Raw genomic sequence first — 46,703 nt, forward strand, 5'->3', positions numbered from 1 at the left:
TGGCCGCGCGCGCCCGCGCACTGCGTTGATGGTTCGCTCGCAAGCTCGCTCACGGGGCCACCTCACCAGTTCGGTGGCCGCGCGCGCCCGCGCACTGCGTTGATGGTTCGCTCGCAAGCTCGCTCACGGGGCCACCTCACCAGTTCGGTGGCCGCGCGCGCCCGCGCACTGTGCCGATCGTTCGCTCGCAAGCTCGCTCACCGAGGGCCGTCCGCGGGCGCGCTCCAGGCGAACACCGTGCGGTGCAGCCATTCCAGCCCGGAGTTCGCGCCGAACCCGATGAGCCCGGCCAGCACGGTGCCTGCGAGGACCTGGTCCATCTGCGACCCGCCGCTGCTCGCCGCCAGGATGAACTGCCCGAGCCCGATGGCGCCGCCCGCGAACAGTTCCGTGCTCACCACCACGGCAAGCGAGATCGCGAACGACAACCGCACGCCGGTAAGCACGAACGGTGCGGCGCTCGGTAGCGCTACCCGCGTCAAGACAGCGAGCCTGCCTGTGCCGAACGCGCGGGCGGTCTCCACGTGCAGTGGGTCGATCTCGTCGAGGGCGTACATGGTGTTGAACAGGATCGGCCAGAGCGCGCCGTAGACCGCGAGGGTGACCTTGGTGTCCGGCCCGGTGCCGAAGGTCAGCAGCGCCAGCGGGATCAGCGCGACGGACGGGATCGGCCGCAGGAACTCCACGATCGTCATCGTCGCCCGGCGCACCGGCGGGAGGCTGCCCAGGACGAGTCCGGCGGGCACCGCGATCAGCACCGCGATGCCCAGCGCGAGCACCGTGGCCGCGACCGTGGCCACGACCGCGCGCAGGAACTCCGGGTCGCCGAGCAGGCGCACCAGGGTCGGGAACACCACGCTCGGCGGACGCAGGTACCGGGCGGGGACCAGGTCGCCCCGGCTCGCCGCTTCCCAGACCGCGAAGAGGCAGGCCAGGCCGATCAGGCTCGCGGGAACTCGCGGTGTGCGCACGCCTTCGCTCAGCGGTTGCCGGTCACTTGCCCAGGTTGGGGATCATGGTGGACACGTCGAGGTGGCCCTTGATCACGCCGAAGTCCTTCATCAGGTTGGCCACCCGCTGGATGCGGTTGGCCTCCAGCGACGTCGAGTAGGTGGAGATGGTGACGAGCTGGGCGGTCTGCGGGTCGATCTTGGCGTACTTGACGAACATGGGCTCGATCTTGGCCCGGTCGGTGGCCTCAGCCTGCGCCTTGGCCAGGGCGCGCTGGAACGCGGCCATCGTGTTCGGGCTGGTGGTGGCGAACTTGCCCGCGCCGCCGACGGCGATGTAGCCGGACATCGGGATCTCCGCGGTCGGGCCGGTCGCGGCGTCGAACACCGGGGTCGCGCCGAGCTGCTTCATCGCGGTGGTCACCCAGGGTTCCACCAGGACCGCGCCGTCGACCTCGCCGCGCTCCATGGCCGGGATCATCTCCGGGAAGGGCAGTTCGACCCACCTGATGGTGGAGGTGTCGACGTCGAGGGTCTTGAGGACCGACATCGGGGCCAGGTCGGTGAAGCTGTGGCGGGCGGTGATGGCGATCCGCTTGCCGGGGGCGTCGGTCGGCTTGCGGAACGAGGATTTCGGCGGGGCGACGACGACTATGTGGCCCTGCTTCGCGCTGAGCGCGTCGGCGACGATCTTGAACTCGGCGAGCTGCTGGCTCTGCGCGAGCAGCGGGGCCGGGTAGGCGGCGAAGGCGATGTCGAGGTCGCCGTTGAGGATGCCGTTGATGCTGGTCTGGCCGGAGGCCATGACGACGGGCTCGACGTCGAGGCCCTGCTCCTTGAAGTACCCCTGCTCGATGGCCAGGTAGAACGGGGCGACGTCGACCACGGGCAGCACGCCCACCTTGATCTTCGTCTTCTCCACCCCGCCCGCTCCCTGGCCGGAGCCGGACCCCTCGTCGTCCCCGCCGAGCAGCCCGCATCCGCTCACGGTGGCGAGCACCGTGACGGCGAGCGCCGCGAGCGGCAGGCGGCCGAGGAAGGACCGCCGGGTGGTAACGCTTCGGAGCATTGGAGCCTCTCCTCGTCGGAGCTGGTCGTGGTCAGCTGCTCGTTGTCAGCCGGTCGTTGTCGCTGCGTTGCCCCCTGGACACCAGGTCGCACTCTAGAGACAGTGGAGTCCATGTCACAATGAGTGCACACAGGATGCCGTGCGGTGAACTCTCTCACTGAATCAGGGGCTCTTGTTGCCCCGTGTGGGGGTATTGTGCAGGAGGTCAGGCCGTGTTTCCACGGCCCGTAGCGAAACGGGACGACAGGGCTCGATGAGTCATCCATCCGGGCGGGGTAGCCGGAGCTGGGCCTCCGCGCAGGGTCACGTCACCATTGTGGTGTCCGGGTCAACCATTTGACACTGCGTGTGACTATGCCCTGGAAGGGTTACATCGTGACGTAGACTTCGCTACCTTCTGTGTTCACAGTGAGGCGTAGGCTCATCTGAGTCGCAGGCAGAGCAGAGGCGACTGCTCAGCGCGTTCATGGTGCGCCGCGCCTTCGACTGGGTAGTTGTCCGTTAGAGCTGGCCAACGAGAGTAACGGGCTACTGGCTCAGATGCAGGGAGTGTGCTGGCTGTGCCCGATCACACCGCTGGGGTGTATTCAGGCCCAGGGAAAGACGGTGGTGGCGCCGTGTCGGACCTAGAGGTTGGCGCGGCCGCCAACGCGAAAGCCCCCGGTCGCAAGACCGTCGAGGGCGGCTCGCGATGGCGGCTGCGCAACTGGCGGCTGCGCACCAAGCTGGTCGCCGTCCTGATGGTCCCGATCCTCACCGCCGTCGCCCTCGGCGTGTTCCGCGCCGCCAGCGAGCTCGACCGGGCCGAGACCTTTGACGAGGCCGCCGCCGCCATCACCAACACTCTCGACGTCGTCGCCTTCGTCCACGAGTTGCAGGCCGAGCGGAACATGGTCGTCGCCTTCGTCGCGGGCAACCGCGCGGGCGACGCGGGCCCGATGCAGGGGCAGATCCAGAAGACCAACGCCAGCCTCGCCCGGCTCGGCCAGGCCGTGGAGAACTCCACCGTCGCCACCGGCGGCATCCTCCAGCGGCTCGCCAACCGGCTCAAGGCCATCGAGGCCGTGCGCAACGCCGCCCTGGCCAGCGCCTACCCCGACGTCGGCGTCTACCAGTCCTACACCTCGCTGCTGGAAAGCGTGCTCTCCGCTGGCGCCGAGTTCACCGCGTCGCTCGCCCAGCCCGAGATCGCCCGGCTCGCGGCGGCGTCACTGGCCATCGTGGAGGGCAAGGAGTTCCTCGGCCAGCAGAACTCCATCCTGATGATCGCCGGGGCGCGCAACGCCTTCCCGGCCAGCATGCTGGACGAGGCCCGCGCCGCCGAGGCCAGCTTCAACGCCTCGATCGCCAACTTCCGCGCGAACGCCGACATCCGCGAGAGCCAGTTCTACTCCGACACCTTCAGCGGCGCCCAGGTCGACGACCGGGAGCGCATCATGCGCACCGCGCTCAACCGCGCCGACCGGGGCACCGACCTGGGCATCCCGCAGGACCGGCTGCTCAACGACGCGCAGGTCACCGCCGAGTCACTGCGCAAGGTCGAGATCTTCCTGCTGACCAAGCTGCGCAACCACGCGCTGGAGTCGGCTGGCGAGGCCAAGGGCACCGCGTGGCGCGACGCGCTGATCGTGCTGCTGGCCATCCTGGTCGCGCTCGCGGTCACCTTCGTCGTGTCCCGCTCGCTGCTGGTGCCGCTGCGGGTGCTGCGCCGCGACGCGCTCGACGTGGCGAACCGGCGGCTGCCCGAGACTGTCCAGCGCATCCTCGCCGACCCGGACCCGGTCGAGGCGTCGAAGAACGCCGTCGAGCCGGTCCCGGTGTTCACCCGCGAGGAGACCGGCCAGCTCGCCCGCTCCTTCGACGCCGTGCACGACCAGGCGGTCCGGATGGCGACCGAGCAGGCGCTGCTGCGCGACAACATCAACTCGATCTTCGTCAACCTGTCCCGGCGCAGCCAGACCCTGGTCGAGCGCCAGCTCTCCCTCATCGACCGGCTGGAGCAGGACGAGCAGGACCCCGACCAGCTCGCCAGCCTCTTCGAGCTCGACCACCTGGCGACCCGGATGCGGCGCAACTCCGAGTCGCTGCTGGTCCTCTCCGGCTCCGGGCTGAGCCGCCAGCTCTCCCGCCCGGTGCCCGCGTCCGAGGTCGTCGGAGCCGCGGTGTCCGAGGTCGAGCAGTACGCCCGGATCGAGGTGCTTTCCGCCCCCGAGGTGTCGGTGCAGGGCCGGGCGGTCTCCGACCTGGTCCACCTGATCGCGGAGCTGCTGGACAACGCGACCTCGTTCTCCGAGCCGGAGAAGAAGGTCTACGTGCGGATGGCCGTGACCAGGAAGAAGGAACTGGCCATCCAGATCACCGACTCCGGCGTCGGCATGAGCGACGAGGAGATCGAAAGCGCCAACGCCCGCCTCGCCGACCCGCCCGACCTCGACGTCGCGGTGACCCGGCGGATGGGCCTGTACGTGGTCGCCCGGCTCGCCAAGCGGCACGAGATCAAGGTCCGGCTGCGCGACAACGAGGACATCGAGGGCGGCCTCATCGCCCGCATCACCGTCCCCTCGGCGCTGGTGCAGACCGGCAGCGCGGCCCAGCCGACGAGCATCGTGGCCACCCCCGACTTCGGCGACACCGCGGTCAAGGCCAGCGGTATCGCGGGCGCGTTCAGCGGCGGCGCGGCCAAGTCGCGCTCCGCCGACGGCGGGCTGCTCAGCGAGTCCCAGGTGGACCGCCCGGCCGAAGACGTCGCCGGGTACCCGTCGTTCGACCCGCAGTTCGAGACGCTGTTCGGCGCGGGCGATTTCGGTTCCGGCAACGTCGAGGACACCGGCGGGTGGGGCCCGCCCGCGTCCGCGGAGGAGATCAACGCCCGGCTCAACGGGCACGTCTTCCCGCCGCCCGCGAGCACGGAGAGCCTGTTCGGCGACCCGCTGCCCGAGCCGGAGGACGCCTACGACCCGTCGACCGAGCACACCACGGTCGAGACGCCGCGCAACGGGACCAGCGTCTACACCCCGATCACCCCGCGCGGGGCCGAGCCCGCCCCGCCGGACCGCTCCAGCCTCGACGCCCCCACCGAGCGGCTGCCGATCTACGAGGCCGTGCTCTCCCAGTGGTTCGAGGCGGGCGACACCGGCTCGACCCCGCACCCGACCACCAACGGCGGCGGCAACGGCGCTGGCGCCAAACCCGACCTGGACGAGCGGGCCGGGACCGAAGCCGACCCCGAGGCCGCCGCGGCGACCCCGGACGACGCGACCGTCGTGACCCCCGCCGCCGAGACCGACGCCGCGCCCGCCGACGTGCCGGACCCGATCGCCGCCGCGAAGGCCGACGCCTGGCAGTCGCCGGGCGACGACGGGTGGCAGCGGGCGCGGGCCCTGCTGGACACCTCCGCCGACACGATGACCACCGCGGGCCTGCCCAAGCGCGTCCCCAAGGCGCACCTGGTGCCGGGCTCGGCCGCTCCCCGGGAGGAGTCCGCCGAGAAGAAGGCGGCGCCTCCGCTTCCTCCCCGCACCGCGGACGCCGTCCGCGGCCGCATGTCCAGCTTCCAGCAGGGGGTCCGGCGTGGCCGGCATGCCCTTATCGACGCTTACGCTGGTGACCAGACCGGTTCAGACGAGAGCCGCCTAGACGAGGAGCAGGAGTGACGACCGCGTCAGTACAGCAGCCCGGCAGCTTCGGGTGGCTCATCACCGATTTCGTCCGCCAAGTGCCCGGCGTGGCCCACGCCGTGGTCGTGTCCGCAGACGGGCTGTTGCTCGCGGGCTCCCAGGGCCTGCCCCGCGACCGCGCCGAGCAGCTTTCCGCCGTCGCGTCCGGCCTGGTCAGCCTCACCGCGGGCGCGGCGAGGTGCTTCGAGGCGGGCGGGGTCAACCAGACCGTGGTCGAGATGGACCGCGGCTACCTGTTCCTCATGTCGATCTCCGACGGCTCGTGCCTTGCCGTGCTGGCCGCGCCAAACTGCGACATCGGCCTGGTGGCCTACGAGATGACGTTGCTGGTCGAACGGGTCGGCCAGCAGATGACTCCGGAGCTGCGCGCGCAGCTCCAGGGCGCGCAGCGCCGGTAGCGGCGGTCGAGACGGCGGGGTGAACACACGATGAGCACGGGTCGGCGAGCCACAGGCAGGCGTACTGAGGACGACTTCTCCTATCGGGACCTGTTCGACTCGGACGTCGCGTTCGGTGGCCCGGAGCCGGACCAGCCCCTGGACCAGCAGGATGAGCCTGAGCGGAGGCCGGAGATGTCGGATCGAGGGTGGGAGGATCTGTCCGAGCACGGAGTCGGCGACCCGCCGAACCGGTTCGACATAGACGGGTTCCGCGCGCGGCTGTTCGGCGGCCCCAGCGCGACCCTCTACGGCGACCCCGGCATCCCGGCGCAGTCCGACTGGGACAGCAAGGAGATCCCTGCGGTCGCCGACCTCGAACCGGAGCCGGACCCGGACGACCTCGCCCCGCACGAGACCGGTTCCCTGGTCCGCCCGTACACCAAGACCGGCGGACGCACCCGGTCGGAGTACGATCTTGCGATTGAGGCGCTGGTCTCCACCAGCGACCGGGGCAGGCTTCCCGACGCCGCGATCCGTCCCGAGCACCGGTCCATCTGCGGCCTGTGCCTCGACGCCCGTTCCGTCGCCGAGGTGGCCGCGCACCTGCGGCTGCCGCTGGGCGTGGCCCGGGTGCTCATCGGCGACATGGCGGGCATGGGATTGGTCTCGATCCACCAGAGCGGCATGGTCGTGGGCGACCGGCCATCGATCGAATTCATGGAAAGGGTGCTCAGTGGGCTCCGCAGGCTCTAGTCCCCTCAGCGCGCGCGGTGGCGCTTCCCCGCAGCCGACCACCTCGGCCAAGATCGTGGTGGCGGGCGGTTTCGGAGTGGGCAAGACGACCCTGGTCGGCTCTGTCTCGGAAATCGTCCCGCTGACCACCGAGGCCGTCATGACGGAGGCCAGCGTCGACGTAGACGACCTGTCCTCGACCCCGAACAAGGTCACCACCACGGTCGCGATGGACTTCGGCCGCGTGTCCCTGGACTCCGACCTGATCCTGTACCTGTTCGGCACCCCCGGCCAGCACCGCTTCTGGTTCATGTGGGACGACCTGGTGCGCGGCGCCATCGGCGCGATCGTCCTGGTCGACACCCGCCGCCTGGCGGACGCGTTCGCCTCCATCGACTTCTTCGAGGACCGCGGCCTGCCCTACGTCATCGCCCTGAACTGCTTCGACCGCGTCCTACACCACCGCATCGACGACGTCCGCGACGCGCTGACCGTCGAGCCGACAGTCCCGATCGTCACCACCGACGCCCGCGACCGCGACTCCACCAAGGAAACCCTCATCACCCTGGTCGAGCACGCCATGCACCAGCGCATGTCCCGCGCGGTCTAAGAAACGCGGTTCTTCGACGCTCCAGGCCGAACTCTTCAGCCTGGAGCGTCGCGCTGTCCGGTGTGGGATTGGCACGCGGGCAGGATCATTACAATGGCTCGGTTGAGGCATCCGTGAGGGGGCTGGGGATGGCGAAGGCCCAAGGGGGGCGTGCGGAGTGGGAGTGGCAGCAGCGCGCGATCAAGCGGGAGATCGAGCGGGAGCGCAAAGAGGCGGAACGGGCGCGCGTCGCTGAGGAAAAGGAGCGGAAGCGACTGCACGCCGAGGCGCGGGCCGCGGAAGTGGAAGAGCGGAACCGGACGCTCGCGGCGCGGGTCACCGACCTGGAAGAGTTGTTGCGTGGGCAGTTGGACCGGTCCGCCCGGATCGATCTGACGGCCCAGCGGGTGCGGCCCGAGGTCGCACCCCTTGATCTCGGGCCGGATGCGGTCGCGGTGCGGCCTCCGGCATGGGAGCAGTTCGCTCCCCGCCCTCCTGGTGTGCTGGCGCGGGCTTTCCGCGGATCGGCCCGCCACGAACGCGATGTCGCGGCGGCGAAAGCCGGTTTCGAGCACGCTGTGCGTGCCGCTGAGCGACAAGAGGCCGAACGTCAGGAGAGGGTCGCGGCCGCACAGCGTGCGCATGCTGCCCGGGTGGCCGAGGCCGAGGCTGCGGCACGCGAGAAGAACGCGGCGATCGCCGCTCAGGCCCGGGGCTTGGCCGAGCGCAGGAAAGACGACGTCGAGTCGTACCTGCGGCAGGTGCTTGAGCGGGTGCCATTGCCCGAGGGCTTCCCGCATTCAGCCGAAGTGACCTTCAACCCGCGGACCGAGCAGGCCATCGTACGCGTTGCCTTGCCGAGTCGTGAGGTTGTGCCGACCGTGGCGGCGTACAAGTACTTGCCGACCAGGGACGAGGTGCGCAGCACCACGCGCGCGAAGGGCGAAATGGCGGCGCTGTATCGCGCGGTGGTTAGCCAGATGGCGCTGCTCTGCGTTCGAGACCTCTTCGACAGCGATCCGGCGTTGCTCACGGTGGGCTTCAACGGGCACGTGCATGCGATAAACCCGGCCACTGGTGAACAGGAATACCCCTGCATCATCAGCCTCAACGTGGACCGTGCCGAGTTCCCACGCGACGCCAACCTGCGGAACGTCACGCCCGAGAAGTGCGTTCATAACCTCAAGGCGATTGTCTCCGGCCATCCCTACGAGCTGGAACCGATCGAACCCATCCTCGACTTCGATTTGAGCAGGTACTCCTTTGTCGACGGGTTCGACGCCGTCGCCACCTTGGACTCGCGTCCGGACCTGATGGACATGTCTCCGCGCAACTTCGAGCACTTGGTGAAGCAACTGTTCGAAGCGCAAGGCGCCGAGGGATGGAAGACCACCGACAGCAATGACGACGGCGTCGATGCGGTCATCGTGCAGCGCAAGGCGCTTATGGGCGGCTTGAGCATCATCCAGGCGAAGCGCTATAGCAGAGTGGTCGGCGTGAGCCATATCCGGGAGCTCGCCGGAACGATGGAGGAGAAGAAGGCGGGCTGGGGGATTCTTGTGACCACGTCGTGGTTCACCAAGGGCTGCTGGGAGAAAGCGCGGGAACACGGCCGGATGGAACTGATCGACGGGGCCCGGTTGACCTTTCTGATAAAGGAGTACCTGGGTAAAGACGTTCTCATCGGCATCCCCGACCGTCCGAAATCCCAGACGGACGGCTGAACGGCGTTATCCGGCTAGCCTTCGACCAAGGCGGCGCTGGTGATGCGGTGCAGGGGGAGCCTGCGGATCTCGGCGCTGGCGGGGTCGCGGCCTTCGAGGATGCCGCCGCCGACGCGGAGGGGTTCGAGCACGCGTTGGCTGGCCACGCCGTGGGCGTCGACTAGGCCGACCCAGACGCTTTTGTGGTTTCGGGCGGCTTCTTGGAGTAGGGCCATCGTTTCCGCGGTGTTGGCGCCCGCGCCCGCTGTGGCGGTGACGGTGCGGCCGCGGCGGGTGTCGGCGGCTCGGTCGCCCGCGCGGATGGCGCGGACCATGTCGGCGATCTGGTCGTCGTCCGGGGGGCGGGTGGCGGTGCGGCGGACGGCCCGCGGGGGGACCTGGACGCGGCGGCCCGCGGGGCGTAGGTCGACCACTTGGCCGTCGGAGCCCTCCGCTGCCGGGGCGAAGCCCGCGGCGCGGAGCTCGTCCAGGATTTCCAGGAGCGGGAACGGGCTCACCAGCACCGTGGGGGCGATCTTGCGCAGTTGCAGCGTCGCCGCCGCGGGGTGGGCGGCGACTTCGGCGATCAGCGCGGGGTCGTCGCAGCGCAGGAACGCGGTGGCCGCGCCGCCGCGGAGGCGGCCGTGGCGGCGGGCGACGTCGTCGATCAGGTATTCCAGGGACTGCGGGACCGGGGTGCGGGAGCGGGTGCGGAACAGCTCGTGCAGGTCGCCCGCGGTGCGCCCGGCGTCCAGCGCCCGGCGGATCGAGGTCTCGCTCACCCGGTAGACCGTGGCGCTGCCCGCGGACTCGACGTCGGCGACCTCGTTGACCAGCGCGGCCAGGTGCGGCTCCAGCGGGCCGGGCGCGACCACGGTCAGGTCCGCCTGCACCAGCACGTGGTCGATCGGCTCCGGCATGGCCTCGGCCATCCGCTTCGCCGCGGCGGCGGCGCCCTCGTCCAGCAGCGCGCGCCCGGGGCCGCTGAGCGCGCCCAGCGCCACCACGCCCAGCGCGGTCGCCTCGGTGAGCGTCCAGCGCACGATCTCGTCGCGCAGCCGCCCGCCGCGCCGGGGCGCGCGCCAGGCCAGCACGGCGGCCAGTTCGTCGGGCTCGGCGATCCCGGCGCCCGGCTTGAGGTTGGCCAGCACCCGCAGCACCCTGGCCCGCTCCAGCGGCGCGACCGGGCGGCGCAGGTCCTCCGACAGCGGGGCCAGCAGCCGGTCCTTGGCGTCGCGCAGCCCGCCGAGGCCGGGCAGCCGGGGCAGGTCCAGCCAGGCCGAGGCGAGCGTGGCCCACTGGTTCGCCTGCGTCGCGGTCAGCCACACGTCCGCGTGATTCGTCGGCACCCATTCGGGGGTGGCGGCCTCGTTGTCGGCCACCAGGGACGCGGCGACGGCGAGTTCCACGATCAGCGTGGCCTCGCGTTCGCTGATCTCCATGGCCCGGGTCAGCTTGCGCAGGTCGCGCACGCCGAAGCCGCCCGCCTTGAGCACCGGCGGCGGCTCGGCCGACCACAGGCGCAGCAGGGTTTCGGTGTGCCGCAGGATTTCCAGCGTCGCGCCAGCCGCCGTGGCGTCCACAGTGGACGGTTTGTGCGCCTTGGTGCGCAACGGCGGCTCGGTGATCGTCACCGTGCCGGTGGGGCCCGTCCCGCGCAGGGTGAGGCCGACCTGGCGCGGCAGCTCCACCGTCTCGGCGTCCACCCGCATCAACAGGCCGCGCGCCAACAGCCGCTGAACCGGGGTTTTGGCTTCGGCCAACGGAAGCACCACCGCCGCGTCCTTGGTCTTGCCCACCGGCTGGCCGTGCGCGAGCGTCGTCAGCACCTTGCGCTCGTCGTCGGGCAGGTCCGTCAGCAGGGCGGGGACGTCGACCCAGTCCAGCGCGGGCGACGGCCTGCCCAGGCCGGTCGGGAACAGCCCGCCCGCCTCCCGGGCCGATGGCACGAGCGCGACCGCGTCGTCCGGGCCCCAGGCGACCGCCAGTTCGCGCAGCCGGTCCACCGCGGCCCGCACCCGATCGGCGGGCACGTCGTCACCCAGGTGGGTCGCGGCCTGGGCGAGGTCGGCTGGCTTGCGGTCGGCGTTCGCGGCGAGCAGCGCGTCGAGGACGGCCAGGGTGAAGGTGTCCAGGCCCTCGGCGACTCGGGCGACCGAGGCCCGCGTCGCCGCGCGGGTGGCCAGGACGGTGGTGTCCGGCGGGCGGGGCGTGGCCAGGTCGGGGCGGGCGCGCAGCACCGCGGCCAGCGTCTCGTCGTCCTGGGCGCGGAGCCAGTCGGTGAGCGTGGGGCTGGACACCCTGACCACGGTATACGGCGCGGCTGTCCGGTAACCTCGGTAGTCGCCGAAGACGGTGTTCTTGGCCAGTTTTTCGTGACCGAAGTTCGTGGCACTAGGAGGACCAGTGGCGAAGGCCGCCAAGCGCGATCGGATCGACCCCAGTTGGGCGGGGGACGACGACAACGGCTCGCACCCGGTCACCGAGCTCACCTCGGACCGCCAGGGGGCGCTCTCGCCGTTCGGCGACATCACGTTCCCGCTGGAGACCGTGCCTTACCAGCACCCGGTCACCGAGATCAATAGGTAGGTCTAGGCTGCTCCCGTTTCCAGACGTGACCGTCCACACGGGAGAGATCGCCCATGCCTGTCCCCGGCCCCGGCTATTCCATCACCGTCCGGGTCGAAGCGCCGCCGTCGGCTAGCGCCGCGGGGGACCTGACCAGCGCGGTCGGCCGGGTCGGCGGGGTCATCACCGCGTTCGACGTGGTCGAGTCGCACAGCGACCGCGTGGTGGTCGACATCACTTGCAACGCGGTGTCGGCCGATCACGCCCGCGACATCACCGACGCGCTGGAGGCGCTGCCGGGCGTCGCGGTCCGCAAGGTGTCCGACCGCACGTTCCTCATGCACCTCGGCGGCAAGATCGAGGTCACCGCCAAGGTCGCCCTGCGCAACCGCGACGACCTCTCCCGCGCCTACACCCCCGGCGTGGCGCGCATCTGCCAGGCGATCGCCGAGAACCCCGACGACGCGCGCCGCCTCACCATCAAGCGCAACACCGTCGCGGTCGTCACCGACGGCTCGGCCGTGCTCGGCCTGGGCAACCTGGGGCCAGCGGCGGCGCTGCCGGTCATGGAGGGCAAGGCGGCGCTGTTCAAGAAGTTCGCTGGCGTCGACGCGTGGCCGGTGTGCCTCGACACCCAGGACACCGAGGAGATCATCCGCGCGGTCGAGCTGATCGCGCCGGTCTACGGCGGCATCAACCTGGAGGACATCGCCGCGCCACGCTGCTTCGAGATCGAGCGGCGGCTGCGCGACCTGCTCGACATCCCGGTCTTCCACGACGACCAGCACGGCACCGCGATCTGCGTGGTGGCCGCGCTGCGCAACGCGCTTCGGGTGGTGGGCAAGGACATCGCGGACTGCCGCGTCGTGGTGTGCGGGGTCGGCGCGGCTGGGTCGGCGATCATCCGGCTGCTGTTGCTGCGCGAGCCGGGCGACGTGCTGGCCGTCGACGTCGACGGCATCGTCCACCCCGACCGCGGCGACATCGATGACAACCTGTGCTGGGTCGCGCGCAACACCAACCGGGACAAGATGACCGGCGGCCTGCACGACGCGCTCGTCGGCGCGGACGTGTTCATCGGCGTCTCGGCCCCCAACCTGTTCGGCGCGGACCAGGTCGCCACCATGGCCCCGGGTGCGATCGTGTTCGCCCTGGCCAACCCGGACCCCGAGATCGACCCGCTGGAGGCGCAGAAGCACGCCGCGGTCGTCGCCACCGGCCGCTCGGACTACCCGAACCAGATCAACAACGTGCTCGCCTTCCCCGGTGTCTTCCGCGGCCTGCTCGACGCCCAGGCCCACGGCATCACCGACGCCATGCTGCTCGCCGCGGCCGACGCGCTGGCCGACATCGTCGACGGCGACCGGCTCAACGCCTCGTTCATCGTGCCCAGCGTGTTCGACGCGGCCGTGGCGCCAGCGGTGGCCGACGCGGTGCGCAAGGCGGCGGGGACGGCGCACTCGGGCTGAGACGGGTGGGCCGTAGCATCGGTCTGTGGGTGAACTGAGCCATGTGGACGACGAGGGCGCGGCCCGGATGGTCGACGTGTCGGCCAAGGAGGTCACCGCCCGTGTCGCGGTCGCCTCGGGGGTGGTGCGGACCACCGCGGAGGTTGTCGGCCTGCTGCGCCGGGACGGCCTGCCCAAGGGCGACGCGCTGGCCACGGCCCGGATCGCGGGCATCATGGGCGCCAAGCGCACCCCGGACCTGATCCCGCTGTGCCACCCGCTGGCGCTTTCCGGGGTTCGCATAGACCTGGAGTTGGGCGCGGCGGAGGTCCGCATCGTCGCCACGGTCCGCACGAACGACCGGACCGGCGTGGAGATGGAAGCGCTGACGGCGGTGGCCGTGTGCGGCCTGACCCTGCACGACATGATCAAGGCCGTTGACCCGGCCGCGGTCATCGACGCCGTCCGCGTCGAGCGCAAGGACGGCGGCAAGAGCGGCGCCTGGACCCGAGGAGAGCCATGACCACCCGCACGGCGCGTGTCGTCACCGCGTCCAACCGGGCCGCGGCAGGTGTCTACCCGGACAAGACCGGCCCGGTGATCGTCGCGTGGCTGCGCGACCGCGGCTACGCGACACCCGACCCGGTGGTCGTGCCGGACGGCCCCCCGGTGACTGCGGCCCTGCGAGACGCCGTGGCCGCCGCGGTCGACGTGGTCGTGACGACCGGGGGCACCGGGATCAGCCCGACCGACCGCACCCCGGAGGCCACCCGTGAGGTCTTGGACCACGAGATCCCCGGACTGGCGGACGCGATCCGGGCGGCGGGCCTGCCAAAGGTGCCCACGGCCGTGCTGTCGCGCGGTGTGGCCGGGGTGGCAGGCCGCACCCTGGTGGTGAACCTGCCCGGCTCCAGCGGCGGCGTCCGCGACGGCTTGGCCGTGCTGGACCTCGTGCTCGACCACGCGGTGGACCAGGTGCGCGGCGGCGACCACCCGCGGCCCATGGAGACGCCGGTCGCCGGTTCAGTGGTCGACCAAGCGCGCGACGACCATCCGCGGTCCGCGGGCGCGCCGGGCGACTCGGTTGTGGATCAGGTGGGCGCCGGTGATTACGCGCGGCCTGAGGGCGCGTCGGTCGCTGGTTCGGTTGTGGATCAGGTGGGCGGCGATCATCCGCAGTCTGCGGGCGCGTCAGTTGCCGACTCGGGGCTCGGGCAGGTGCCTGGCGGCGTCGCGGGGCCGCTGGCGGCGTCTGCTGCCGGTTCGGGTGTTGACCAGGTGCCTGGTGGCGATTCCGGCGGGTCTGTGGCGGTGCCGGTCGCCGGTTCGGTTGTGGGCCGGTCGGAGTCTGCTTCGCGGGGCTCGGTCGTGCTGCGGGCCGAGGTCAGCGACGCCCCGATCACCGTCGAGGAGCACGCCGCCCTGGTGGAGCACGCGGCGGCGGGCGCGGTGGTGACGTTCGCGGGTGTGGTCCGTGACCACGACCACGGTCGCGGTGTGCGTGGCCTCGACTACGAGGGCCACCCGACCGCCACGGACGTCATCGCCGAGGTGGCCGCCGACATCGCTCGCGCGGACGGTGTCCGGGCGCTCGCCGTGACCCACCGGGTGGGCCGGTTGGCGATCGGCGATGTGGCGCTGGCCTGCGCGGTGTCCGCTGAGCACCGCGGGCAGGCATTCGCCGCGTGCGCCCGGCTGGTGGACGAGGTGAAGGCCAGGCTGCCGATCTGGAAGCACCAGATGTTCACCGACGGCACCGACGAGTGGGTCAACTGCCCCTGACCCACCTGACGAAGCCGGTCTTGCCGCGAGAAGCGGCCGGACCCCCACCGCTGGGGCGGAAGGCGCTGAGGGTCCGGCCCGCACGCTCTCGCGAGGTGTGGCCTTGCCGAGCCGACTACTTCGTGGCGATCTTCTGACCCACGAGGATCAGGTTCGGGTCGCCGATGAAGCTCTTGTTCTTCTCGTGCAGGGCCTGCCAGCCGCCCGCGATGTCGAGGCGCTCGGCGATCTTGGACAGCGAGTCGCCCGCGACCACGGTGTAGTCGCCTGCCGGGTTGGACTTGGCGAGGGCGGCCACGGGGGCCGCGGCCTGGACCGGCGCCGCCTTGGGCGCGGCCTTCTCGACAGCCCTGGTCACCGGCTTGGTGGCCTTCTTCGGCGCGACGGCCTTGGCCTTCGGCTTCGCGGCCGCGGCGGCCTTCTGCGGCTTGGCGGCGGTCGCGGCTCCGGCCTTCTTGCCGCACACCGGCCACGCGCCGATGCCCTGCGTCTTGAGCACGTTCTCCGCGACGCGGATCTGCTCCTCGCGGGACGCCGTGTGAGCGCTGCCCTTGCCGCCGTTGGCGGACCAGGTCCTGGGGTGGAACTGCAGGCCGCCGTAGTAGCCGTTGCCGGTGTTGATGCTCCAGTTGCCGCCGCTTTCACACTGCGCGACCGCGTCCCAGTTGACGCTGTCGGCAGAGGCGGGGGATGCGGCGACGGCCATCGGGGCGCCGACCGCGACGCCAGCGACGACGACGCGGGCGATGGTGCGCTTGGCGGCGGACGGCTTGCGGTGCTTGCCCTTGTAACCCATCTCAGTCTCACCTTCCGCGCCTGCGAGTTGTGATCGCTGTGGGCGGGCCTTCGGGAGCCCGACCGGGTTTCACCCCGGCTGCCACGCCTCGCGCTGCGTCGCGCTCGTCGTGGACCCTCGCCCCTGTCCGGAAGTTCGCTTTCGCTCGGGGTTGGTTCCCGAGAGCCCGCCGGACAAGGTTTGGCGCTACGGACTCCCGGGTCGTGCATGGCTGGTCGGGGCCAGCCGATAGCGACGGTACGTAACCGCTAGGGGATACGGAAATCGTCTGAGATGTGACCGTTGTCACGGTAACGCACTGCAAACCGTGACGATCATCGCTGTTTCCGCTGGTCAGAGCACTTCGCTGGCCTGTTATTTGGCTGTGTCCTGGCCGAGATAATTCACTCTAGGTGAGGCTTGGGTCACGTCGACTTTGGCACGTTAGGCCAACCGGGAATCCGGACTCAGCCGCCTGCGAAGGGCGGGAGGACGTCCAGCCCCGTCCCGTCCGGCAGCCGCGCGGCCCGGTCGCGGACCGCCACCCCGTCCACGAGGAAGCTGGCCGCGCGCAGCACCCGCGCCAGCGCGTCCCCGTGCCGCGCCGAGAGCGTCGCGAGGGCGTCGTGCACGGTGGCCCCCGACGGCAGCGCCAGGGTCTCCTGCGGCACCCCCGCAGCCGCCCGGGCCCCCGCGAAGTACCGGACCGTGACGGTCGTCATATCGCCTGCCACGCCTAGCCCCCGATCGCGCTCATCGGCCGCAGCGGCTGGGCGAAACCGGCCTCGTTGATCGTGTGCCCGGCGAGCTTGGCCCACATCGCCGACCGCCACATCTCGGCGATCGCCGCGTCGTCCGCGCCCGCGCGCAGCGGCGCGCGCAGATCCGTCTCGGTCTGGCTGAACAGGCACGAGCGCAGCGCGCCGTCCGCGGTGAGCCGGGTGCGGTCGCAGTCGCCGCAGAACGGCCTGGTCACCGACCCGATGACGCCGACGTCGGCGGGCCCGCCGTCGACCTGCCACCGCTCGGCTGGCGCGGCCCCGCGCGGCGCCGTGCTCGGCGACAGCGCGAACTCCGCGCCCAGCGTCGCCAGGATCTCGTCCGCGGTCACCATCGCGGCGCGGTTCCAGCCGTGCTGCGGGTCGAGCGGCATCTGCTCGATGAACCGCAAGTGGTAGCCGTGGTCGAGGCAGAAGCGCAGCAGTGGCACGGCTTCGTCGTCGTTGACACCGCGCAAGAGGACCGCGTTTACCTTGACCGGGGTAAGCCCAGCCTCTTGCGCGGCGGCAAGTCCTTCGAGGACATCGGAAAGCCGGTCGCGTCGGGTGATCTCGGCATAGCGGTCCCGCCGGATGGTGTCGAGCGAGACGTTGATCCGGTCCAGGCCAGCCTCGGCCAGCGCCTCGGCCCGGCGCGCGAGCCCGATTCCGTTGGTGGTCATGGAAATCCGGGGCCGGGGTGTCAACGCCGCCGCGGCCGCGATGATCCGCTCGATGCCCTTGCGCAGCGTCGGTTCGCCACCGGTGAACCGGACGTTAGTCACACCTAGGCGCACTACCGCGATCCGGATAAGCCGGTTCAACTCGTCGTCGGTAAGCATCTCGCCGCCGGGCATCCAGTCGAGCCCTTCGGCGGGCATGCAGTAGGTGCACCGGAGGTTGCAGCGGTCGGTGAGCGACACCCGCAGATCGGTGGCCACCCGGCCGAACCGATCCACCAGGCCCGGGGTGTCCGGCCTGGCGGCGTGCGGGCCCGGCACTGCCGGAAGCCCGAGAGGAACCGCTGTCACCCGATCTAGGGTAGACGTTGTCACCGACAAGTGACCTGGTCGGCCGAACATTAGCGCTGGGTGACCATTAGTCCGTGGCGCCGGGACGCGGGCCGATACCGTCGGCGCATGCCGTATTTCAGGTTGTCCGAGGCCGCCAGGCTGCTCGGGGTGAGCGACGACACCGTCCGCCGCTGGGTCGACGCGGGCCACCTGCCCGCCGACGCGGACGCCGCCGGGCGCAAGGTGGTCGACGGCGCTGCCCTCGCCGCGTTCGCCCGCGACCAGGCCACCGAGATCCCCGATCCGATCACCGCGGGCCGCTCCGCCCGCAACCGGTTCGTCGGGCTGGTCACCGACGTGGTCGCCGACCGGGTCATGGCGCAGGTCGAGATCCAGTGCGGGCCGCACCGGGTGGTGTCGCTGATGAGCGCGGAGGCGGTACGCGAGATGGGCCTCGAACCCGGCGTGCTTGCCGTGGCGCTGGTAAAGGCAACTCAGGTCATCGTGGAGACACCGTAAGTCCGTTCTTATCTCTTATAGCTAGAGGGGCGTGGGTAGCCTCCTGTCATGACCGGCCGCTGGACGTACCTGATGGACATGGACGGGGTGTTGGTGCGCGAGGAGCACCTGGTCCCCGGCGCGGACGAGCTGATCAAGGAGTTGACCGCGGCGGGCACGTCGTTCCTCGTGCTCACCAACAACTCCATCTACACCCCGCGCGACCTGCGGGCCCGGCTGCTGCGCACCGGCCTCGACGTGCCCGAGCAGGCGATCTGGACCTCCGCGCTGGCCACCGCGCGGTTCCTCGACAGCCAGCGCCCCGGCGGCACGGCGTACGTCATCGGCGAGTCGGGGCTGACCACCGCCCTGCACGAGATCGGCTACGTCCTCACCGACCGCGACCCGGACTACGTGATCCTCGGCGAGACCCGCACCTACAGCTTCACCGCCATCACCCGCGCCATCCGCCTGGTCGAGGAGGGCGCCCGGTTCATCGCGACCAACCCCGACGCCACCGGCCCCAGCCGGGAGGGCTCGCTGCCTGCCACCGGGTCGGTCGCCGCGCTCATCGAGCGGGCCACCGGCCGGGAGCCTTATTACGTGGGCAAGCCGAACCCGTTGATGATGCGCTCGGCCCTGCGGGCGCTCGGCGCGCACTCGGAGAGCACGCTGATGATCGGCGACCGGATGGACACCGACGTCCGCACCGGCCTGGAGGCGGGCCTGAACACGATCTTGGTGCTGACCGGCATCTCGACCAGGGAGACCGCCGAGCTGTACCCGTACCGGCCGACCCGAGTGATCGATTCGGTCGCGGATCTGGTCGGCCGGACCGCGGACCCGTTTTCCGATCTATAATCCGATCGTGCCAACCCGATTACGGCTGGTCACCACGGGTGCGTCTGGGTGCCGATCACAGCGCGCTCGGTGTTCGGCTCGCCTATCGTCAGTGCTGTGCAGCAAGACAGCCCATCGGGGACCGAGGTGAAGACACCCACGACCTATGTCGTGGGCGATGTGCACGGTCACCGCGCGGAACTGCTCGACGCCCTGCGCCGCGCCGGTCTCGTGGACGACGACGGCTCCTGGTGCGGCGGCGAGGCCCACCTGTGGTTCCTGGGCGACTTCGTGGACCGCGGCCCCGACGGCATCGGCGTGATCGACTTGGTGATGCGCTTGGTCGAGCAGGCCGCCGCGGCGGGCGGGCAGGTCGAGACGCTGCTCGGCAACCACGAGATCCTGCTGCTGGGCATGCACAAGTTCGGCGACGCCGAGGTGCCCTCCGACTTCGGCCCGCGCAGCTTCGCGCGGAGCTGGGAGATGAACGGCGGCATGGTCAGCGACCAGGAGGCGCTGACCGACGAGCACGTGGCCTGGCTGACCGACCGCCCCGTCCTCACCCTGGTCGGCGACCAGTTGCTCATGCACTCCGACACCCTCGAATACCTCACCTGGGGCGAGGACATCGACTCGGTCAACGACGCCGTCCGCGCCGTCCTGCACGGCGACGACCTGGCCGAGTGGTGGGAGGTGTGGCGGCGGATGACCACCCGCTACGCCTTCCGCGGCCCGCACGGCGAGGCCGCGGCCGACGACCTGCTGACCACCCTGGGCGGCAGCCGGGTCGTGCACGGCCACAGCGTCATCGCCGACCAGCTCGGCGTCCTCCCGGCGCAGGTCGAGGGCCCCTACGAGTACGCGGGCGGCAAAGCCCTCGGCGTCGACGCTGGCCTGTTCGTCGGCGGCCCGTGCCTGGTCGTCACGCTGCCGTCGGAATCCGACTAGGACCGTCCACCGGCACGATCCGGGAGCCGAGCGGGACCAGCGACACCGGGATCATCTTGAAGTTGGCGATGCCCAGCGGGATGCCGATGATCGTCACGCACAGCAGGAAACCGGTCACGACGTGCCCGAGCGCCAGCCACCAACCCGCGAAGACGATCCAGATGACATTGCCGATCATCGACGGCGCGCCCGCGTCGCGGCGGGTCTCGATGGTGCGGCCGAAGGGCCACAGCGCGTAGTTCGCGATCCGGAACGACGCCAGGCCGAACGGGATGGTGATGACCAGGATGCAGCAGATGATCCCGGCGAACAAATAGCCCAGGGCCATCCAGAAGCCGCACAGCACCAGCCAGATGACGTTCAGCAGTAGTCGCACAACATCAACGCTACCTGGTCGGCGCATCCCCCAGCTGGAGCTGCGCGGGCGACCCGATCGGGGGAAGGATGGCGATCAGGACTCAGCCAGCTCCGGGAGGGCCAGCGATGCCAGCGACGACCCAGCCAGCACTGCCCAGCTACGCGTCAGGGACGTCGCGGACGCCGCTGCTCGGCGACACCATTGGCGCCAACTTCGACCGCGCCGTCGCCGCGCACGGCGAGCGGGAGGCGCTGGTGGAACGGGCCACCGGCAGGCGGTGGACGTACCGGGAGCTGGCGGCGGAGGTCGAGGCCGTGGCGCGCGGGCTGCTTGAGCTCGGCGTCGGCAAGGGCGACCGGGTCGGGATCTGGGCGCCGAACTGCGCGGAGTGGGTGTTCACGCAGTACGCGACGGCGAAAATCGGGGCGATCCTGGTCAACATCAACCCCGCCTATCGCGGGCACGAGCTGCGGTATGTGCTCAACCAGGCGGGCATCCGGACACTGGTCTCCGCGCCGTCGTTCAAGACGTCCGACTACGCGGCGATGATCGAGGAAGCGCGCCCGGACTGCGCGGCGCTGCGGGACGTCGTCCTCATCGGCGAAGAGTCCTGGGACGACCTCGTCCGCGACGAGAGCACCGCGGACTTGGCGGCGGTGGGCCGCACCCTTTCCGCCGACGACCCGATCAACATCCAGTACACGTCCGGCACAACCGGATTCCCCAAGGGCGCGACCCTGTCGCACCACAACATCCTCAATAACGGCTTCTTCATCGGCGAGCTGTGCCATTACACCGAGCACGACCGCATTTGCATCCCGGTTCCCTTTTACCACTGTTTCGGAATGGTCATGGGCAATCTCGCGGCCACCAGTCATGGCGCCTGCGTCATCATTCCGGCCCCCGCGTTCGATCCGGGCGCCACTCTGGCCGCCGTCGCGGAAGAGAACTGCACCGCGCTGTACGGGGTGCCGACGATGTTCATCGCCATCCTCGCCGAACCCGCCGTGGACACGGTGGACCTGAGCGCGCTGCGCACCGGGATCATGGCGGGCTCACCGTGTCCGGTCGAGGTGATGAAGCAGGTCATCGACCGGCTGGGCATGGCGGAAGTGGCCATCTGCTACGGCATGACCGAGACGTCCCCGGTCTCCGCGCAGACCCGCGCCGACGACTCCATCGACCGCCGCGTGTCCACGGTCGGCCGGGTGCACCCGCACCTGGAGGTCAAAATCATCGACCCGGAAACGGGCCTGACCGTGCCCAGGGGTGTGCCCGGCGAGTTCTGCACCCGCGGCTATTCGGTGATGCTCGGCTACTGGGACCAACCCGACAAAACCGCAGAGGCGATCGACAGCGCCCGCTGGATGCACACCGGCGACCTAGCGGTGATGGACGACGACGGTTACCTCGCCATCACCGGCCGCATCAAGGACATGGTCATTCGCGGCGGCGAGAACATCTACCCGCGGGAAATTGAAGAGTTCCTCTACACCCACCCCCGAATCCTCGACGCCCAGGTGATCGGCGTTCCCGACGACCGCTACGGCGAAGAATTGATGGCCTGGGTCCGCATGCGCGACGGCGCCGCCCCCGTCACCACCGAGGAAATCCGCGAGTTCTGCGCGGGCAAACTCGCCCACTACAAAATCCCCCGCTACGTCCACGTGGTGACCGAGTTCCCCATGACCGTCACCGGGAAAATCCGCAAAGTCGAAATGCGCCAGGCCGCCGTCGAAATCCTCGGCCTCGCCGACGCCGCGACCGAACCCGCCTAGGATGGGCGCGTGACCAGCCTGGTGGTCGGGTTCGACCTGGACATGACGCTCATCGATCCCCGGCCGGGCATGGTGTCGGCGATGAACGCGCTGGCCGAGGAGTCCGGGCTGGCCTTGGACGGCGAGCGCTTCGCGGCCAACCTGGGGCCGCCGCTGGAACTGATCCTCCAGGGGTTCGAGGCCCCGGAGGAGCGGATTCCCGCGTTGGTGGATCGCTTTCGCGCGCTCTACCCGGAACTGGTCATTCCCGCGACGGTGGCGCTACCGGGCGCCGGTGAAGCCCTCGACGCCGTGCGGGCGGCGGGCGGGCGGACCCTGGTCGTCACCGGCAAGTACGGTCCCAACGCCGTCCGCCACCTCGCCGCGCTCGGCTGGGACGTCGATGTGGTCGTGGGCGAGCGCTGGGCCGAGGCCAAGGGCGAGACCCTCATCGAGCACGGCGCGGGCGTGTTCGTCGGCGACCACGGCGGCGACATCGCGGGCGCCCTGGTCGCCGGAGCCGTCCCGGTCGGCGTCGCCACCGGCCCCTACACCGCCGCTGACCTGCGCGCGGCAGGCGCTGACGTGGTGCTGGAAAGCCTGGCCGAGTTCCCGGCCTGGCTCGCCGGGCACCTAGGCGGTTAGCGGCGGCGCACGACGTGCACGACGCCGACGACCAGACCGGCGGGCAGGCCCATCGACACCGCCCACAGCCACGGCGCCTGCCGGTCAAGGGCGGCGAGAACGAAGATCGCGACGACCGCCAGCAGGCCGACGGCGAACAAGAGGAACGCGACGCGCGGAGCCCGGTCGCCGTGTGTTGAGGCGGTCATGGGAACAGGATAGGCGTGCGAACCGTTTCGCCCTCAGCGAAGCCACCGGGTAACGCTGAGGTGGTGCTGAGGCGAACTTAGAGCCGTGGCATAGGCTGGAGTGACGCGCCCCGGGCACGCCCCAGGGCGCGTTCGTCTTGCGCGGGGCGAGGGTCAGTGCCGCGCGGGCGAGACAAGACGACGAGGGAACGGTGAGATCAGTGCCGACCGGCAAGGTCAAGTGGTACGACTCGGAGAAGGGCTTCGGGTTCGTCACGCAGGACGGTGGCGAGGACGTCTACGTCCGCGCGTCCGCGCTGCCAGCGGGGGTGCCCGGACTCAAGGCCGGGCAGCGCATCGAGTTCGGCGTCGCGGACGGTCGACGGGGGCCGCAGGCGCTGTCCGTCCGGCTGATCGACGCGCCGCCCTCGGTGGTCGAGGCGCGTCGGCGGCCCGCTGAGGAGCTGCACGGGCTGGTCGAGGACATGATCAAGATGCTGGAGTCGGCGGTTCAGCCTGATCTGGCCCGGGGGCGGTATCCGGATCGGAAGGTGACCAAGCGGATGGCTGAGGTTGTGCGGGCTGTGGCTCGGGAGCTTGATCCGTAGGTTGCTGGGGTCTTTGTGGGGTTGCTCGATGGGGTGGAGTGGTTTCTTTGGGGCCCCTACGAAGGAAGATCGCCCGTGTGAAAGAGGGTGGGAAGCCTTCGGCATCACACGCGCGGCCAGCTTAGCGATCTTCCTTCTCCCCCAAAGAAACCACTCCACCCCATCGAGCACCTGGCGGGCGTTGGTTCGGCCTGGCAGGGGGGTTGGGTTCGCTGTCTCCGCTCCCATCGAGTGCCTGGCAGGAGGGTTCTTCTTAGGGGCGGGCTTGCAGGATCCAGTAGCCGCTGACCAGGAGTTGGTCTCCGTTGATGACCGCCAGTTTCTGGACTGCGGCTATCAGTAGGCGGTCTGCGTTGTCCGGTAGTTCGAGGGTGTAGGCGAACTGGTTGTCCTTGGGGAAGAAGACGCGGCTGCTGGCGTCTACTCGTTTGCCTTCGCGGTCTAGGTAAGAGAAGGCGACGCCCCAGGGGCTTTGGGCTATGTCTGCCGGGACTGAGACCTGAACTGGTTTGCCTGGGCGGATGTGCAGGCTTGCCACCGCGTCCTCGTTCTGGAGGCATTCCTGGGTGCCTACCTCGCAGAGGATTTGCGGGGTCACCCGGACTGTGTTGCCGTCGGCGTAGAAGGTGACCTCGGGGGGCTGCGGGGTTCCGCAGGCGGTGAGGACGGCGGCCGTGCAGGCCAGGGCAGCGGTCAGGACTCGGCGCACGGGTGCGACCCTACGGGTCCTGGTGGACGGTGTGCGGTGGTGGTCCCTCGGGTAGCGCGGCGGGGCGGAAACGGCCCCTTGGTTGCCGGGTGGCGCGGCCGGGGTGAGCTGGGCGGTCGCCGCCCAGGCCGGGGATGAGGGTGGCGCCTCGGCGGGACATCAGGGTTTGGACTAGGCCTAGGGCCAGCATCGCGGAGACGACCAGGAAGCCGACCCACCAGATGGGGGGCAGCAGGACGCCCACGGCGCCGCCGAACACCCAGCCCAGTTGCAGCACGGTCTCCGAGCGGCCGAAGGCCGACGCGCGGGACTCCTCCGGGAGGTCGTCCTGGATCACCGCGTCGAGGCTGTTCTTGGCCAGGGCGCTGGCGATGGCGCCGACTAGGCCGACTAGGGCGGCGGTGACGATGCCCGCCGCGAAGGTGGCGATCACGGTCGAGGTCAGGGCGCCGATCGCGCAGCCCAGGACGACTTGCTCCGGGTTGCCCACGTGCAGTCGGGCGCCGATGCCGTTGCCGACGAAGCTGCCCAGGCCAGCCGCGCCCGCGATCAGGCCGAGCAGCAGCAGTTGCTGGAACGGGGCGGCCTCGTGTTCGGCGCGGACGGCGAACGCGGCGAACATCATCAGGAAGCCGGTGAGGACGCGGATGGTGCCGTTGCCCCAGAGCGACACCACCACGTGGCGGCCCATGGGCTGGCGTTTCGCCTGCTTGGGGTGGGCGCTGATGGAGGCGGGGACCTCGCCCTCGGTGACCTCCACCCAGGCGGGGATGCGCAGCGCCTGGACGGCCCCGAACAGGCAGATCACTACGGTGAACCAGAGCGCGCCCGGTGAGTCGAAGATGTTGGCGAACAGCGCCGCGAACGCGCCGAACACCCCACCAGCGGCCAGCCCGAACACCGTGAGCCGCGCGTTGGACTTGGCGAGTGTGATCTCTGGCGGTAGCACTCTCGGAGTGATCGCCGCCTTGAGCACGGTGAACGACTTCGAGAGCACCATCTTGCCCAGTGCCGCCGGGTAGAGCATCCAGTCGTCGAAGTGCAGGGCCATGATCACGCACATGAGCGCCTGGCCTGCCGAGGCCGCGCACATGGCGAGCCTGCGCCCGCGCTGGAGCCGGTCGAGCATCGGGCCGATGACCGGGGCCAGCAGCGCGAACGGGGCCACGGTGATCAGCAGGTACAGCGCGACCTTGCCCTTGCTCTCGCCGCTGGCGGCGGAGAAGAACAGGGTGTTCGCCAGCGCGACGGCCATCGCGGCGTCACCGGCGTAGTTGAGCATGGTGGCGTAGGTGAGCGAGGTCAGGCCGGACTTGTCCGCGCCGTCGGCCCTGGTCGCCTTGTGGAAGGCGTTCACCGCCTGGCTGGTCAGCTGCTTGCCGCGCAGCGCGGCGACCCGGGTGACCGTCAGCTTCTTGGGGAACTGCGGTGCGCCGGGCGCGGGCGGCTCCTCGCGGTAACGGTCATCCCGGTAGTGCTCGTCCCGGTCAGCGCTGTCGCGGTAGCGGTTATCGCGGTAGTGCTCGTCCGGATAGCGACTATCCGGGCGGCGGTCTTCGTACCGGCTGTCGTATCGGTCGTCATACCGGTCGTCGTAGCGGCGGTCTTGGTAGCGGTCGCGGTACCGGTCGTCGTAGCGGTCGCCGTGCCGGTGGTCGTACTGGCTGTCGTACTGGCTGTCGCGGTACCGGTCGCCGTAGGTCTCGTAGTCCGGCTCGTCGGGGCGCTCCAGCCTGCGCGTGGGATTGCGCGGCGGCGGTGGCTCGCGGTGGGTCCAGCTTCTCGGCTGCCTGGGCTCCGGGTGCGGCGGCTCCGGGTCGCGCCAGGGCGGCTGGGGCGCGTCGGCCCAGCCCCGGCGGGCTTTTCGGCCCGCGCCGAACCGGCCTTCGCGGCCTCGGCGGCCGGATGGCGGCTGATCAGCGGGGCCGTTGCGAATCACAGGACCATCCTGCCGTACCGAGGGCTATAGCAGTACTCGGACGGGGCGAGTTCTCAGCCGCCCTCGGCGAACCGGACCCGAAAGAGCTTCGGCCACAGTTTGCCGGTCACCAGGAACTCGTCGGTGCCGGGGACGGCGGCGATCCCGTTGAGCACATCGGTGTTCGCCCGCTGCCGCGGCGGGAGCAGGCCGGAGAGGTCCGCGATGGCGGTGACCGCGCCGGTCTCGGGGTCGACGCGCACGATCTGGTCGGTCTGCCAGACGTTCGCGTACACCGTGCCGTTGACGCATTCCAGCTCGTTCAGCTTGCTTACCGGGCCGCTGTCAGCGCGGACCCGGACGTCGCCGAGTTCGGCGAACGTGTCCGGGTCGCGGAAGGTCAGCACGTCCGAGCCGTCGCTCATGACCAGCCTGCCGCCCGCGTCGTCGTGGCAGATGCCCCAGCCTTCACCCTCGTAGGTGACCCGACGGCGCTCGGCCAGGGAGGCGCGGTCGCGCTCGATGGCCACGCCCTCCTGCCAGGTGAGCTGCCAAATCCGGTCGCCGACCACGGTGATGCCCTCGCCGAAGAAGTCCGGCGGCAGCGCTGTGCGGCTCCGGACGGCCCCGGTCGCCGGGTCGGTGGCCCGCAGCTCCGACCGGCCTTCCTGCCCGGTGCCCTCGTAGAGGACGCCGTCGGCGAGTTCGAGGCCCTGGGTGAACGCGGCCGTGTCGTGCGGGATCTCGGCGATCACCTCGGCCCGCAGCCGGGGGGTGCCCGGGTGGGTCTCGGGGGCGGGCGCGCTCGTCGCGCAACCCGCCGCGAGGCACGCGGCGGCGGCGGTGAGCGCGGTCAGACGGGCGGACACGGCACAAGCGTGACACGGCTGTGTGGCCCGATCGGGGCGTGGGGCACAATCAGGCGTGATGACCTCGACGCCAGCTCCAGAAGCCGTGACCGACCCCGCGCTGATCGCGGCGGTCGAGTTCGCGCGCGCCGCCGCGCGGGTCCAGGCCGGGGCGGAGGTCGGCGAGCACGTCTCCGTGCGCGTCGAGGACGCGAACTCGGCCACTCACCTGTTCGAGGCCGACAAACCCGGCTACCGCGGCTGGCGCTGGGCCGTCACCGTCGCCAGCGCTGGCCAGGGCGAGCCGGTGACCGTCAGCGAGGTCGTGCTGCTGCCCGGGCCGGACGCGCTGGTCGCGCCGCCGTGGGTGCCGTGGCAGGACCGGGTCCAGGCGGGCGACCTCGGCGTCGGCGACCTGCTGCCCACCGCGCCGGACGACCCGCGTCTGGCGCCCGCGTACCTCCAGTCCGACGACCCGGCCGTCGAGGAAGTCGCCATGGAGACCGGCCTGGGCCGGCCCCGGGTGCTGTCCCGCTTCGGCCGCGTTGACGCCGCCGAACGCTGGCAGAGCGGCGAGTTCGGCCCCGGAGCCGACATGGCCCGCAGCGCCCCGGCCCCGTGCGGCACCTGCGGCTTCTACCTGCCGGTGGCGGGTTCGCTGAGCGCGGCCTTCGGGGTCTGCGGCAACGAGATCGCCCCCGCTGACGGCCGCGTCGTGCACGCTGGCTACGGCTGCGGCGCCCACTCCGAGGCCGAGGTGGAGCAGGTCTCCCCGGTCCTGGTCGCCGACCTGATCTACGACGACGCCCAGCTCGACATCGTGCACGTCACCCCGACCGACGACGAGCCTTCCGCTGACGACGAGGTGTCGGCCGAGGACGAGTCCGCCGCCGAGATGGCCGAGGTCTCCGAGATCGCGCCCGTGGACGAGGCCGCCCCCGCTGACACAGTCGAGGTGACCGACGCCGCGACTGGCGAACCTCTCGTCGAGGAAAGCGCCGCCGAGCCCGGTGCGGAAGACTCGACCGGGGCCGAGCCGGACGCGGTCGATGCGGCTATGGAGCCGGAAGTGCCGGTCGAGGCCGATGCGGAGACTCCTGGGCCGGAGGCGGCGGCCGAGTCGACTGAAACGGTCGACGTGGCTGTGGAGTCGGAGACCCCTGGGCCGGATGTGGCGGGCGAGTCGAGTGAAGAGGTGTCCGCCGAACCGATCGTCGGCGAGGCCGCTGGCGAGCCGGACGCAGCTGAGGCGTCGGTTGAGCCGGTGGGCGAGTGGGCCGGTGTCGAACCCAGCGTTCCCGCGGGCATCGCGTCCGCCGGTGACGAGCCTGCCGAGTCCGCGGTGATCGCCGACTCGGTGGATTCCGCGGGTGTCGAAGACGCGGGTGAGAGTGCCGGGCAGCCTTCCGAGGCGGCCGTCGAGCAGGCGGTGGCCGGGGTGGAGTTGGGTGAGATCGCCGCTGACCCGTCCGGTCAGCCCGAGTCCGACCAGCGCGGGTGAGCGCCCCCGACGACCCGTTCGGCACCGCGGCGCTGCGAGCGTCCGTGCTGAGCGCGTGGGCTTCATCGCCGACCCGCTTTCGGGAAGACGCCAACGCTGAGGAAGACCTCTATCTCGGCGGGTACCGGGACCGGCTGCTGGTCGAGTTGGCGCAGAACGCCGCCGACGCCGCCGAGGGGGCGGGCACGCTTCGGGTGTCCTTTGTGGATGGTGAGCTGCGGGCGGCCAACACTGGGCGGCCGTTGGACGCCGATGGGGTGACCGCGCTGGCGTCGCTGCGGGCGTCGGCGAAGCGGCCAGCGCAGGGGGTCGGGCAGTTCGGCGTCGGGTTCGCCGCTGTCCTCGCCGTCACGGACGCGCCGAGGGTGGTGTCGGCGAACGGGGGAGTCGCCTTCTCCGCCGACGAGACCCGCCGAGCGCTCGCCGACCACCCCGAACTCGCCGCGCGGGCCGCCGACCGCGGTGGGCGCGTTCCCGTGCTGCGCCTGGTGTGGCCCACGGCGGCGCAAGAGCGACCGCCCACCGGGTTCGCGACCGAGGTGCGGCTGCCGTTGCGCGCGGACGTGGATGGCGCCGCGCTGCTCGCCGGGTTCGCCGCGCAGGCGGTCGATCTGCTGCTCGCGCTGCCCGCCCTGGGCCGTATCGAGATCGGCGACGCCGCGTGGTGGCGGGTCGACGCCGATCCGGCGCGGGTGGCGATCCACGGGCCCGATGGTGTGGTGTCCTGGTTGCTGCACCGCGTCGAGGGTGTGCTGCCGCGCGACATCGTGGAAAGCCTGGGCGTCGAGGCCCGCGAACGGCCACAGTGGACGGTCTGCTGGGCGGCCAAGGTCGACCAAGACGGTGTGCCGCAACCCCTTGGCGACGATGTGCTGCACGCGCCGACCCCGACCGACGAGCGGCTGTCCCTGCCCGCGCGGCTGGTGGCGACGCTGCCGATCGAGCCGTCGCGGCGTCGGCTGCGGCCAGGGGCGGCGGCCGACGCGGTGCTCGCCGAGGCCGCTCGCGCCTACCCGGACCTGGTGGCGCTGGCGCCAGCCGAGCACCGGACGGCGCTGGTGCCGCTGGTCGGCTTCCCGCTGTCCGAAGTGGACGACAAGCTGCGCGAGCTGCTGCTTTCCGCGCTGCGCAAGGCATCCTGGCTGCCAGCCGCGGGCGATGACGAGCCGCGCTGGCTCGCGCCCGCCCGCGCGCAAGTCCTCGACGTCGAGTCGGACGGCTTGGCGGACCTGCTGTCGGAGGTGATCCCGAACCTCGCGGACGGCGCCCTGTCCGGGCAGCCGCACGCCGCCGCGCTCGCCGCCCTGGACGTGCCCCGGCTGCGGCTGGCCGAGGTCGTCGCCGCGATCACCGGCACCACCCGCTCGCCGCGCTGGTGGCACCGCCTGTACTCGGCGCTGGCGCCCGCGGCCGAGACCGACGCCACCGCCCGCATGGAGCTGGGCGGCCTGCCCGTCCCGCTCGCCGATGGCCGCACCCTGCCCGGCCCGCGCGGCGCGGTCCTGGTCGACGACGCGGAACTGCTGGACCTGTTGACCCGCAGCGAAGTGGGCGCGCTGCGCGTGGTTCACCCGCTGGCCGCGCACCCGGTGCTCGAACGCCTCGGCGCGCACCGCGGCAGCGCGGTCGACCTGCTCGACGCGGGCGGCCTGCAGGACGCGGTGGAACGCAGCCTGGACGACGCCGAGTCCGGTGTGGACATTTCCGGCTTAGTGTCGGTCGTGCTGCGGCTGGTGCGCGACGCCGGTGTGCGCACCGGTGAACGCCCCTGGCTGGGCGCTTTGGCGCTGCCGGACTCGGTGGGCGACTGGCGGCGCGCGGACGAGCTCGCGCTGCCTGGCTCCCCGCTGCTGGACGTGCTGGACGAGGACGCGCCGGTCGGCGTGCTGGCCGAGTCGGTCGCCGCGGAGTGGCCCGAGCATGTCCTGACCGCCCTCGGCGTCCTGGACGCGTTCGCGCTGGTCGTGGACGAGGCCCCCACCGGCCCCGACCACGGCCTGGCCGACGAGCCCGACTGGTGGGACGCCCAGCCTGAGCCCCCGGCCCGCGTCCTCGCCGTCCGCGACTTGGACCTGGTCACCGACGACGCCTGGCCGCGCGCGCTGAGCCTGCTCGCCGCCGAGCCTGACACCTGGCGAGCCCTGCACGAGCCAGGTGGCTACACCGGCTGGTGGATCGCCCGCAACGCCGTCCTCGACGGCGCCGCCCCCACCGACTGGCGACTCCCCGAGGCCCACGACCTGGCAGGCCTGTACGACGTGCTGCCCGACATCGGCGTCGACCCGCGAGTCCTGGCCGCCATCGGCGTGCGCACCGAACTCCGCGTGGACAACGCCGACGACGCCGAAGACCTGCTGATCCGCCTAGGCGACCCCGACCGCGCCCTGCACCCCGGCGCGGTCCTGCGCACCCACGCCGCCCTGGCCGAGGCCGTCTCCGACGAGCTGTTCGACCCAGCCGACGTCCGCCTCCCGGAGCACACCCGCACCCTCGCGGGCACCGTGTCCACCGACTGCGTTGTCCTCGACGCCCCTTGGCTCCTCGCGGTCCTGGACGAGGACCAGGTGGTCTCCGCTGGCCCCGACTTCGCCCTAGCCGACCCCTTGGCGGAACTGCTCGACCTCCCCCTGGCCACAGAAGAGGTAGGCGGCGAGATCACCTCCACCGGCGACCCCGTCCCCTGGTCCGACCTGGGCGCGGTAGCCGCCGCCTGCGAACTCCTGCACGTGGAGATCCCCATCGGCAGCGCCATGGTCCACGACAAACTCCTAGTCCGCACCACCACCGGCGAACACAATGTGACCTGGTGGGTGGTGGACAACGTCGTCCACTGCGAGGACACCCCGGAAGCCCTGGCCCGCGCCCTGGCCTGGACCACCGACCGCTGGACCGACCGACACACCTTCACCGCGCTGATCGAGGAACCGGCCCACTACCTCACCTGAGCTCACCTGAGCCTGTCCTCATCTGCCTTCCCCCGCAAAGCCGTACCCAACCCTGCCAAGCACCAGACGGGTTGAACAGGGAGCGAACCCAACCCCCCCACGAAGCCGAACCGAGGCTCGCCCAGTGCTCGATGGGGTGGAGTGGTTTCTTTGGGGGTGAAGGAAGATCCCTAAACTCGCCGTGGTCGTGGGGCCGAAGGCACCCCACCCGTCTTTCCCACGACGGGATCTTCCTTCATAGGGGCCCCAAAGAAACCACTCCACCCCATCGAGCAACCCCACCCAAGCCACGCCCTACGGAACCCCAGAGAGCAGCCCCACAGAAGCCAGCCACGGAACCCAGCAAGGACTAGTCGAGCTTCTGCGCCCCCCGAGACCCCCGGTTCGCCGCACGACGCTGCCACAGCATGACCAGGGCGCCTACTATGCCCAGAGCCGCACCGGACAACGCCGTCCACAGCCAGATCGGCGGCGTCCTGTCGAAGCCGTAGCGGGCTATCAGCAGGACGATCGCCGCCAGGAACCAGACGCCGGTCCCGAGGTACACGATGGGCCCCAGCGCCAGCAGCCGCCGCGGCAGCGGGGGCACGGGGCGCAGGGGGGCCTGGTCTTCGGTCGGTCCGGCCACAACCGGGAGGCTACGGCATGGCCACGGACACCCCGCCCCGCTCCGCTCTCGACCGGTTCTTCAAGATCAGCGAACGGGGTTCGACGCCTGCCCGGGAAGTGCGCGGCGGGCTCGTCACGTTCGTGACCATGGCCTACATCGTGGTGCTCAACCCGTTGATCATCGGCAGTTTCGCCGCGGACGACGCCGCCGCGCACCGGGACCTGTTCGGCGACATCCTGCCGGTCGACCAGGTCGCGGCGGTGACCGCGCTGGTGGCCGGGGTGATGACCATCCTGTTCGGGCTGGTCGCGAACTTCCCGTTCGCGCTGGCCACCGGGCTGGGCATCAACACGCTGGTGGCGGTCACCATCGCGCCGCAGATGACCTGGCCGGAGGCCATGGGGCTGGTGGTGGTCAACGGGATCGTCGTGCTGCTGCTGGTGGTCACCGGGGTGCGGACGGCGGTGTTCAACGCCGTGCCGGGTCCGTTGAAGTCGGCGATCGCGGTGGGCATCGGGCTGTTCATCGCGCTGATCGGGTTGGTCGACGCCGGGTTCGTGCGGCGCGTCCCGGACAGCGCTGGCACGACGGTGCCGGTGGGGCTGGGCATCAACGGGTCGATCGCGTCCTGGCCGACGCTGGTGTTCGTCGTCGGGCTGGTGCTGATGGGCGTCCTGGTCGCGAAGCGGGTGCGTGGCGCGATCCTCATCGGCGTGCTCGCCGCGACGGCGCTGTCCCTGGTCATCGAGGCCATCGCCAAGGTCGGGCCGTCGCGTGGGGTGAACCCGAAGGGCTGGAACCTGGGCTATCCGGCGCTGCCGGACGAGGTGCTGTCGCTGCCGGACCTGTCGCTGGTCGGCGACATCTCCTTCGGCGCGTGGTGGCGGGTCCCGGCGATCACCGCGGCGCTGCTGGTGTTCACCCTCGTGCTCACCGACTTCTTCGACACCATCGGCACGATGACCGGCCTGGGCAAGGAAGCGGGCCTGGTCGACGCGGACGGCCAACTGCCGAACACCAGCAAGGCGCTGTTCGTCGACGGCGTCGGCGCGGTCGCGGGCGGCGCGGCGTCATCGAGTTCCAACACGGTCTACATCGAGTCGGCCGCGGGCATCGCCGAGGGCGCGCGAACCGGGTTGGCCAATGTGGTCACCGGCCTGCTGTTCCTCGCCGCGATGTTCCTGACCCCGCTCTACCGGGTCGTCCCGATCGAGGCCGCCGCGCCGGCGCTGGTCGTGGTCGGCGCGATGATGATGAGCCAGATCCGGGAAATCGACTTCACCGATTTCACGGTCGCCTTGCCCGCGTTCCTCACCATCGTGGTCATGCCGTTCACGTATTCCATCGCCAACGGCATCGGCGCCGGGTTCATCAGCTACGTCCTGCTGCGCGCGGTCACCGGCAAGGCCCGCGGCGTGCACCCTCTGCTGTGGGCGGTGGCCGCGGCGTTCGTCGTCTACTTCGCCATCGACCCGATCAAGGCGGCGCTCGGATGACCCCGCCCACGCTGGCGGGCATCGAGGCCGCGATCCGCGCGGGCTGGGGCCGCGACACCTGCGACCCCGACGACCTGGCGGACTGGCGCCCGAACAACCCCGCCCGCGGCCAGTGCGGCCCCACCGCGCTGGTCTTGCACGATCTGGTCGGCGGCGACCTCGTGCTCGCCGAGGTCCGCGCTGGTGGTGGGCTGGGCTGTCGGGTCCGGTACCACTGGTGGAACCGGGTAGGCGCGATCGAGGTCGACCTGACCAGGGAGCAGTTCGCGGTGGACGAGCTGGTGGGGCCGGGCGAGGTCGTCGCCCGCCCGGCAGGCCCGCCCCGGCGCTGCCGAGAGCAGTACGAACTGCTGCGGGCGCGTGTGTTCGGGGCGCTCGACGGGCTGTGACCTAGGACGTAACCGGTAGTACACGACCGTTTAGTGAGTTATGCTAACGATCGTGTCGGAGGAGTCAGCCGAACGAGCGCTCACCAGCCGGTTGCGACTGGCCGTGGTGCGGCTCAACCGCAGGCTCCGGGCCCAGCGCGCGAGCACAGCAAGCTCCCAGGTCACCCTGACCCAGCTTTCGGCGATGTCGTGCCTGCACAAGTGTGGTCCGCTCTCGCCGGGGGAACTCGCAGCGAAGGAAGGCGTGCAGCCGCCGTCGATGACCCGGGTGATCGCGGCCCTGGAAGACGCGGGCTACCTGACCCGCTCCCCGCACCCGCGGGACGGGCGGCAGGCGATCGTGGCGCTGACCGAGGCGGGGACCGCCTACATCCAGGCGGACATCTCCGCGCGCGAAGCGTGGCTGGACCGACGATTGGCCGAACTCGACGACGGTGAGCGAGCGATCCTCGCCCAGGCCGCCGAGATCATCGACAGGATGGCGGGGAACCAGAACTAGTGCGAGCCTACGCGGACGGAACCCGAGAGCAGCGCGACTCTTCCCTGCCCCCGCCTAGGCCGACCGCACCTCCACCATCCACTTCGGACAAACAGCGGCCAGGGATGTTCTCCTCGCTGCGCATCCGCAACTACCGACTGTTCGCCGCGGGCAGTGTCGTGTCCAATGTGGGCACTTGGATGCAGCGCATCGCCCAGGACTGGCTGGTGCTGGTGCTCACCGGCAACGACCCGGTCGCCCTCGGCGTCGCCGCCGCGCTGCAATTCCTGCCGACGCTGCTGTTCTCCCTGTGGGCGGGCGTGCTCGCCGACCGGCTGGACAAACGCAAACTCCTGATCGGCGTGCAGATCGGCCTCGCGTCGTGCGCCCTGGTGCTCGGCCTGCTCGATGTGACCGGCGTGGTGCAGGTGTGGCATGTCTACCTGCTGTGCTTCGTCCTCGGCTCGTTCTCCGCGGTGGAAGTGCCGGTGCGCCAGTCGTTCGTCGCCGAGATCGTCGGCCGTGCCCAGGTGGCCAACGCGGTCGCCTTGAACTCCACCAGTTTCAACCTCGCCCGCGTCGTCGGCCCGGCCATCGCGGGCGGCCTGATCATCCTCATCGGCACCGGCTGGCTGTTCCTGGCCAACGCCCTGTTCACCGTGGCCGTCATCGTCGCCCTGTGGCGAATGGACCCGGCGAGGCTGATCCGGGGCACGAAACTGGTCCGCAGCAAAGGCCAACTCCGCGACGGCCTGCGCTATGTCCGCCACCGCCCGGACATCCTGTCGGTGCTGGTGCTCGTGTTCTTCGTCAGCACCTTCGGCATGACCTTCTTCGTCAGCCTCGCCGTCGCCGCCGCGACCGTCTTCCACCGCGACGCCGATGGCTACGGCCTGCTCACCACAACCCTGGCCGTGGGCACCCTCACCGGCGCCCTGTGGGCCGCCCGCCGCAGCGCCCCCCGAACCCGTGTCCTCCTGGGCTCCGCGCTGAGCTTCGGCCTCCTGGAAATCCTGGTCGGCTTCATGCCCACCTACACCACGTTCGCCCTGGCCCTGATTCCCGTGGGCTTCAGCGTGATGACCTTCATGACCACCGCGAACGCCACCGTGCAACTGGCCGTAGCCCCGGAGATGCGCGGCCGGGTCATGGGCCTGTACATGCTGGTCTTCCTGGGCGGCAACCCCATCGGCGCCCCCATGACCGGCTGGATGGCCCACCAATGGGGCGGCCGTTCCCCCTTCATCATCGGCGGCGCCATCGCGGCCATGGCGGCGGTGACCTGCGGCTTGGCCCTCATCCGCCGAGGCGGAGTCGACCACCCGACACCTCACTGGGGCAGGCTCCTGACCAGACGCGGGCGCACACCGGTCTCCCGCTGACCAGCAGAAACCGGCCCAACTCCACGGCCGGGCCGGTTTCTGGTGTCCTAGTCACTTCCCCAAGGGGCGGCGAGCGCGTCGTCTGTCGCGGCGGGCCGCTGGATTGAGCGCATCCCACGGGCCGTCCTGGTCGGGTCCGACCGTTGCCGTCCGGGTGACGCGGGGCGGCGGCAGTGGCGTTCCGATGACCGCTTTGTGGTAGCCGCGGGGTGGCAGTTTCCCGTCTTCTTTCATCAGGACAGAGTGCGCCCGCATGATCGGCGTTGTGCGCCTGAATATCTCGATCAGAGTGGCGGCGGTGATGTCGGACAACTTGAGGAACAGTGTCAGGGGGGTTTCCGGTTCGCCGAACTGGATCTCCAGGCGGTTTCGGTTGATGGTGTACTCGATTTCCCCCGTGCCGATATCGTAGGTGCCGGTGACCGCGGCCGAGGGGGCGTTCATCGGCGAAGTCCGACCGGCTGGAACGGGTGGTCGCCGGGCTGGTCGTGACCTGGTGCTGGTGGCATGCCGATGAACGCCTTGTGGTAACCGTAGGGTGGGAGATCCTCGGCCTGGAGGATGGAGCACTCCCGTAGGGTGGGCAGCGTTTGTTCAAGTATTCCGGTCAGGGTGACGACGGCCTCGTCGGTAAGGCTGAGGATCAGGTTGATTCCGGGTTGGCTGACCCTCATTTCCAGGCAGTCTTCGCGGACGCTGTACTCGATCTCTCCTTTCGCGATGTCGACGGAATTGATCAAGGAGATCGGGAAATGGGACACGGTTGGGTTCGATTCGGTGGGTGGTGGGGGAGTGGGTGTTCAGCCGCGCGGCATGGCGGCGTGCTCATCGGGGAGCGTCGACATCGCCGCACTGCGAACGAACCACACCAGGTGGGTCTGGCTGACTCCCGATGAACGACGGCGGATCTGGAACAGCCGCTGGGCGCTTTCGGCGCTCTGGGCCGTCAGGTGGAAGCCGCCCGCCACGGAGGTGACCTCGGCTCGGTCTTCGTAGGCCAGCCCGTAGGCCGCGACGAGGGCGTTGTCCGCGTCGCCGTACTCCTCGACAAGGGCGAACAGCTGCGGGGACTCGTCGGCCGCCAGCTCCCGCACGACGTTGGCGAACCCCTCCTTGGTCCACGGCGGCGGCTCCGCTGTGATCGCTGCTTCCTGCTCGGCAATCTCGTTCACGAACTCTTCCTCTCTGTAGCGGAATTGGTTTGATGAGGGTGGTCAAGACCCCGCTGGGGTCGTGCCACCAGGGAGTCCACGGCCGAACGAGGGGTAACCCCCGTGCCCCGGGTCTGCGCCGCGTGCGGCGCTCTAGACTGCTCTGACATGGCAGACGCCTCCACTCGTCCGACCTGACCGGTGGGTACAAGTACCCGTAGGGGACATGTAACCCTACTTGCGCTCCTAGGGATACACGTACCCGGAATGTTGCCCCGAACGGGCGATGTTCGCCGTCGGGGGTTGACAGGCCGCGCCGACCGAGCAAGAGCGAAGGCAGGAAGAAGGGCCGGATGGCTAAGGGCGTAGCGACGATGCCGAGAGTGTTCCTCGGTGAGGCATTGCGCCAGCTACGTGAGGAGTCCGGCCGGACGCTGGACGACATGGGCGCGTGCATCCGGAAGTCGCGCACCCGCATGGTGAATCTGCTCAACGGCGAAGCCACTTTGACCGACGACGAGCTGACCGCGTTGGCCATCTTTCTGGGCGCGAAAGGTCAACGGCTTCGTGAGTTGCAGGCGCTTGGGGTCGAGGCCCGCAAACCTCCGACCGATGACCCGTACACGGACCTGGGTCCTGACTCATGGCGACGGGTGGCGTACTTGGAGGCCAAAGCTCGGGTCATCCACGATTATGTGATCAGTGTATTTCCCGCGCAGATTCAAAGCCCGGAATACATGGATGCTCTGATTCGGGCGACAGAGGGCGTCTGGCTGGACGAGCTGGACGACCAACAGCGGCAAAGTCGGGTGGCTTTCAGGCTTGAACGGCAACGACGAGTGTTCCATAGTTCGGAACCCAAGCGGGTATACCAGTTCTTCTCCGAAGACGCATTCGATGCTGGTGTCGGCTCTCCCAGTGTGATGCGGGCGCAGCTGGTTTACATGTTGGATGCCATCCGGAACCGCAAGAACCTCACCGTCCAGATCGTGCCCAGAACCGTCTGGGACAACCCGGTTCACGGTAGCGGACTTACGTTGTTCGAGTTTGGCCCGATCTTGCGTCCTGTGGGTTTCCTTCCCGTTACTTACGGACCTTCGACCTATCTGCACAAGCCGGAGGATACGCAGCGAATGTTCCGCGCCTTCGACAGGCTCAAGGGTCTGGCGCTCGACCCTAAGGAATCGGAAGAAGTCATCAAGGTGAAGTTGGAGGGATTTTAGGCAATGGCGAACATCCTGGACTCCGGTTGGTTCAAGAGCAGTTTTAGCGGTGGCGCAAATGACCACTGCGTGGAAACGCGCTTCGTCAGTGCAGGGGAGACGACGGTGCATGTTCGGGACTCGAAGAACGTCGCCCACACGTTTGCTGTCCCGGTTGCGGCGTGGGTGCGGTTTGTCGGGAAGGTGGAGGGGTTCTAGGCAATGGCCCATGCCCTGGACTCTGGTTGGTTCAAGAGTAGTTTCAGCGGTGGCGCAAATGACGCCTGCGTGGAAACGCGCTTCGTCAACGACGGGGCAACGACTGTGCACATCCGGGACTCGAAAAACGTTGCCCACGCGTTTGCTGTTCCGGGCACGGCGTGGGAGCGGTTTGTTGGGAAGATCGAGAACGGGTGACTCTGCCCAGGCTTTAGGGGCGTCCCGCCTCCAGTGACCAGTCGCGCCCTGGTGTCAAGGGAGCGCCCCACGGCCTGTGGACAACTTCCCCAACCTGTGGACAACTCGACGCCCCGGCAGGAGCGTTGCGCCAAACGGGTGTATAGGGACCGTCTTTGCGGAACATTGAGGCGCGCCCTCTTGCGTCGACAGAGAGGTAAGGCTAACCTAAGTCTCGTCGCTTCGTGGTGGGAGCGGCAGTCAGTTCGGGAACAGCGAGACCCCCGCGCCAAGCGTCCGGCGCGGGGGTCTCGCGTTTCACACGGCGGGTTCAACTTGTCGGAGCATCCGCCGCCGGGTCCTGGGGGTTACTCGGCGGGGGCGGGTGGGCGCGGGCCGTTGCTCCCGGCGCGGGCGGCGTCGAAGCGGGCGGTGACGTCGGCCCAGTTGACGATGTTCCAGAGCTTCTCGATGTAGTCGGTCTTCACGTTCTTGTACTGCAGGTAGTACGCGTGTTCCCAGGTGTCGAACACCAGCAGCGGGGTGGTGGCGATCGACAGGTTCGAGTGGTGGTCCTTGAGCTGCTGGGTGATCAGCCGCTCGCCGACCGGGTCCCAGGCCAGCACGCCCCAGCCGGAGCCCTGAATGGTGCCGGAGACCGCGTTGAGCTGGGCGCGGAGGTTGTCGAACGACCCGAAGTGCTCATCGATGGCCGCGGCGAGTTCGCCGGTGGGTTTGTCGCCGCCGTCGGGGCTGAGGTTCTTCCACCACTGGTTGTGCAGGGTGTGCCCGGCGAGGTTGAACGCCAGGGTGGTCTCCAGGCCGACGATCGCGCCGAAGTCGCCCTTGTCGCGGGCGGCGGCGATCTTCTCCAGGGTGTCGTTGGTTCCCTTGACGTACGCGGCGTGGTGCTTGCTGTGGTGGAGTTCGTTGATGTCGCCGATGATCACCGGCGCGAGTTGCCCGTAGTCGTAGTCCAGGTCGGGCAGGGCGTAGGGCGCCACGGGGTCTCCTTGTTGCCAGTCGGTACTAATTGCAACATACTGGCAGAAGCCTTACAGGTCGACCGGCCAGGTGTGCACCGGCTCGCCCGCCGCGCTGAGGCGGATGTAGCGGCGCAGCATCCCGACCAGCGCCGCGTCCCTGGCCATCCCGCGCGTCTCCAGCAGCGCCACGGTCTCGCGCTGCCAGGATGAGCCGGTGCGCCGGGCCAGGCAGCGGCGTTCGATGACGCCCAGGTATCGCTCCCGGCAGGCGTCGGAGACCCCGCAGTCCCTGAGGCCCTCGTGCGCCATCGGCAGGAGCTTGCGCAGCACCAACTCGTCCGGCGGCACCCAGCCGATGCCCGGCCAGTACAGCTGCGCGTCGAAGCCGTGCCGGGCGCCCGCGTGCAGGTTTTCCTCGGCCGCCTGAAACGACATCTGCGTCCACAGTGGACGTTCCTCGGCGATGAGCGCGCGCTGGGCGCCGTAGAAGAAGGCCGCGTTGGCGATCAGGTCGACCACGGTCGGCCCCGATGGCAGCACCCGGTTCTCCACCCGCAAATGCGGCACGTCCTCGGTCACGTCGTAGACCGGCCGGTTCCATCGCCAGATCGTGCCGTTGTGCAGCCGCAGTTCCGCCAGCTTGGGCGCCCGCCCGGCGGCCAGCGCCTCGAACGGGTCCTCGTCGTCCAGCTCCGGCAGCAGGCCGGGAAAGTAGCGCACGTTTTCCTCGAACAGGTCGAAGATCGAGGTGATCCACCGTTCCCCGAACCACACTCGTGGCCGCACGCCTTGGTTTTTCAGCTCGTCGGGCCGGGTGTCGGTGGATTGCAGGAACAGCGGAATCCGCGTCTCGTGCCACAACGCTTTGCTCAGCAGGAAAGGCGAGTTCGCCGCGATCGCCACCTGCACGCCAGCCAGGCACTGCGCGGCGTTCCAGTTGGCCGCGAACGACTCCGGCGCCACTTGCAGGTGCAGCTGAGTCGACGTGCACGCCGACTCGGCGAGAATGGTGTCCTGCATGGCGCGCAACCGTTCCGGGCGCTGCCCGGGCATCGGCGAGCCCTCCATGTGCAGCATCAGCTCCTCGCCGCGGGCGGCGAAAATCTCGTCGTTGAGCGCGCGGAAACGAGGGCTGTGCGAAAGCCATTTGGCGTCGAAATGCTCGCGGCGCAGCGTCGGCAGGGAGCCGATCATGACCAGGGTCGCGCCTGCGTCCTGGGCCTTGGCCGCCGCGTCGGCCAGCGAGAGCCGCAGTTCCGCCTCCAGTTCGGCGGACTGCTCGCCATGCAGCGGTCTGTGGCGGACGTTGAGCTCCAGGTTGTGCTGGCCCAGTTCGACCGTGTAGCAAGGGTCATCGATCTTTTCCAGCACCGTTCGGTTGAGCATCGCGGGCTGGAGGGCGTTGTCGACCAGGTTCAGTTCGATCTCCACACCCATCCGCGGCGGCGAGTCGGCGAACCCGCCCTCGGCGAGCATCCGCTCCAGGGCGTCGAGGCACCGCTGGACCTTATGGCGGTAACGCTGTCGGTCTTCTCGGCTGAAAGCGTTGGTCGAAACGTCCTGCCCCATGCCGCCTCCCGTCTGCCGGCCCGCGGTCCGGCACGTGCCCGGGAGGTCAACATTTACACAATGATCACCTCCGGGCTAGCGGCCAAAGTGGTGCCGTGCGTTATGTGGGTGTAACACAGAGCGAGCAAGATGTGATCTGGGTTCACAGCCGGGACCGACGTGGGAGACTGCCCCTGTGGCGCAGGTGATCGAGGTGAGCGACCCGGGGGACCCTCGGCTCGCCGATTTCCGCGACCTGTCGACGGCCGACCGGCGGCCGGACCGGCCGGGCGGGCGCGGCCTGGTGATCGCCGAGGGCGTCGTCGTGGTCCAGCGGCTGCTCGCCTCGCCCTACCCGGTGCGCGCGCTGCTCGGCGTGCGGCGCCGGATCGAGGCCATGGCCGAGGACCTTGACGGCATCGACGCGCCCGCCTACGTCGCCACCGCCGAGGTGATGGCCGAGACAGTCGGCTTCCATCTGAACCGTGGTGTCCTGGCCTCGGCCGACCGCGCGCCCGCGCCCGACCCGCTCGACCTCATCGAGCGCGCCCGCACCGTTGCGGTGCTCGAAGGCGTCGGCGACCACGAGAACCTCGGCGCGCTGTTCCGCAACGCCGCCGCCCTCGGCGTCGACGCCGTGCTGCTCGGCCCCGGATGCAGCGACCCGCTCTACCGGCGCAGCGTCCGGGTGTCGATGGGGCACGTCCTCGCCGTGCCGTTCGCGCCGATCGAGCCCTGGCCCGACGCGCTGAAGTGGCTGCGCGACAGCGGGTTCCGGGTGCTCGCGCTCACCCCTCGGGCGGATTCGGCCCCGCTGCCCGACGTGGTCCGCCCGGGTGAACGGGTGGCGGTCCTGCTCGGCTCGGAAGGCCCGGGGCTGACCGACGCCGCGATCGCCGCGGCCGACGCCGCGGTCAAGATCCCGATGGCGGGCGGGGTCGACTCGCTCAACGTGGCCACCGCCGCCGCGGTCGCCTTCTACGCGCTCACCGCGTCCAGCGAAGGGGGTAGCTGATGGAACTGCGCGCCAAGGACGAGCGAGCCGTCCTCGTCGGCGACGGCGCCCGCGAGGTCGACCCGAACAGCCTCGCCCTCGGCGGCGACCTGTCGGCCGACCTGCACGAGTGGGCCCGCGTGGTCGGCGCCGTGCGCCGCAGCGAGACCGGGGAAGCCGGTTCCGCCGCGCACGTCGTCTCCCGCCGCGGTCACCAACTCGCCACCCGGGTCGCCAGCGCCATGGGCGTCCCGATCAGTTACGTGGACCCGCTTTCCGGAGAGGTGTCAGTCGTGGAACCACCCGCCGCCGTGACCGAGCCGGAGCAGAAAGCCGTGCCCGCCGAGCCCACCCCGTGGGGGACCGGGCTGCTGATCTCCGCGTTCACCATGGTGCTGGTCCTGGCCGCGGTCCTCACCCTGGCGGTGACCCTCTACCAGACCAACCCCCTGCTGGCGATCGGCTCGAACCTCGTGGTCAGCGCGGGTCTGCTGCCCTCGGTCTGGCTGGCCCGCGAGGCCCCGACCTGGCGCTGGGTCGCGGTCGGCGTCGCGGCGGGCATCGCCCTGGGCTGGCTGGCGCTCCCGTTCATCATCTTCGGCGACTGACCCTCAGACCAGGGAGTCGCGCCAGGCGGTGTGCAGGGCGTTGAAGCGGCCGTCCGCGCTGATCAGCGCGGTGGGGGAGCCGTCTTCGACAACGCGGCCGCCGTCGACCACCAGGACCCGGTCGGCGATCAGGACCGTCGACAGGCGGTGGGCGATGATCAGCGCGGTGCGGTCGGCCAGGACGGACTCCAACGCCTTCTGCACCACGCGTTCGGTCGGCACGTCGAGGCTGGAGGTCGCCTCGTCCAGCACCAGGACCGCCGGGTCGGCCAGGAAGGCGCGCGCGAACGCGATCACCTGCCGCTGGCCCGCCGAGAGCCTGCCGCCGCGTTTGCGCACGTCGGTGTCGTAGCCCTCCGGCAGGGCGGTGACGAACTCGTGCCCGCCGACCGCCCGCGCCGCCGCCTCGATCTCCGCGCGGGTCGCGTCCGGCTTGCCCAGCGCGATGTTGTCCGCGACCGAGCCGCTGAACAGGAAGTTCTCCTGGGTCACCATGACCACCGCGCGGCGCAGGTCCACATCGGACACCTCGCGCAGGTCGATCCCGTCCAGTCGCACGGTTCCCGAGGTCGGGTCGTAGAACCGGGCCACCAGCTTGGCCAGCGTCGACTTGCCCGCGCCGGTCGGGCCGACCAGGGCCACCGTCTGCCCGGCGGGCACGGTGAGGTCGAACGCGGGCAGCACCACCGGAGTCGCCGGGCTGTAGCGGAACTCGGCGCGCTCGAAGGTGATCGAGCGGCCCGGCCTGCCCGGGTTCTCCGGCAGCGGCGTCGGCTTCTCCGGCTCGGCGACCTCCGGTTTCTCTTGCAGCAGACCGGAAATCTTCTCCAGCGAGGCGATGGCGGAGGAGTAGGCGTTCGTGAATTGCGCGATATCATCGAGAGGGTCATAGAAGCGGCGCAGGTAAAGCAGGAAAGCCGTGAGCACGCCCAGTTCCAGGCCGCCGTCGACCACCCGCCACGTGCCGATGGCCAGCACCAGCGCCAGTGTCAGGTTGCCCACCAAACGCACGTTCATGGTGAACCGGGCCATCACGGTGAGCGCGTCGGCGTTGGCGTCGCGGTAGCGGACGTTGAGCCCGCCCATGATCGACTCGTTGCGGCCCTCGCGGCGGAACGCCTGCACCGCGCGGATGCCGTTCATGCTCTCCACGAACTGCACGATGATCTTGGCGATGGCGCCGCTTGTGCTGCGGTACGCCAGGTTCGAGCGCAGGTAGAACCAGCGGGTGACCAGCACCAGCGGCACCAGCCCGGCCAGCACCAACAGGGCCAGCGGCAGGTCGAGCCACAGCATCAGCGCGGAGATGCCGACCAGCGACAGGACCGCGGTGAGCAGGTCATCGATGCCGACCTCCAGCAGGTCGTCCAGCGCGTCGACGTCGCTGGTGAGCCGGGAGATCACCTTGCCGGAGGTGTAGGACTCGTGGAACGACAGCGGAAGCCGCTGGGCGTGCTCGAAAATCCGCTGTCGCAGGTCGATCAGCAGGGCTTGGCCGATGCGGCTGGACAGCCGCAGGAACACGTTCCACACCACCGCGGACGCCACGCCGCAGAACGCGTACCCGCCCACGCACCACGCCAGCACCGTGGTGTCCCCGGCGATCGCGTTCGGGATGCCGGTGTCGATCGCGGCCGCGATGAGCAGCGGCCCGGCGAGCTGCGTGATGTTTTCCAGCACCACCAACAGAAACGCCAGCGCGGTCCGCCCCGCCACCGGGCGCACCAGGGTGGCCAGCAGCGCGCGCGAGCGGGCGTGCAGCTTCACCCCGACGGCGTGGGTGACTTCCTCGGTGTCCTCCGTCGCGACGCCCCGCCAGGCGAAATCGTCGTCGGCCGCGCCGTTGGGCGCTGGGGTGGTCATCACGCCACGCTTTCCTCGTCGGTGTCCGCCGGTTCGTCCATAGTGGACAGAAGGCTGCGGTAGGCGGGATTGGTGGCGAGCAGGTCTGAATGCGTGCCCACGGCGGTGATCCGCCCGCCGTCGAGCATCGCCACCCGGTCGGCGAGCTGCACGGTGCTCGGCCGGTGCGCCACGACCAGCGCCGTGACCCCGGAAAGCACGCTGCGCAAGGCGTGCTCGACCTCGGCCTCGGTGTGCACGTCCAAAGCGGACAGCGGGTCGTCCAGGACCAGCACCTGCGGCTTGCCCACGACCGCGCGGGCCAGGGCCAGCCGCTGCCGCTGCCCGCCGGAAAGCGACAGGCCCTCCTCGCCGATGCGGGTGTCCAGGCCCCACGGCAGCCGGTCCACGAAGTCCTCGGCCTGCGCGATCCGCAGCGCCACCCGCACATCCTCGTCGGTGACCCCGGGCGAGCCGAGAGCCACGTTTTCCCGCACGCTCGCCGAGAACAGCACCGGGTCCTCGAACGCCATCGCCACGACCGTGCGCAGCTCGGCCAGCCGCAGATCGCGCACGTCCACGCCGTCGATGGTCACCTTGCCCCCGGTCACATCGGCCAGGCGCGGCACCAGCGCGGTCAGCGTCGTCTTCCCCGACCCGGTCGGCCCGACCAGCGCGACCGTCTCACCGGGACGGACGGTCAGATCCACCCCGCGCAGCACTTCGCGCCCCGAACCGGTGTGCCGGAACCGCACGTCGTGGAAGCGCACCTCGCCCGTGCCGTCCGCGGGCAGCTGGCGCGGCGAATCCGGGTCTGTCACCGTGATTCGCGCGTCCCGCACCTCCCAGTAGCGCGCCGACGCGGTCGCCGCCTGGTTCGACTCGGCCAGCAGCCAGCCGATCGAATCCGTTGGCCAGCTCAGGTAACTGGCCACGGTGACCCCCGCGACCAGCGTGCCGACCGTCATCGTCCCGTCGACAACCCGGAACGTGCCGAACAGCAGTTGGGCCGCGATGCCCAGCTCGGGCAGCAGCAGGATCGCCGACCACAGCTTCGCCTGGAGCCGGTACTTCGCCAGCTCCGTGTCCCGCAACTCGTTGGCCTGCTTGAGGAAACGCGCCGTCATCCGGGGCCCCCTGCCGAACGCCTTGAGCACCCGGATGCCCAGCACCGACTCCTCGACAGTGGTCGTCAGGTCGCCCACCTGGTCCTGCGACCGCCGCGCCAGCACCTGGTACCCCGACTCATACCGCGAGGAGATCATCACCAGCGGCGCGGCGAAGACGAGCGTGATCAGGCCGAGCACCGGCGAAAGCCAGAACAGGACCACCAGCCCAAGCACCAGCGTGATCGAGTTGACCACCAGGAAAATCCCGGCGAACGCGATGAACTGGCGCAGGGTCGATAGGTCCGACACCGCCCGCGACAGCAACTGCCCCGACTGCCACCGGTCATGAAAGGAAATCGGCAGCCGCTGCAAGTGGTGGTACAGGTCGGCGCGCAACTCCGCCTCGACCCGCGTGCTCGCCCGCGCCACCAACCGGCGGCGCAGGTAGAACAGCAACGCCTCCGCCGTCCCCAACCCCGCGACCGCCAACAGCAGCCACGGCAGCGGCCCTGTGTCCCGGCTGGCGACCGGCCCGTCCAGCACCCGCTGGATGACCAGCGGAATCATCAGCCCACAGATCATCGACCCAAGCACCGCGGCGCCCGACCCGATCAATCGCCCGCGAACCGGCCGCAGATAAGGAGTGAGCCGCCGCAAAGCCGCGATGCTGCTGGTAGGTGTGGAATCGCCTTTCCCCTGAACCGACGTCGCGTCCATGTCGCTCCCTGTCCTCCACAAGGACGTTAGCGATCCCCGGTGCGGACGGTCATCCGGTTTTCCGGCACCCCGCACGGCATCATGTCCCCATGACACGACCGGACGCCGTGCGCTTCCTCCGCACGGAACCGAGCATGGCCTTCCCCGAGGGCAGGCTCCTAGCCCTCCGCGACGGCCAACTGCACCTGCTGGCCCCGGACGGCTGGACCCGCCTTGGCCGCTCCCGCCCCGACACCGCCACCTGGTTGACCCGCGAAGCCGCGGAGGACTGGTGCGAACGGGAGGGCTGGGACCTGAACCTGCTGGACGCGGTGCCCGCCACTACTCTCTAGCTGGCTTTTGTCAAGCGCACGAGGGCGGGTTGTCCACAAGCGTGCCGAGTTATCCACAGGTTTCGCGCTCCCCTTCTTTTCGGCCCCAGAGCCGATAGACTGGAGCGGGGCGGCCCCCCGGGGAGGGTGGGGTATGCCGTCGCGCGGGTTCGCGGGGGTGGGGTCTCGGGCTTGGCGGGGTCTGCTCGATGGGGTGGAGTGGTTTCTTTGGGGCCTTGGTCTCAGGTGGTGGGTGCGACACCGTGGTTGATCAGGAGTTCGTTGAGTTTTTCGGTGG

46 protein-coding genes are annotated in these 46,703 nt (G+C 70.1%); 27 read left to right on the forward strand and 19 right to left on the reverse strand.

All coding sequences use genetic code 11. The features are described 5' to 3' along the window. Positions 1 to 197 precede the first annotated feature (197 nt). Entirely contained in the window at positions 198 to 971 is a 774-nt protein-coding gene (locus ACZ6SD_RS25095; protein WP_465319436.1) for an ABC transporter permease, read from the reverse strand. A gap of 22 nt (positions 972 to 993) precedes the next feature. Then, complete coding sequence (locus ACZ6SD_RS25100) at positions 994 to 2,019, reverse strand: ABC transporter substrate-binding protein (RefSeq protein ID WP_465319437.1); 1,026 nt, start codon at positions 2,017 to 2,019, stop codon at positions 994 to 996. Positions 2,020 to 2,636: 617 nt separating this feature from the next. On the opposite strand from ACZ6SD_RS25100, the gene ACZ6SD_RS25105 reads away from it, so the two are divergent. From ACZ6SD_RS25105 to ACZ6SD_RS25125, 5 genes are all read left to right on the forward strand, one after another. Then, on the forward strand, positions 2,637 to 5,672 hold the full coding sequence (locus ACZ6SD_RS25105) for a sensor histidine kinase (protein WP_465319438.1): 3,036 nt from the start codon (positions 2,637 to 2,639) through the stop codon (positions 5,670 to 5,672). Then, positions 5,669 to 6,094 carry a roadblock/LC7 domain-containing protein gene (locus ACZ6SD_RS25110; protein WP_018682546.1) on the forward strand — a complete coding sequence of 142 codons (426 nt, stop codon included), beginning with the start codon at positions 5,669 to 5,671 and terminating at the stop codon, positions 6,092 to 6,094. The genes ACZ6SD_RS25105 and ACZ6SD_RS25110 overlap by 4 nt, the downstream gene beginning before the upstream one ends. Before the next feature lie 30 nt (positions 6,095 to 6,124). Beyond that, on the forward strand, positions 6,125 to 6,829 hold the full coding sequence (locus tag ACZ6SD_RS25115) for a DUF742 domain-containing protein (RefSeq protein ID WP_091452742.1): 705 nt from the start codon (positions 6,125 to 6,127) through the stop codon (positions 6,827 to 6,829). Beyond that, positions 6,810 to 7,418 (forward strand): GTP-binding protein, encoded by a 609-nt coding sequence (locus tag ACZ6SD_RS25120; protein WP_091452744.1) that lies wholly within the window; start codon positions 6,810 to 6,812, stop codon positions 7,416 to 7,418. Before ACZ6SD_RS25115 ends, ACZ6SD_RS25120 begins: the two co-directional genes overlap by 20 nt. 128 nt (positions 7,419 to 7,546) lie before the next feature. After that, the gene (locus ACZ6SD_RS25125; protein ID WP_465319439.1) at positions 7,547 to 9,121 is read left to right on the forward strand and encodes a restriction endonuclease; all 1,575 of its coding nucleotides are present in this window, start codon (positions 7,547 to 7,549) and stop codon (positions 9,119 to 9,121) included. A gap of 14 nt (positions 9,122 to 9,135) precedes the next feature. On the opposite strand, the gene ACZ6SD_RS25130 is transcribed toward ACZ6SD_RS25125, so the two are convergent. Next, a complete protein-coding gene (locus ACZ6SD_RS25130) occupies positions 9,136 to 11,400 on the reverse strand; it encodes a helicase-associated domain-containing protein (protein ID WP_465319440.1) in 2,265 nt (754 codons plus the stop codon). 106 nt (positions 11,401 to 11,506) lie between these two features. Here ACZ6SD_RS25130 and ACZ6SD_RS25135 point away from each other — a divergent pair, with 106 nt between their 5' ends. Genes ACZ6SD_RS25135 through ACZ6SD_RS25150 form a run of 4 tightly spaced genes read left to right on the forward strand, consistent with a single transcriptional unit; the run spans position 11,507 to position 14,898 of the window. Then, the gene (locus ACZ6SD_RS25135; protein ID WP_465319441.1) at positions 11,507 to 11,689 is read left to right on the forward strand and encodes a hypothetical protein; all 183 of its coding nucleotides are present in this window, start codon (positions 11,507 to 11,509) and stop codon (positions 11,687 to 11,689) included. A gap of 53 nt (positions 11,690 to 11,742) precedes the next feature. Next, a complete protein-coding gene (locus tag ACZ6SD_RS25140) occupies positions 11,743 to 13,137 on the forward strand; it encodes an NAD-dependent malic enzyme (RefSeq protein WP_465319442.1) in 1,395 nt (464 codons plus the stop codon). 25 nt (positions 13,138 to 13,162) lie between these two features. Continuing rightward, positions 13,163 to 13,639 carry a cyclic pyranopterin monophosphate synthase MoaC gene (gene moaC, locus ACZ6SD_RS25145; protein WP_465319443.1) on the forward strand — a complete coding sequence of 159 codons (477 nt, stop codon included), beginning with the start codon at positions 13,163 to 13,165 and terminating at the stop codon, positions 13,637 to 13,639. Next, the gene (locus tag ACZ6SD_RS25150) at positions 13,636 to 14,898 is read left to right on the forward strand and encodes a molybdenum cofactor biosynthesis protein MoaE (protein ID WP_465319444.1); all 1,263 of its coding nucleotides are present in this window, start codon (positions 13,636 to 13,638) and stop codon (positions 14,896 to 14,898) included. The genes moaC and ACZ6SD_RS25150 overlap by 4 nt, the downstream gene beginning before the upstream one ends. 115 nt (positions 14,899 to 15,013) lie before the next feature. Here ACZ6SD_RS25150 and ACZ6SD_RS25155 read toward each other — a convergent pair whose 3' ends face one another. From ACZ6SD_RS25155 to moaA, 3 genes are all read right to left on the reverse strand, one after another. Next, entirely contained in the window at positions 15,014 to 15,694 is a 681-nt protein-coding gene (locus ACZ6SD_RS25155; RefSeq protein ID WP_465319445.1) for a transglycosylase family protein, read from the reverse strand. Between the two features lie 446 nt (positions 15,695 to 16,140). Then, positions 16,141 to 16,395, reverse strand: coding sequence for a MoaD/ThiS family protein (locus tag ACZ6SD_RS25160; protein ID WP_465319446.1), 255 nt, complete (start codon positions 16,393 to 16,395; stop codon positions 16,141 to 16,143). Between the two features lie 14 nt (positions 16,396 to 16,409). Further along, positions 16,410 to 17,462 carry a GTP 3',8-cyclase MoaA gene (gene moaA, locus ACZ6SD_RS25165; RefSeq protein WP_465319447.1) on the reverse strand — a complete coding sequence of 351 codons (1,053 nt, stop codon included), beginning with the start codon at positions 17,460 to 17,462 and terminating at the stop codon, positions 16,410 to 16,412. Between the two features lie 108 nt (positions 17,463 to 17,570). Here moaA and ACZ6SD_RS25170 point away from each other — a divergent pair, with 108 nt between their 5' ends. The 3 genes from ACZ6SD_RS25170 (at position 17,571) to ACZ6SD_RS25180 (ending at position 19,730) form a co-directional block, all read left to right on the forward strand. Beyond that, on the forward strand, positions 17,571 to 17,963 hold the full coding sequence (locus tag ACZ6SD_RS25170; RefSeq protein ID WP_465319448.1) for a TOBE domain-containing protein: 393 nt from the start codon (positions 17,571 to 17,573) through the stop codon (positions 17,961 to 17,963). 48 nt (positions 17,964 to 18,011) lie between these two features. Further along, positions 18,012 to 18,803 (forward strand): HAD-IIA family hydrolase, encoded by a 792-nt coding sequence (locus ACZ6SD_RS25175; RefSeq protein ID WP_465319449.1) that lies wholly within the window; start codon positions 18,012 to 18,014, stop codon positions 18,801 to 18,803. Positions 18,804 to 18,899: 96 nt separating this feature from the next. Further along, entirely contained in the window at positions 18,900 to 19,730 is an 831-nt protein-coding gene (locus tag ACZ6SD_RS25180; RefSeq protein ID WP_465319450.1) for a metallophosphoesterase, read from the forward strand. On the opposite strand, the gene ACZ6SD_RS25185 is transcribed toward ACZ6SD_RS25180, so the two are convergent. Beyond that, positions 19,705 to 20,106: a YccF domain-containing protein gene (locus ACZ6SD_RS25185; RefSeq protein WP_465319451.1), complete on the reverse strand. Its 402-nt coding sequence runs from the start codon at positions 20,104 to 20,106 to the stop codon at positions 19,705 to 19,707. The genes ACZ6SD_RS25180 and ACZ6SD_RS25185 overlap by 26 nt on opposite strands. Before the next feature lie 107 nt (positions 20,107 to 20,213). On the opposite strand from ACZ6SD_RS25185, the gene ACZ6SD_RS25190 reads away from it, so the two are divergent. Together ACZ6SD_RS25190 and ACZ6SD_RS25195 are read left to right on the forward strand one after the other, a co-directional pair. Continuing rightward, entirely contained in the window at positions 20,214 to 21,866 is a 1,653-nt protein-coding gene (locus ACZ6SD_RS25190; RefSeq protein ID WP_465319452.1) for an AMP-binding protein, read from the forward strand. Positions 21,867 to 21,908: 42 nt separating this feature from the next. Then, positions 21,909 to 22,490 (forward strand): HAD family hydrolase, encoded by a 582-nt coding sequence (locus tag ACZ6SD_RS25195; RefSeq protein ID WP_465319478.1) that lies wholly within the window; start codon positions 21,909 to 21,911, stop codon positions 22,488 to 22,490. On the opposite strand, the gene ACZ6SD_RS25200 is transcribed toward ACZ6SD_RS25195, so the two are convergent. Then, positions 22,487 to 22,678: a hypothetical protein gene (locus ACZ6SD_RS25200; RefSeq protein ID WP_465319453.1), complete on the reverse strand. Its 192-nt coding sequence runs from the start codon at positions 22,676 to 22,678 to the stop codon at positions 22,487 to 22,489. The genes ACZ6SD_RS25195 and ACZ6SD_RS25200 overlap by 4 nt on opposite strands. Positions 22,679 to 22,878: 200 nt before the next feature. On the opposite strand from ACZ6SD_RS25200, the gene ACZ6SD_RS25205 reads away from it, so the two are divergent. Continuing rightward, a complete protein-coding gene (locus ACZ6SD_RS25205; protein ID WP_091452784.1) occupies positions 22,879 to 23,265 on the forward strand; it encodes a cold-shock protein in 387 nt (128 codons plus the stop codon). Between the two features lie 253 nt (positions 23,266 to 23,518). On the opposite strand, the gene ACZ6SD_RS25210 is transcribed toward ACZ6SD_RS25205, so the two are convergent. The 3 genes from ACZ6SD_RS25210 to ACZ6SD_RS25220 are packed head-to-tail and all read right to left on the reverse strand — an operon-like array spanning position 23,519 to position 26,761. Then, the gene (locus tag ACZ6SD_RS25210) at positions 23,519 to 23,974 is read right to left on the reverse strand and encodes a DUF2771 family protein (protein ID WP_465319454.1); all 456 of its coding nucleotides are present in this window, start codon (positions 23,972 to 23,974) and stop codon (positions 23,519 to 23,521) included. 10 nt (positions 23,975 to 23,984) lie between these two features. Continuing rightward, entirely contained in the window at positions 23,985 to 25,913 is a 1,929-nt protein-coding gene (locus ACZ6SD_RS25215) for an MFS transporter (protein ID WP_465319455.1), read from the reverse strand. A 53-nt stretch (positions 25,914 to 25,966) separates the two neighbouring features. Then, the gene (locus ACZ6SD_RS25220) at positions 25,967 to 26,761 is read right to left on the reverse strand and encodes a glutaminyl-peptide cyclotransferase (RefSeq protein ID WP_465319456.1); all 795 of its coding nucleotides are present in this window, start codon (positions 26,759 to 26,761) and stop codon (positions 25,967 to 25,969) included. Between the two features lie 58 nt (positions 26,762 to 26,819). On the opposite strand from ACZ6SD_RS25220, the gene ACZ6SD_RS25225 reads away from it, so the two are divergent. Both ACZ6SD_RS25225 and ACZ6SD_RS25230 read left to right on the forward strand, forming a co-directional pair. Continuing rightward, positions 26,820 to 28,241, forward strand: coding sequence for a DUF3027 domain-containing protein (locus tag ACZ6SD_RS25225; protein ID WP_465319457.1), 1,422 nt, complete (start codon positions 26,820 to 26,822; stop codon positions 28,239 to 28,241). Beyond that, positions 28,238 to 31,186, forward strand: a complete 2,949-nt coding sequence (locus ACZ6SD_RS25230) for a sacsin N-terminal ATP-binding-like domain-containing protein (RefSeq protein WP_465319458.1) — start codon at positions 28,238 to 28,240, stop codon at positions 31,184 to 31,186. The genes ACZ6SD_RS25225 and ACZ6SD_RS25230 overlap by 4 nt, the downstream gene beginning before the upstream one ends. Positions 31,187 to 31,535: 349 nt before the next feature. Here the strand turns inward: ACZ6SD_RS25230 and ACZ6SD_RS25235 are convergent, their stop codons facing one another. Then, positions 31,536 to 31,814, reverse strand: a complete 279-nt coding sequence (locus ACZ6SD_RS25235) for a DUF2530 domain-containing protein (protein WP_465319459.1) — start codon at positions 31,812 to 31,814, stop codon at positions 31,536 to 31,538. A 17-nt stretch (positions 31,815 to 31,831) separates the two neighbouring features. Here ACZ6SD_RS25235 and ACZ6SD_RS25240 point away from each other — a divergent pair, with 17 nt between their 5' ends. The 4 genes from ACZ6SD_RS25240 to ACZ6SD_RS25255 all read left to right on the forward strand — a co-directional run bounded on the left by ACZ6SD_RS25240 (position 31,832) and on the right by ACZ6SD_RS25255 (position 35,541). After that, positions 31,832 to 33,292 carry an NCS2 family permease gene (locus ACZ6SD_RS25240; RefSeq protein ID WP_465319460.1) on the forward strand — a complete coding sequence of 487 codons (1,461 nt, stop codon included), beginning with the start codon at positions 31,832 to 31,834 and terminating at the stop codon, positions 33,290 to 33,292. Beyond that, positions 33,289 to 33,681, forward strand: a complete 393-nt coding sequence (locus ACZ6SD_RS25245) for a YunG family protein (protein ID WP_465319461.1) — start codon at positions 33,289 to 33,291, stop codon at positions 33,679 to 33,681. Before ACZ6SD_RS25240 ends, ACZ6SD_RS25245 begins: the two co-directional genes overlap by 4 nt. Before the next feature lie 52 nt (positions 33,682 to 33,733). Then, positions 33,734 to 34,180, forward strand: coding sequence for a MarR family winged helix-turn-helix transcriptional regulator (locus ACZ6SD_RS25250; RefSeq protein ID WP_465319462.1), 447 nt, complete (start codon positions 33,734 to 33,736; stop codon positions 34,178 to 34,180). 104 nt (positions 34,181 to 34,284) lie between these two features. Then, complete coding sequence (locus ACZ6SD_RS25255) at positions 34,285 to 35,541, forward strand: MFS transporter (RefSeq protein ID WP_465319463.1); 1,257 nt, start codon at positions 34,285 to 34,287, stop codon at positions 35,539 to 35,541. A gap of 51 nt (positions 35,542 to 35,592) precedes the next feature. On the opposite strand, the gene ACZ6SD_RS25260 is transcribed toward ACZ6SD_RS25255, so the two are convergent. The 3 genes from ACZ6SD_RS25260 to ACZ6SD_RS25270 are packed head-to-tail and all read right to left on the reverse strand — an operon-like array spanning position 35,593 to position 36,713. Further along, positions 35,593 to 35,985, reverse strand: a complete 393-nt coding sequence (locus ACZ6SD_RS25260) for a hypothetical protein (protein ID WP_465319464.1) — start codon at positions 35,983 to 35,985, stop codon at positions 35,593 to 35,595. Continuing rightward, a complete protein-coding gene (locus tag ACZ6SD_RS25265; RefSeq protein ID WP_465319465.1) occupies positions 35,982 to 36,281 on the reverse strand; it encodes a hypothetical protein in 300 nt (99 codons plus the stop codon). The genes ACZ6SD_RS25260 and ACZ6SD_RS25265 overlap by 4 nt, the downstream gene beginning before the upstream one ends. A gap of 60 nt (positions 36,282 to 36,341) precedes the next feature. Beyond that, entirely contained in the window at positions 36,342 to 36,713 is a 372-nt protein-coding gene (locus tag ACZ6SD_RS25270; protein ID WP_465319466.1) for a hypothetical protein, read from the reverse strand. Positions 36,714 to 37,045: 332 nt separating this feature from the next. Between ACZ6SD_RS25270 and ACZ6SD_RS25275 the strand changes: the two genes are divergently transcribed. Genes ACZ6SD_RS25275 through ACZ6SD_RS25285 form a run of 3 tightly spaced genes read left to right on the forward strand, consistent with a single transcriptional unit; the run spans position 37,046 to position 38,311 of the window. Then, complete coding sequence (locus ACZ6SD_RS25275) at positions 37,046 to 37,915, forward strand: helix-turn-helix domain-containing protein (RefSeq protein WP_465319467.1); 870 nt, start codon at positions 37,046 to 37,048, stop codon at positions 37,913 to 37,915. 3 nt (positions 37,916 to 37,918) lie between these two features. After that, positions 37,919 to 38,113 carry a DUF397 domain-containing protein gene (locus tag ACZ6SD_RS25280; protein WP_465319468.1) on the forward strand — a complete coding sequence of 65 codons (195 nt, stop codon included), beginning with the start codon at positions 37,919 to 37,921 and terminating at the stop codon, positions 38,111 to 38,113. A 3-nt stretch (positions 38,114 to 38,116) separates the two neighbouring features. Next, positions 38,117 to 38,311, forward strand: a complete 195-nt coding sequence (locus tag ACZ6SD_RS25285; RefSeq protein WP_465319469.1) for a DUF397 domain-containing protein — start codon at positions 38,117 to 38,119, stop codon at positions 38,309 to 38,311. Between the two features lie 347 nt (positions 38,312 to 38,658). Here ACZ6SD_RS25285 and ACZ6SD_RS25290 read toward each other — a convergent pair whose 3' ends face one another. Together ACZ6SD_RS25290 and ACZ6SD_RS25295 are read right to left on the reverse strand one after the other, a co-directional pair. Then, positions 38,659 to 39,294 (reverse strand): superoxide dismutase, encoded by a 636-nt coding sequence (locus ACZ6SD_RS25290; RefSeq protein WP_465319470.1) that lies wholly within the window; start codon positions 39,292 to 39,294, stop codon positions 38,659 to 38,661. 51 nt (positions 39,295 to 39,345) lie between these two features. After that, entirely contained in the window at positions 39,346 to 40,845 is a 1,500-nt protein-coding gene (locus tag ACZ6SD_RS25295) for a glutamate-cysteine ligase family protein (RefSeq protein ID WP_465319471.1), read from the reverse strand. 175 nt (positions 40,846 to 41,020) lie between these two features. Here ACZ6SD_RS25295 and ACZ6SD_RS25300 point away from each other — a divergent pair, with 175 nt between their 5' ends. After that, positions 41,021 to 41,839, forward strand: a complete 819-nt coding sequence (locus ACZ6SD_RS25300) for a TrmH family RNA methyltransferase (protein ID WP_465319472.1) — start codon at positions 41,021 to 41,023, stop codon at positions 41,837 to 41,839. Then, positions 41,839 to 42,426 (forward strand): DUF2537 domain-containing protein, encoded by a 588-nt coding sequence (locus tag ACZ6SD_RS25305; protein WP_465319473.1) that lies wholly within the window; start codon positions 41,839 to 41,841, stop codon positions 42,424 to 42,426. Before ACZ6SD_RS25300 ends, ACZ6SD_RS25305 begins: the two co-directional genes overlap by 1 nt. Positions 42,427 to 42,429: 3 nt before the next feature. Here ACZ6SD_RS25305 and ACZ6SD_RS25310 read toward each other — a convergent pair whose 3' ends face one another. Both ACZ6SD_RS25310 and ACZ6SD_RS25315 read right to left on the reverse strand, forming a co-directional pair. Then, complete coding sequence (locus ACZ6SD_RS25310; protein ID WP_465319474.1) at positions 42,430 to 44,289, reverse strand: ABC transporter ATP-binding protein; 1,860 nt, start codon at positions 44,287 to 44,289, stop codon at positions 42,430 to 42,432. Next, positions 44,289 to 46,094, reverse strand: coding sequence for an ABC transporter ATP-binding protein (locus tag ACZ6SD_RS25315; protein WP_465319475.1), 1,806 nt, complete (start codon positions 46,092 to 46,094; stop codon positions 44,289 to 44,291). Before ACZ6SD_RS25315 ends, ACZ6SD_RS25310 begins: the two co-directional genes overlap by 1 nt. Positions 46,095 to 46,183: 89 nt before the next feature. On the opposite strand from ACZ6SD_RS25315, the gene ACZ6SD_RS25320 reads away from it, so the two are divergent. Beyond that, positions 46,184 to 46,426: a hypothetical protein gene (locus ACZ6SD_RS25320; RefSeq protein ID WP_465319476.1), complete on the forward strand. Its 243-nt coding sequence runs from the start codon at positions 46,184 to 46,186 to the stop codon at positions 46,424 to 46,426. The last annotated feature ends 277 nt before the right edge of the window (positions 46,427 to 46,703 follow it).

The organism is Actinokineospora sp. NPDC051303 (assembly GCF_055586285.1).

What these genes read in the sequence shown, in the direction of transcription:
- ACZ6SD_RS25100 (WP_465319437.1), bottom strand. Translation starts at nt 2,019, where the DNA reads ATGCTCCGAAGCGTTACCACCCGGCGGTCCTTCCTCGGCCGCCTGCCG.
- ACZ6SD_RS25115 (WP_091452742.1), top strand. Translation starts at nt 6,125, where the DNA reads ATGAGCACGGGTCGGCGAGCCACAGGCAGGCGTACTGAGGACGACTTC.
- ACZ6SD_RS25125 (WP_465319439.1), top strand. Translation starts at nt 7,547, where the DNA reads ATGGCGAAGGCCCAAGGGGGGCGTGCGGAGTGGGAGTGGCAGCAGCGC.
- ACZ6SD_RS25140 (WP_465319442.1), top strand. Translation starts at nt 11,743, where the DNA reads ATGCCTGTCCCCGGCCCCGGCTATTCCATCACCGTCCGGGTCGAAGCG.
- ACZ6SD_RS25150 (WP_465319444.1), top strand. Translation starts at nt 13,636, where the DNA reads ATGACCACCCGCACGGCGCGTGTCGTCACCGCGTCCAACCGGGCCGCG.
- ACZ6SD_RS25155 (WP_465319445.1), bottom strand. Translation starts at nt 15,694, where the DNA reads ATGGGTTACAAGGGCAAGCACCGCAAGCCGTCCGCCGCCAAGCGCACC.
- ACZ6SD_RS25160 (WP_465319446.1), bottom strand. Translation starts at nt 16,395, where the DNA reads ATGACGACCGTCACGGTCCGGTACTTCGCGGGGGCCCGGGCGGCTGCG.
- ACZ6SD_RS25170 (WP_465319448.1), top strand. Translation starts at nt 17,571, where the DNA reads ATGCCGTATTTCAGGTTGTCCGAGGCCGCCAGGCTGCTCGGGGTGAGC.
- ACZ6SD_RS25175 (WP_465319449.1), top strand. Translation starts at nt 18,012, where the DNA reads ATGACCGGCCGCTGGACGTACCTGATGGACATGGACGGGGTGTTGGTG.
- ACZ6SD_RS25190 (WP_465319452.1), top strand. Translation starts at nt 20,214, where the DNA reads ATGCCAGCGACGACCCAGCCAGCACTGCCCAGCTACGCGTCAGGGACG.
- ACZ6SD_RS25195 (WP_465319478.1), top strand. Translation starts at nt 21,909, where the DNA reads ATGACGCTCATCGATCCCCGGCCGGGCATGGTGTCGGCGATGAACGCG.
- ACZ6SD_RS25200 (WP_465319453.1), bottom strand. Translation starts at nt 22,678, where the DNA reads ATGACCGCCTCAACACACGGCGACCGGGCTCCGCGCGTCGCGTTCCTC.
- ACZ6SD_RS25225 (WP_465319457.1), top strand. Translation starts at nt 26,820, where the DNA reads ATGACCTCGACGCCAGCTCCAGAAGCCGTGACCGACCCCGCGCTGATC.
- ACZ6SD_RS25240 (WP_465319460.1), top strand. Translation starts at nt 31,832, where the DNA reads ATGGCCACGGACACCCCGCCCCGCTCCGCTCTCGACCGGTTCTTCAAG.
- ACZ6SD_RS25245 (WP_465319461.1), top strand. Translation starts at nt 33,289, where the DNA reads ATGACCCCGCCCACGCTGGCGGGCATCGAGGCCGCGATCCGCGCGGGC.
- ACZ6SD_RS25255 (WP_465319463.1), top strand. Translation starts at nt 34,285, where the DNA reads ATGTTCTCCTCGCTGCGCATCCGCAACTACCGACTGTTCGCCGCGGGC.
- ACZ6SD_RS25260 (WP_465319464.1), bottom strand. Translation starts at nt 35,985, where the DNA reads ATGAACGCCCCCTCGGCCGCGGTCACCGGCACCTACGATATCGGCACG.
- ACZ6SD_RS25275 (WP_465319467.1), top strand. Translation starts at nt 37,046, where the DNA reads ATGGCTAAGGGCGTAGCGACGATGCCGAGAGTGTTCCTCGGTGAGGCA.
- ACZ6SD_RS25280 (WP_465319468.1), top strand. Translation starts at nt 37,919, where the DNA reads ATGGCGAACATCCTGGACTCCGGTTGGTTCAAGAGCAGTTTTAGCGGT.
- ACZ6SD_RS25285 (WP_465319469.1), top strand. Translation starts at nt 38,117, where the DNA reads ATGGCCCATGCCCTGGACTCTGGTTGGTTCAAGAGTAGTTTCAGCGGT.
- ACZ6SD_RS25295 (WP_465319471.1), bottom strand. Translation starts at nt 40,845, where the DNA reads ATGGGGCAGGACGTTTCGACCAACGCTTTCAGCCGAGAAGACCGACAG.
- ACZ6SD_RS25305 (WP_465319473.1), top strand. Translation starts at nt 41,839, where the DNA reads ATGGAACTGCGCGCCAAGGACGAGCGAGCCGTCCTCGTCGGCGACGGC.
- ACZ6SD_RS25310 (WP_465319474.1), bottom strand. Translation starts at nt 44,289, where the DNA reads ATGACCACCCCAGCGCCCAACGGCGCGGCCGACGACGATTTCGCCTGG.
- ACZ6SD_RS25315 (WP_465319475.1), bottom strand. Translation starts at nt 46,094, where the DNA reads ATGGACGCGACGTCGGTTCAGGGGAAAGGCGATTCCACACCTACCAGC.
- ACZ6SD_RS25320 (WP_465319476.1), top strand. Translation starts at nt 46,184, where the DNA reads ATGACACGACCGGACGCCGTGCGCTTCCTCCGCACGGAACCGAGCATG.